The sequence below is a fragment of the uncultured Coprobacter sp. genome, from assembly GCF_947855755.1.
Taxonomy (GTDB): Bacteria; Bacteroidota; Bacteroidia; order Bacteroidales; family Coprobacteraceae; genus Coprobacter.
Genome location: NZ_CANUAR010000020.1, coordinates 1 through 56,831, shown reverse-complemented (window position 1 = coordinate 56,831; position 56,831 = coordinate 1). Strand labels below are relative to the sequence as shown.

General features: G+C 42.3%; 64 protein-coding genes (1 of these 64 running past the window's edge). 58 read left to right on the top strand and 6 right to left on the bottom strand.

Annotated elements, in window-relative coordinates; genetic code table 11:
• Together Q0093_RS10990 and Q0093_RS10985 are read left to right on the top strand one after the other, a co-directional pair.
• Window positions 1-1,493: the 3' portion of a glycoside hydrolase family 95-like protein gene (locus Q0093_RS10990; protein ID WP_297930366.1), read on the top strand. Its footprint begins 778 nt before the window's first position; the window shows 1,493 of its 2,271 coding nt (coding positions 779-2,271); the start codon falls outside the window, past its left edge; the stop codon is at window positions 1,491-1,493.
• Between the two features lie 38 nt (window positions 1,494-1,531).
• Complete coding sequence (locus tag Q0093_RS10985) at window positions 1,532-2,527, top strand: family 43 glycosylhydrolase (protein ID WP_297930363.1); 996 nt, start codon at window positions 1,532-1,534, stop codon at window positions 2,525-2,527.
• Between the two features lie 75 nt (window positions 2,528-2,602).
• Here Q0093_RS10985 and gadC read toward each other — a convergent pair whose 3' ends face one another.
• The gene (gene gadC, locus Q0093_RS10980; RefSeq protein ID WP_294177181.1) at window positions 2,603-4,132 is read right to left on the bottom strand and encodes a putative glutamine/gamma-aminobutyrate antiporter GadC; all 1,530 of its coding nucleotides are present in this window, start codon (window positions 4,130-4,132) and stop codon (window positions 2,603-2,605) included.
• Between the two features lie 327 nt (window positions 4,133-4,459).
• Between gadC and Q0093_RS10975 the strand changes: the two genes are divergently transcribed.
• Window positions 4,460-5,227, top strand: coding sequence for a potassium channel family protein (locus Q0093_RS10975; protein ID WP_294177179.1), 768 nt, complete (start codon window positions 4,460-4,462; stop codon window positions 5,225-5,227).
• Between the two features lie 45 nt (window positions 5,228-5,272).
• On the opposite strand, the gene glsA is transcribed toward Q0093_RS10975, so the two are convergent.
• Together glsA and Q0093_RS10965 are read right to left on the bottom strand one after the other, a co-directional pair.
• Window positions 5,273-6,238, bottom strand: a complete 966-nt coding sequence (gene glsA, locus Q0093_RS10970; RefSeq protein WP_297930359.1) for a glutaminase A — start codon at window positions 6,236-6,238, stop codon at window positions 5,273-5,275.
• 151 nt (window positions 6,239-6,389) lie between these two features.
• Window positions 6,390-7,829, bottom strand: a complete 1,440-nt coding sequence (locus tag Q0093_RS10965) for a glutamate decarboxylase (RefSeq protein ID WP_294177238.1) — start codon at window positions 7,827-7,829, stop codon at window positions 6,390-6,392.
• A 280-nt stretch (window positions 7,830-8,109) separates the two neighbouring features.
• Here Q0093_RS10965 and Q0093_RS10960 point away from each other — a divergent pair, with 280 nt between their 5' ends.
• The 4 genes from Q0093_RS10960 (at window position 8,110) to Q0093_RS10945 (ending at window position 12,131) form a co-directional block, all read left to right on the top strand.
• Complete coding sequence (locus Q0093_RS10960) at window positions 8,110-9,336, top strand: MFS transporter (protein WP_294177176.1); 1,227 nt, start codon at window positions 8,110-8,112, stop codon at window positions 9,334-9,336.
• 39 nt (window positions 9,337-9,375) lie between these two features.
• Entirely contained in the window at window positions 9,376-10,287 is a 912-nt protein-coding gene (locus Q0093_RS10955; protein WP_294177174.1) for a DMT family transporter, read from the top strand.
• A 255-nt stretch (window positions 10,288-10,542) separates the two neighbouring features.
• Window positions 10,543-11,520, top strand: coding sequence for a metallophosphoesterase (locus Q0093_RS10950; protein WP_294177172.1), 978 nt, complete (start codon window positions 10,543-10,545; stop codon window positions 11,518-11,520).
• A 200-nt stretch (window positions 11,521-11,720) separates the two neighbouring features.
• Entirely contained in the window at window positions 11,721-12,131 is a 411-nt protein-coding gene (locus tag Q0093_RS10945) for a hypothetical protein (protein WP_294177170.1), read from the top strand.
• A gap of 313 nt (window positions 12,132-12,444) precedes the next feature.
• Here Q0093_RS10945 and Q0093_RS10940 read toward each other — a convergent pair whose 3' ends face one another.
• The gene (locus Q0093_RS10940; protein ID WP_022390575.1) at window positions 12,445-12,804 is read right to left on the bottom strand and encodes a transcriptional regulator; all 360 of its coding nucleotides are present in this window, start codon (window positions 12,802-12,804) and stop codon (window positions 12,445-12,447) included.
• A gap of 135 nt (window positions 12,805-12,939) precedes the next feature.
• Between Q0093_RS10940 and Q0093_RS10935 the strand changes: the two genes are divergently transcribed.
• The 20 genes from Q0093_RS10935 (at window position 12,940) to Q0093_RS10840 (ending at window position 29,488) form a co-directional block, all read left to right on the top strand.
• Entirely contained in the window at window positions 12,940-13,164 is a 225-nt protein-coding gene (locus Q0093_RS10935; protein WP_297930352.1) for a hypothetical protein, read from the top strand.
• A 33-nt stretch (window positions 13,165-13,197) separates the two neighbouring features.
• Window positions 13,198-13,422, top strand: a complete 225-nt coding sequence (locus Q0093_RS10930) for a hypothetical protein (RefSeq protein WP_297930349.1) — start codon at window positions 13,198-13,200, stop codon at window positions 13,420-13,422.
• 38 nt (window positions 13,423-13,460) lie between these two features.
• Entirely contained in the window at window positions 13,461-13,859 is a 399-nt protein-coding gene (locus Q0093_RS10925) for a hypothetical protein (RefSeq protein WP_022390572.1), read from the top strand.
• Window position 13,860: 1 nt separating this feature from the next.
• On the top strand, window positions 13,861-14,055 hold the full coding sequence (locus Q0093_RS10920; protein WP_022390571.1) for a hypothetical protein: 195 nt from the start codon (window positions 13,861-13,863) through the stop codon (window positions 14,053-14,055).
• A gap of 82 nt (window positions 14,056-14,137) precedes the next feature.
• Window positions 14,138-14,644 carry a phage antirepressor N-terminal domain-containing protein gene (locus tag Q0093_RS10915; RefSeq protein ID WP_022390570.1) on the top strand — a complete coding sequence of 169 codons (507 nt, stop codon included), beginning with the start codon at window positions 14,138-14,140 and terminating at the stop codon, window positions 14,642-14,644.
• A 21-nt stretch (window positions 14,645-14,665) separates the two neighbouring features.
• A complete protein-coding gene (locus Q0093_RS10910) occupies window positions 14,666-15,325 on the top strand; it encodes a hypothetical protein (RefSeq protein WP_297930343.1) in 660 nt (219 codons plus the stop codon).
• Window positions 15,306-18,398, top strand: a complete 3,093-nt coding sequence (locus Q0093_RS10905) for a CHC2 zinc finger domain-containing protein (protein WP_297930338.1) — start codon at window positions 15,306-15,308, stop codon at window positions 18,396-18,398. The genes Q0093_RS10910 and Q0093_RS10905 overlap by 20 nt, the downstream gene beginning before the upstream one ends.
• Window positions 18,399-18,400: 2 nt before the next feature.
• The gene (locus Q0093_RS10900; protein ID WP_297930335.1) at window positions 18,401-18,754 is read left to right on the top strand and encodes a hypothetical protein; all 354 of its coding nucleotides are present in this window, start codon (window positions 18,401-18,403) and stop codon (window positions 18,752-18,754) included.
• The gene (locus Q0093_RS10895; protein ID WP_297930332.1) at window positions 18,741-19,058 is read left to right on the top strand and encodes a hypothetical protein; all 318 of its coding nucleotides are present in this window, start codon (window positions 18,741-18,743) and stop codon (window positions 19,056-19,058) included. The genes Q0093_RS10900 and Q0093_RS10895 overlap by 14 nt, the downstream gene beginning before the upstream one ends.
• Window positions 19,059-19,617: 559 nt before the next feature.
• A complete protein-coding gene (locus Q0093_RS10890; RefSeq protein ID WP_297930328.1) occupies window positions 19,618-20,097 on the top strand; it encodes a hypothetical protein in 480 nt (159 codons plus the stop codon).
• 100 nt (window positions 20,098-20,197) lie between these two features.
• Complete coding sequence (locus Q0093_RS10885; RefSeq protein WP_297930326.1) at window positions 20,198-20,575, top strand: hypothetical protein; 378 nt, start codon at window positions 20,198-20,200, stop codon at window positions 20,573-20,575.
• 73 nt (window positions 20,576-20,648) lie between these two features.
• A complete protein-coding gene (locus tag Q0093_RS10880) occupies window positions 20,649-21,611 on the top strand; it encodes a S49 family peptidase (RefSeq protein WP_297930323.1) in 963 nt (320 codons plus the stop codon).
• A gap of 11 nt (window positions 21,612-21,622) precedes the next feature.
• Entirely contained in the window at window positions 21,623-23,620 is a 1,998-nt protein-coding gene (locus tag Q0093_RS10875; protein WP_297930320.1) for a hypothetical protein, read from the top strand.
• 68 nt (window positions 23,621-23,688) lie between these two features.
• Window positions 23,689-24,693, top strand: a complete 1,005-nt coding sequence (locus Q0093_RS10870; protein WP_022390561.1) for a hypothetical protein — start codon at window positions 23,689-23,691, stop codon at window positions 24,691-24,693.
• Between the two features lie 10 nt (window positions 24,694-24,703).
• Window positions 24,704-25,090, top strand: a complete 387-nt coding sequence (locus Q0093_RS10865) for a hypothetical protein (protein ID WP_297930317.1) — start codon at window positions 24,704-24,706, stop codon at window positions 25,088-25,090.
• A gap of 41 nt (window positions 25,091-25,131) precedes the next feature.
• Entirely contained in the window at window positions 25,132-25,515 is a 384-nt protein-coding gene (locus tag Q0093_RS10860) for a hypothetical protein (RefSeq protein ID WP_022390559.1), read from the top strand.
• Complete coding sequence (locus Q0093_RS10855; protein WP_297930311.1) at window positions 25,490-26,800, top strand: site-specific DNA-methyltransferase; 1,311 nt, start codon at window positions 25,490-25,492, stop codon at window positions 26,798-26,800. The genes Q0093_RS10860 and Q0093_RS10855 overlap by 26 nt, the downstream gene beginning before the upstream one ends.
• 3 nt (window positions 26,801-26,803) lie before the next feature.
• Complete coding sequence (locus tag Q0093_RS10850; protein ID WP_297930308.1) at window positions 26,804-27,100, top strand: hypothetical protein; 297 nt, start codon at window positions 26,804-26,806, stop codon at window positions 27,098-27,100.
• Window positions 27,097-27,741 carry a hypothetical protein gene (locus Q0093_RS10845; RefSeq protein WP_297930305.1) on the top strand — a complete coding sequence of 215 codons (645 nt, stop codon included), beginning with the start codon at window positions 27,097-27,099 and terminating at the stop codon, window positions 27,739-27,741. Before Q0093_RS10850 ends, Q0093_RS10845 begins: the two co-directional genes overlap by 4 nt.
• Entirely contained in the window at window positions 27,734-29,488 is a 1,755-nt protein-coding gene (locus Q0093_RS10840) for a hypothetical protein (RefSeq protein WP_297930302.1), read from the top strand. The genes Q0093_RS10845 and Q0093_RS10840 overlap by 8 nt, the downstream gene beginning before the upstream one ends.
• Before the next feature lie 151 nt (window positions 29,489-29,639).
• On the opposite strand, the gene Q0093_RS10835 is transcribed toward Q0093_RS10840, so the two are convergent.
• Window positions 29,640-29,870, bottom strand: a complete 231-nt coding sequence (locus Q0093_RS10835) for a DUF5053 domain-containing protein (RefSeq protein ID WP_367175060.1) — start codon at window positions 29,868-29,870, stop codon at window positions 29,640-29,642.
• Window positions 29,871-30,028: 158 nt separating this feature from the next.
• On the opposite strand from Q0093_RS10835, the gene Q0093_RS10830 reads away from it, so the two are divergent.
• Window positions 30,029-31,045 carry a hypothetical protein gene (locus tag Q0093_RS10830; RefSeq protein ID WP_022390553.1) on the top strand — a complete coding sequence of 339 codons (1,017 nt, stop codon included), beginning with the start codon at window positions 30,029-30,031 and terminating at the stop codon, window positions 31,043-31,045.
• A gap of 2 nt (window positions 31,046-31,047) precedes the next feature.
• Here Q0093_RS10830 and Q0093_RS10825 read toward each other — a convergent pair whose 3' ends face one another.
• A complete protein-coding gene (locus Q0093_RS10825; RefSeq protein WP_022390552.1) occupies window positions 31,048-31,248 on the bottom strand; it encodes a hypothetical protein in 201 nt (66 codons plus the stop codon).
• A gap of 571 nt (window positions 31,249-31,819) precedes the next feature.
• Here Q0093_RS10825 and Q0093_RS10820 point away from each other — a divergent pair.
• The 30 genes from Q0093_RS10820 to Q0093_RS10675 form a co-directional block, all read left to right on the top strand.
• Window positions 31,820-32,230, top strand: a complete 411-nt coding sequence (locus Q0093_RS10820; RefSeq protein WP_288640836.1) for a hypothetical protein — start codon at window positions 31,820-31,822, stop codon at window positions 32,228-32,230.
• 275 nt (window positions 32,231-32,505) lie between these two features.
• Window positions 32,506-32,814, top strand: coding sequence for a hypothetical protein (locus Q0093_RS10815; RefSeq protein ID WP_297930295.1), 309 nt, complete (start codon window positions 32,506-32,508; stop codon window positions 32,812-32,814).
• The gene (locus Q0093_RS10810) at window positions 32,805-34,283 is read left to right on the top strand and encodes a hypothetical protein (protein ID WP_297930292.1); all 1,479 of its coding nucleotides are present in this window, start codon (window positions 32,805-32,807) and stop codon (window positions 34,281-34,283) included. The genes Q0093_RS10815 and Q0093_RS10810 overlap by 10 nt, the downstream gene beginning before the upstream one ends.
• Window positions 34,280-35,137 (top strand): hypothetical protein, encoded by an 858-nt coding sequence (locus tag Q0093_RS10805; RefSeq protein ID WP_297930289.1) that lies wholly within the window; start codon window positions 34,280-34,282, stop codon window positions 35,135-35,137. The genes Q0093_RS10810 and Q0093_RS10805 overlap by 4 nt, the downstream gene beginning before the upstream one ends.
• Window positions 35,134-36,105 carry a hypothetical protein gene (locus Q0093_RS10800; RefSeq protein ID WP_297930286.1) on the top strand — a complete coding sequence of 324 codons (972 nt, stop codon included), beginning with the start codon at window positions 35,134-35,136 and terminating at the stop codon, window positions 36,103-36,105. The genes Q0093_RS10805 and Q0093_RS10800 overlap by 4 nt, the downstream gene beginning before the upstream one ends.
• On the top strand, window positions 36,102-36,704 hold the full coding sequence (locus Q0093_RS10795) for a hypothetical protein (RefSeq protein ID WP_195595877.1): 603 nt from the start codon (window positions 36,102-36,104) through the stop codon (window positions 36,702-36,704). The genes Q0093_RS10800 and Q0093_RS10795 overlap by 4 nt, the downstream gene beginning before the upstream one ends.
• A complete protein-coding gene (locus Q0093_RS10790) occupies window positions 36,701-37,069 on the top strand; it encodes a hypothetical protein (protein WP_122304095.1) in 369 nt (122 codons plus the stop codon). Before Q0093_RS10795 ends, Q0093_RS10790 begins: the two co-directional genes overlap by 4 nt.
• Window positions 37,062-37,583 carry a glycosyl hydrolase 108 family protein gene (locus Q0093_RS10785; RefSeq protein ID WP_122304094.1) on the top strand — a complete coding sequence of 174 codons (522 nt, stop codon included), beginning with the start codon at window positions 37,062-37,064 and terminating at the stop codon, window positions 37,581-37,583. The genes Q0093_RS10790 and Q0093_RS10785 overlap by 8 nt, the downstream gene beginning before the upstream one ends.
• Entirely contained in the window at window positions 37,580-38,077 is a 498-nt protein-coding gene (locus Q0093_RS10780; RefSeq protein WP_297930281.1) for a hypothetical protein, read from the top strand. Before Q0093_RS10785 ends, Q0093_RS10780 begins: the two co-directional genes overlap by 4 nt.
• Before the next feature lie 83 nt (window positions 38,078-38,160).
• Window positions 38,161-38,571: a DUF2442 domain-containing protein gene (locus tag Q0093_RS10775; protein ID WP_297930278.1), complete on the top strand. Its 411-nt coding sequence runs from the start codon at window positions 38,161-38,163 to the stop codon at window positions 38,569-38,571.
• A 2-nt stretch (window positions 38,572-38,573) separates the two neighbouring features.
• Window positions 38,574-38,783: a hypothetical protein gene (locus tag Q0093_RS10770; protein ID WP_297930276.1), complete on the top strand. Its 210-nt coding sequence runs from the start codon at window positions 38,574-38,576 to the stop codon at window positions 38,781-38,783.
• 175 nt (window positions 38,784-38,958) lie between these two features.
• Window positions 38,959-39,141 (top strand): type II toxin-antitoxin system HicA family toxin, encoded by a 183-nt coding sequence (locus Q0093_RS10765; RefSeq protein WP_297930273.1) that lies wholly within the window; start codon window positions 38,959-38,961, stop codon window positions 39,139-39,141.
• Window positions 39,142-39,207: 66 nt separating this feature from the next.
• A complete protein-coding gene (locus Q0093_RS10760; RefSeq protein WP_297930270.1) occupies window positions 39,208-39,603 on the top strand; it encodes a type II toxin-antitoxin system HicB family antitoxin in 396 nt (131 codons plus the stop codon).
• A gap of 1,005 nt (window positions 39,604-40,608) precedes the next feature.
• On the top strand, window positions 40,609-40,881 hold the full coding sequence (locus tag Q0093_RS10755; RefSeq protein ID WP_297930267.1) for a hypothetical protein: 273 nt from the start codon (window positions 40,609-40,611) through the stop codon (window positions 40,879-40,881).
• Window positions 40,882-41,097: 216 nt separating this feature from the next.
• Complete coding sequence (locus Q0093_RS10750; protein ID WP_278714208.1) at window positions 41,098-41,430, top strand: hypothetical protein; 333 nt, start codon at window positions 41,098-41,100, stop codon at window positions 41,428-41,430.
• Between the two features lie 146 nt (window positions 41,431-41,576).
• Complete coding sequence (locus tag Q0093_RS10745) at window positions 41,577-41,765, top strand: type II toxin-antitoxin system HicA family toxin (RefSeq protein WP_122304089.1); 189 nt, start codon at window positions 41,577-41,579, stop codon at window positions 41,763-41,765.
• Window positions 41,766-41,788: 23 nt separating this feature from the next.
• On the top strand, window positions 41,789-42,196 hold the full coding sequence (locus Q0093_RS10740; RefSeq protein ID WP_122304088.1) for a helix-turn-helix transcriptional regulator: 408 nt from the start codon (window positions 41,789-41,791) through the stop codon (window positions 42,194-42,196).
• 224 nt (window positions 42,197-42,420) lie between these two features.
• Window positions 42,421-42,768, top strand: coding sequence for a hypothetical protein (locus Q0093_RS10735; protein ID WP_122304085.1), 348 nt, complete (start codon window positions 42,421-42,423; stop codon window positions 42,766-42,768).
• Between the two features lie 413 nt (window positions 42,769-43,181).
• Window positions 43,182-43,541, top strand: coding sequence for a hypothetical protein (locus tag Q0093_RS10730; protein WP_195595875.1), 360 nt, complete (start codon window positions 43,182-43,184; stop codon window positions 43,539-43,541).
• Window positions 43,542-43,754: 213 nt separating this feature from the next.
• Complete coding sequence (locus tag Q0093_RS10725) at window positions 43,755-44,165, top strand: hypothetical protein (protein WP_288640836.1); 411 nt, start codon at window positions 43,755-43,757, stop codon at window positions 44,163-44,165.
• 120 nt (window positions 44,166-44,285) lie between these two features.
• Window positions 44,286-44,684, top strand: a complete 399-nt coding sequence (locus Q0093_RS10720; protein ID WP_122304080.1) for a hypothetical protein — start codon at window positions 44,286-44,288, stop codon at window positions 44,682-44,684.
• 226 nt (window positions 44,685-44,910) lie between these two features.
• On the top strand, window positions 44,911-45,072 hold the full coding sequence (locus Q0093_RS10715; protein ID WP_195595872.1) for a hypothetical protein: 162 nt from the start codon (window positions 44,911-44,913) through the stop codon (window positions 45,070-45,072).
• A 26-nt stretch (window positions 45,073-45,098) separates the two neighbouring features.
• A complete protein-coding gene (locus tag Q0093_RS10710; RefSeq protein ID WP_297930251.1) occupies window positions 45,099-45,251 on the top strand; it encodes a hypothetical protein in 153 nt (50 codons plus the stop codon).
• A 63-nt stretch (window positions 45,252-45,314) separates the two neighbouring features.
• A complete protein-coding gene (locus Q0093_RS10705; protein ID WP_297930248.1) occupies window positions 45,315-49,451 on the top strand; it encodes a hypothetical protein in 4,137 nt (1,378 codons plus the stop codon).
• A gap of 12 nt (window positions 49,452-49,463) precedes the next feature.
• Window positions 49,464-51,587 (top strand): hypothetical protein, encoded by a 2,124-nt coding sequence (locus Q0093_RS10700; RefSeq protein WP_122304078.1) that lies wholly within the window; start codon window positions 49,464-49,466, stop codon window positions 51,585-51,587.
• 54 nt (window positions 51,588-51,641) lie between these two features.
• On the top strand, window positions 51,642-51,851 hold the full coding sequence (locus tag Q0093_RS10695) for a hypothetical protein (RefSeq protein WP_122304077.1): 210 nt from the start codon (window positions 51,642-51,644) through the stop codon (window positions 51,849-51,851).
• On the top strand, window positions 51,838-53,037 hold the full coding sequence (locus tag Q0093_RS10690) for a hypothetical protein (RefSeq protein ID WP_122304076.1): 1,200 nt from the start codon (window positions 51,838-51,840) through the stop codon (window positions 53,035-53,037). Before Q0093_RS10695 ends, Q0093_RS10690 begins: the two co-directional genes overlap by 14 nt.
• 2 nt (window positions 53,038-53,039) lie before the next feature.
• On the top strand, window positions 53,040-54,347 hold the full coding sequence (locus tag Q0093_RS10685) for a hypothetical protein (RefSeq protein WP_297930239.1): 1,308 nt from the start codon (window positions 53,040-53,042) through the stop codon (window positions 54,345-54,347).
• Window positions 54,348-54,365: 18 nt separating this feature from the next.
• Complete coding sequence (locus Q0093_RS10680; protein ID WP_288640849.1) at window positions 54,366-54,632, top strand: hypothetical protein; 267 nt, start codon at window positions 54,366-54,368, stop codon at window positions 54,630-54,632.
• Window positions 54,629-56,831 (top strand): hypothetical protein (locus Q0093_RS10675; RefSeq protein WP_297930235.1); only part of this gene is annotated, 2,203 nt, incomplete at its 3' end. The genes Q0093_RS10680 and Q0093_RS10675, both read left to right, overlap by 4 nt.

The window sequence follows — 56,831 nt, the reverse complement described above, 5'->3', positions numbered from 1 at the left end:
ATCGGATATTGAAACCATCTTATTCGAAGTTGAAAAAGACGCATCGGGAGTGGTGGAATAGCTTTTATCAGAAAAGTTTTATTTCTTTACCGGATAAGAGAATCGAGAATTTTTATTGGATACAATTATATAAGTTGGGATCGGCTGCCCGTGCGGATCGGGGGATTATCGATAATACAGGACCATGGATGGCTTTGACGCAATGGCCTGCTGCATGGTGGAATTTGAATGTGCAGCTTTCCTATTGGACAACTTATCCTTCTAATCATTTGGAACTTTCCCGCTCTTTGTCCAATACGATTTTTGCAGGAGAAAAGAACTTGATTTTAAATGTTCCGCAAAAATACAGATATAATTCTGCCGCTTTAGCACGGGCTACAGCTCCTGATTTGGTCGGATGGGTACGTGAAGCCGGAGCTTCGAAAGATGGACCGGAGATCGGTTTATTGACATGGGCTTGTCATAATATATGGTTGGAGTATCGTTATTCGATGGATAAGGAGATTTTGAAAAAGTTATTCCCTATATTAAAACGTTCGGTCAACTATTATCTGCATTTTTTGAAAGAGGAGGATGATAAGCGGTTTCATCTACCTTCTACCTATTCTCCGGAATACGGCAGTGCTTCGGATTGTAATTTTGATCTGTCGTTGTTGAAATGGGGTTGTAAAACGCTTTTGGAAGCGGATTCTATTCTTGGTAAAAGTGATAGTTTGCGCTCACGTTGGAAAGATGTTTATGCAAGACTGACTGATTTCCCTTCTGATCCGGATGAAGGTTGGATGATTGGCAGGAATCGTCCGTATGATATGTCGCACAGGCATTATTCTCATTTATTGATGGCTTATCCGCTGTACCTTGTGAATCGAGATCAGCCGGGAGGCAAGGAGATGATCGTTAAGAGTGTAAGCCATTGGCAAAGTATAAAAGGCGCTCTTGAGGGATATTCTCGTACAGGGGCGGCATCTTTATATGCTTCTGTCGGGGAAGGGGACAAGGCTTTGGCTTATTTAGAAGAATTTATGCAAAAGTCTATGCAGCCGAATACTTGTTATCAGGAAGGAGGAAATCCGGTAATAGAGACTCCTCTTTCGGGTGCTCGGTCTTTATTGGATATGGCATTACAGAGCTGGGGCGGTAAAATTCGTATTTTTCCGGCAATTCCCGAAGTATGGGGTGACTTCGCGTTTGATAATTTACTGGCAGAAGGAGCATTCGAAGTGAGTGCCGTTCGTAAAAACGGGAAAGTCGCATGGGTTCGTATTCACAGTTTGGCGGGAGAACCGTGTTTGATAGAGTGTGATTTTTCGGGGAAACTGTATCAAAAAGGGAAACGGAGATATAAGATCGATCGAATTTCCGATACTATTTTTAGCTTGGACTTGAAAGTAGGGGAAGAGGTCGTTCTGTATAATGATCTGTCTTTTAAAGATTTTAAGATAGAGCCGGTTCCCGGTGTCGAGAATAGAAAACCTTTCGGTTTTTATAATTGATGGAGTGTGTTATCTAATTCAATTTAAAATATGATTATATGAAAAAAAATTTGTTGTTTATTTTACTGTTCATGGTGGCGGTAGCCGGAATGACGGTGTTCGAGGTGTCCGGAACGAATGCCGGGAAAAAGGAGAAAAGAACACCGGTGACTTTGGGTCCCAACCCTTTTGTAACCCATATATTTACGGCAGATCCTTCTGCCCATGTATGGAACGACGGGCGTTTGTATGTGTATCCTTCACATGATATAGATCCTCCTCGTGGGTGCGACTTGATGGATCGTTATCATGTATTTTCTACAGATGATATGGTAAATTGGACTGATCACGGGGAGATTTTGAATTCGAGTCAAGTGCCGTGGGGACGTCCTGAGGGAGGTTTTATGTGGGCTCCTGATTGTGCTTATAAAAACGGTACTTATTATTTTTATTTTCCACATCCGAGTGGTACGGATTGGAATAATACATGGAAAGTCGGAATTGCGACGAGCAAGTATCCGGCAAAAGATTTTAAAGTGCAAGGGTATATCGAGGGGCTCGGCGATGCTTTTGCCATGATCGACCCTTGTGTATTTGTGGATGATGATGGTCAGGCATATTTTTATTATGGCGGTGGCGGAAGATGTATTGGTGCTAAACTGAAAGATAATATGGTAGAATTAGCGGAAAAACCGCAGAGGATGGAAGGTCTTTCAGATTTTCACGAGGCTGCTTGGATACATAAGAGAAACGGAATTTATTATTTGTCTTATTCCGATAATGTTCCTCATCCCAATGGAAACAGGATGCATTATGCTACCAGTACGAGCCCTTTAGGACCGTGGACTTATCGCGGAGTGATTTTGGAAGCGACGGGTTCTGGTACGAGCCATGGATCTATTGTGGAATATAAAGGGGAATGGTATTTGTTTTATCATAATTGTTCTATTTCGGGAAAAGGAAATCTGCGTTCGATATGCGTAGATAAATTATATTATAATCCTGACGGAAGCATTCAGTTAGTAAAACAGACAAAGGGTGGTATTAAAAAATAGAATTTTTATATTGAGTTGAAAAGAGAGAGGGACTGTTCAAAAAAGAACAGCCCCTTTTTGTAATTTAATTAAATATCATTCAGTCGTATTTTTATTAGCAGGTTCTTGTACTGTTTGTGTAGTCGCTGTTGTTCCGGTTTCGGGTACTGTCGTATTTTCTTCCCAATGGAATGGCGCAAATTCGGTGTCTTTACTTTTCCATGACGGTTTACGGGCGGCATAGATAATAAACGGAGCTGCCACAACGACTATACAGCCTATGATAAGAACAGAGAACCATACAGTATTATTTCCTGTCGATATCTGACTGGGTGGAATGAAACTTAATACGAAAGCAAGTAACGATCCGCAGAATCCGAGTCCGGCAACAAACCAGATCAACCCGTTACCTTTACTTCCGATACGGAAAGGTCTGTCTGCTTTTTTCATGTTATACCGCAAATAAATGGCTGCAGCAAACATCATCAAATACATGATGAGGTAAAGCAGAACTGTGAGCTGGGAGAGAATCTGGTAGAAACTTTGAACAGAGGGCATTACAACGAAAAGTAAGCTTAAAAGAGTAACTGCGAGTCCTTGAAGATATAGAATATTTTTTTGTACGCCTATTTTGTTTGTTTTTTGGAAGAATGGAGGTAGATAACCGGCTCTTCCTACGGCAAATATACCTTTTGACGGACCTGCGACCCAAGTCAATACTCCGGCTAATACCCCGAATGCCAGTGCTACGGCAATGACCGGTGATAGCCATGACATGCGGATAAAGCTGAAATAATTATCAAATCCTTCCAGTAAGCTTTGGGTCAGGTTGATATCTTTTTGTGGAATGATGATTCCGAGAGAGAATGTTCCTAATATAAAAATGATAACCGTAATGGCTGAACCTATGAATACGGCTTTAGGATAATTTTTTGCAGGATTATTTATATCTTTTACATGTATCCCGCCCATTTCCATACCGGCATAAAACAAAAATATACTGGCTGCTAATACCAGATTGTCGAATTTTGAAAAGTCCGGAAGAAAGTCTCCGGAGAAATCCATTTGGGATTGTCCGCCCATTGCCAGATAGACAATGGCAAGTATAACTAATAAGGCTGCCGGGATAATAGTCCCTACCATACCGCCGATTTTAGCTACTTTACCAACCCAGTTTAATCCTTTCAGGGAAATAAAGGTTGCCAACCAATATATGATTAAAACTACGATCAACGTGTAAATTTTATTAGATGCCAATAACATGTCTTGAGAGTGATCCATTCCTATAAATGCGATAGAGACAGCTCCGAAGGTAAGTACAGTCGGATACCAGATCGTGCTTTCTATCCATTGTAACCAGATGGCGAGAAATCCGAATTTTTTACCGAACGCTTCCCCTACCCATCGGAATACTCCGCCTTGTTTATCCTGAAACATAGCTGCCAGTTCTGCGGCGACCAGTGCCGTCGGGATTAAAAATACGATTGCAGCGAACAGATAATAGAATGCCGAGCTTAATCCATATTCTGCTTCTGCCGGAAGTCCCCGTAGTGATACTACTGCCGTAACGTTCATGATCGCTAAAGTAAAGACTCCGAGTTTTACTGTTTTTCCAATATTTGCCATAATTTATGTATTAAAGAAATTATTTGTATATCTGCTTTTGGTATAACAAATTCTTGTACTGTTGGTTTAGAGCCTATCTAAATTTTCCGATAAAGAAATATTATCAGTTCTTTTTTGCATTTTTCCCCTTGTTTCACTTGTCAGATAGCCTTGTGCTATCTTCCTCGTAAAAACGACAAAACTTCTTCGAAAGAAACTCTCGAATCTGATCTGAGTAAAATTTAAACAGGCTCTAAGTCGGATAAAACCACTTTGGTTAAACAAACTTGCAGGAAGGGTTGTTTTTAGGGAAAACAATATTGAATATTATTATATTAAAAAATAAATATGAAATCCGCATTATCTGATTTTATTTATGAGAAGAAGGGAATATACGGTATTTTACATGTCGTTATCTTATTATTGTCTCTATTTTTGATTATAAGTATCTCTATTGATACGTTCAAGAATTTACCTTTTCTGACACAGGGCAGTTATTTGAAAATTCAGTTATGGATATGTACTTTTTTTATATTCGATTTTATCTTGGAATTTTTCCTTTCACATCGAAAGCTTCATTATTTACGCACTCATTTTGTATTTTTGATTATTTCGATTCCGTATATCAATATATTTGATTATTATCATGTCGCATTTTCTCCGGAAATCCGTTATTTTTTACGTTTTATACCTTTGATACGGGGAGGCTATGCGTTGGCAATAGTCGTAGGCTGGTTATCTTATAATAAAGCTTCTAGTTTGTTTACTTCATATCTGACGATGTTGTTGGCTACCGTATATTTTTCGAGTCTTATATTTTTCGTATTGGAACATAAAGTGAATCCTCTCGTTCCTAATTACGGTGAAGCCTTGTGGTGGGCTTTTATGGATGTAACGACGGTGGGCTCGAATATTTATGCCGTGACGATTACAGGGAAAGTGCTTTCGGTATTGTTGGCTGCGTTGGGAATGATGATGTTTCCTATATTTACGGTGTATGTAACGAGTTTGGTACAGAAAGCGAATTTGGATAAAAAAGAATATCTTCAACAAGCAAGTAATAATTCTGCCTCTGCAGGGACATCTACTCAGGCCCAAACGGAAACAAATCCGTAAACAGAAATTCCTGTTTACGGATTTGTTTCGGAATGTTTTTTACACCTATTCGACTATTGTAACTTGGTCTCCGCTGAATACCGATAGTTCTAATTTATTCATAATATGTTTAATTGCTAATTGGGCTTTTACCGAATTTCCGGCATTGTCGATGGGGGGTGCAAAGGCTGCGATTCCGAATAATCCGGGAAGTGTGCCCATTACACCGCCTCCGACTCCTGTTTTTGCAGGAATACCGGAAGTATAAAGCCAGTCGCCTGTATGTTCATAGAACCCTACGGTAGCGATGAGTGAAGTTATTTTTGGCGAGAGTCCTGTATCGAATATCTGTTTTCGGGTAATCGGATTCATTCCGTTATTGGCAATCGTAGCTCCGCATATTGATAATTGGGTTGCTGTGATTCCTAACGAACATTGCCGGGTGTAAAGGTCGAGAGACATTGTCGGATCGTCATAGATGCGGTTGTAATTTTTAAGTAGCCATGCTATAGACCGGTTGTTGAAATTTGTCTCTGATTCTGACTTATATAATTCGTCAATCAATTGAGGGGCACTTCCGCATAAATCGGTAATATTATCGACGATTGCTTTCCATTTTTTTTCGGGATCAGCTATAGGTTTTACCATACTGCATGCAGTGATTGCACCTGCGTTGACCAAAGGTGTGGAGGGATGATCGTTTTCCAATAAAATGGCGAATATCGAGTTAAATGGTAATCCGGTGGCATCTGCCCCGATTTTTTCGAGAAGTTGTTGAGCCCCGTATTGCCGGAGAACCAAAATAGCTGTGTGAACTTTAGATACTGATTCTATTCCGAATTTATATTCTGAATCTCCTAATTGAATTGTCTGTCCATTGAGCAGACATATACTGATCCCGAACAGATTTTTATTTATGTTGGCTAAATATGGGATATAATCGGCATTTTTTCCGTCAGTGTTTGTTTTATACAGGTCAAAAGCTTCTTCAGCTGCGTCTTTGATTTGGGAAATGGAAATTTTCTTTTGCATACCTTTTCTGGATTAAAAACGGGAGCTGTTTTTAGGATACGGGAATGTTATTGTCCCGTTTGAGAGCCTGTCTAAATTTTACCGATAATATTTTTTTGCCGGAAAATTTAGACAGGCTCTTTAGAACAACTCCCGAAAGTTTTTATATTTATTATTTCTTTTTTCGACCCGAACCTGTATGGGTGAATACAGACCCTTTGATCTCAATGTTTTTTTCTTGCGCAATGCGGGTCGGAGTCGGGTATTCGAGTTTTTCGAGTTCGGCAATTGCACTGTTAATGTCATTTAATAACATATCTGCCATATCTCGGCTAAATCCTTGACGTACGACAATACGCATTACGATGTAATTTTGAATGTTTTCGGGAAGGGTGTATGCCGGAACCATCCATCCGCCTTGTTTCAGTTTATCTTGTAAGTCATAGAGTGTCCATTTTGCTGTTTTTGCATATTCCGGTTTCATGTACCAGATGAACAGCGGATTGACTACTTCAGGACTATAATTAACAAACGGTTTCATTTGCCCGATTTGCTGATGCAAATATTTGGTAATTTCCATACCGTTTTGTTGAATAGCTTTGTATCCTTCGAATCCGAGTCGGATAAATTGATAATATTGACCTAATATTTGTGCTGCCGGACGAGAGAAGTTGAGGCCTACTTGAGTAATATTTGCTCCTAAATAGTTAACGCTGAAAGACATTTCTTCCGGTAAATATTTGGCATCTTTCCAGACAACCCAGCCGAGTCCCGGATATACCAATCCGAATTTATGTCCCGATGTACTAATTGATAATACCCATTTCAGCCGGAAATCCCATTTTAATTCAGGTTGTAGGAATGGCAGAATAAAACCTCCGCTGGCTGCATCTACATGAATAGGGATGTCGAATCCTGTTTTTGTATTGTATGCATCAAGGGCCTTGTCGAGGGCTTCGACGTCATCGTTCAATCCTGTCCAAGTAACTCCTTCGATAGGGACGATGCAAATCGTGTTTTCATCGCACATTTTCAGTGCAGCTTCGGGGTCTAATGTTGTTTTTTCGAGAGTCAATGGAACTTGTCTCATCTCGATTTGCCATAATTGTGCGAATTTTTCCCACACGACTTGAAATCCGGAGGAGATTACGAAATTAGGTTTGTCTGTCGGTTTGCCTTGAGCTTGTCTTTTTTTACGCCATCGTAGCCAAGCTGCCACTCCGCCTAACATGCACGCTTCGGAAGAACCGATAGCTAAAGCTCCGCTTTTCCATTTTGCTTGTTCTGGAGTGTTCCATAAATTAGCGATGATGTTGATACATTTTGCGTTCATTACGGCTATACGGGGATACTCCGTTTCGTCGATATAATTGATGTCGATAGCTTCATTCATCAATTTAGTGGCATAATCATCCATGTAAGTCGTTACGAATGTTGCCAGATTTAAACGGGGTTGCGTCTGCGCGAATGTTTCATCTTTTACCATCTGGTATGCGATCTGCGGTGTGGTAGGACCATCGGGAATTTTATCGACAGGGGAGGGTTGCAACATCTCGTTTGATCCGAAAATAGCGGTTTTAGCATCTCCGTTTCTGAAATTTAGATCTTTCATCATTAAATTGTTTTTATAGGGTTCAACATAAATTGCCGATATGATACTTATTCATATCATAGTCAGAACACTTATGATTGCGTAATGTTTCCCGGTTTTGAATATTGCTACACTATTTGGGGTTTATTAAAAAACAGGTTTCTGAGAACCTCCTTGAATTTTTCGATAAAAAATATCCTGTAAGATTTAAATAGGATATAAACGATTTTGTTTTGATGGAGTTAGGTATTAAACATTCGGAGTTTTTGTTTGTTTTTTTATTGTTGAATAAAAACTGAATATGGAAATAAAAACCGGAGAGGGAACTATACCTCTCGTTACCCTGATTGGCATCTGGTCTATTTCGGCCTTGAATGCATTACCCGGATTGGCAGTTTCTCCTATCTTGGGTCAACTGTCACAGATTTTTCCTCATGCTACGGAGTTAGATATCCAAATGCTGACTTCGTTACCCTCTTTATTAATAATTCCGTTTATCCTTCTTTCGGGAACATTGACCGAACGGGTGAATAACATACGGCTGTTGCAAATAGGATTAGGAATATTTGCAGCCAGTGGAGTGTTATATTTGCTTTCGAATCGAATGTGGCAGTTGATTGCAGTAAGTGCTTTGCTGGGAGCTGGATCGGGATTGATTGTACCGTTATCTACTGGATTCATTACTCGTTTTTTTAAAGGTTCTTACCGGGTAAAGCAGTTTGGATTGAGTTCGGCTATTACGAATATCACTTTAGTAATCGCAACAGTTGTAACCGGTTATTTAGCGGAAGTTAACTGGCATTTGCCTTTTATCGTGTATTTATTGCCTGTTATTTCGATATTTCTTTCGTCTTATTTAAAGGAAACTCCGGAGACGGCAAAAAAAATACCCGAAAATAATCGAACAACAGTTGTCGTTGCCGGAGAACAAACAGATACGGGCGGTTTTATAGATAGAAAAAGACTCGTACAGTTAATGGCTTTTTATGGACTTTGTACTTATTTGGTCATTATTGTTAGCTTTAATTTGCCGTTTTTGATGGAAGAGTATCATTTTTCAAGTGGTAATTCGGGCATAATGATCTCACTTTTCTTTTTGGCAATTATGACTCCGGGTTTATTCTTGAACCAAATTATCGGATGGTGGAAACAAAGAACGGAATTTTATAGTTTGTTATGTATCGCTGTCGGTTTGGGGCTTATTATACTTTCTCGGTCGGAATGGTGGATCGGATTAGGATGTCTTTTTGCCGGTTTCGGTTATGGAGTAATACAGCCTGTTGTATATGATAAGACGACAAGAACTGCATCTTCTCGAAAAGTGACTTTGGCATTGGCATTTGTAATGGCGATGAATTATTTGGCGATTTTGTTATGTCCTTTTATTATTGATTGGGCAGGTGCTATTTTTCGAGTACATACTCAGCAATTTGCATTTACTTTTAATTTGGTTGTAACTGTCTTGGCTGCCGGATGGGCATATTGGAAACGAAATTCGTTTGTGTTTAGCAGAAATACGGAAGAATAGAAATATCGGTTATTTTGCAATATAAATTTAGAATGAGTCGTGAAAAATAAAATTGCTGAAGCAAATATTTGTATGGTTATATCCAAAGGGTTTAGTGGATTGAATATGAATGCATTGAAGTATCTGCTTCCTTTCTGGATGACTCCTTTTACAGGAGTTACGTTACGTTGTGTATTTGCTGCCGTTGCATTCTGGATTATAAGTTTTTTTGTACCGTCGGAACATTCTACAGGAAAACAAAAAGTTCAGATTTTTTTATTGGGAGCCTTGGGTGTGTATGGATATATGTGTTTGTATTTGGTCGGGTTGAGTAAGACGACACCGGTATCGAGTTCTATTTTCTCGACTTTGCAGCCGGTGTGGGTATTCTTAATTGCTGTTTTATTTTATCGGGAGAAAGTAACGTGGATGAAAGTAGTGGGAATACTTATCGGTTTGGGCGGTGCTTTACTATGTATCTCTACGCAACAGAGCGATGATTTGGCATCAGATGCTTTGACAGGAAATCTTTTGTGTCTGGGTAGTTCTGTGATGTATGCCGTGTATCTGGTCATCAGTAATCGGATCTTGAAATCGGTAGGGATGTTTACCTTATTGAAATATGTATTTACAGGAGCTGCTTTTTCAAGCCTTATCATGGCTTGTTTTATAAAATTTGATGCGCTGGTTTTAATGCTTCCGATACATTGGTTTCCGCTTTGTGTTTTATTATTTGTTCTTATTTTTCCGACGGTAATCAGCTATTTGCTGATACCGATAGGATTGAAATATCTGAATACGACCATTGTTGCCATATACGGTTATTTAATTCTGATAGTAGCGACTATTGTTTCTTTATCTATCGGGCAAGATCGATTTAGTTGGACTCAACTTTCTGCTATGCTTTTGATTTGTATTGGAGTATATTTGGTGGAAATTGCCGAACGAAAGGCTACTGCTTCTGAGAAATGAAAAAAATTCTTTTCGGGGCTGAAGCATCTTTGAGAACAGCTTTTATAAAAATATTTGTGCAAAGTTTTAGAGAAATCTACAAGAATAATTTGTTTTCTTCTGGAGGGTGGAACACTAATAGCATTGTAGACCGAAAGAAAACGCAAAAATGACTGGATGGTATTTCTTGTTAGAAAATTTAGGCTGCCTATAAGTATTAGATAGAGAAAAATATTATCTTTATCGATGATAAATAAGATAATGATTTGTTGAAATATGGGCAGATATATATGGCTTATTGTTGTTATTGGGTTAGGTGCTATTGTGCCGGTTTGGGGACAAAATTTGAAATTCGACTCGGCCGGACATTTTAAAATTGTGCAGTTTACAGATGTCCATTATGTCCCGGATAATCCGAAATCGAAAACTGCCATTCAGCTGATCGAAAAGGTTTTGGATTTAGAAAATCCTGATTTGGTTGTATTGACTGGGGATATAGTAACTGGACGTCCTGCTCGGATAGGTTGGGACAGTGTGCTCGATCCGATATTACGGCGGAATATCCCATTTATCGTGACATTGGGGAATCATGATGATGAGCAGGACTTGTCTCGAGAGCAAGTGGCGGAGTTGGTCGTTTCATATCCTTTAAATTTAAATACAGTACGTGTAGATAACGTAACCGGATTTTTGAATGATGTGTTTCCCGTAATGGGTCATTTATCGGATAAACCTGCTTTATTGCTTTACGGACTGGATTCTAATAGTTATTCCTCCATTCAAGCCATAAAGGGGTATGCTTGGTTCACTCCCGATCAAATAGAATGTTATAATTTATGGAGTCGTTATTATACTGGACTGAATGGAGGAAAACCTATTCCAGCATTGGCATTCTTTCATATTCCTCTTCCTGAGTATCGTGTTGCTTATAATATTCGAGGAAACAGGCAATCCGGAAAACGTAGAGAAAAGGAATGCGCACCAGAACTAAATACGGGAATGTATGCAGCAATGCTGTTGAATGGCGATGTGATGGGGATGTTTACCGGACATGATCATGGAAATGATTATATAGCATTATATAACGGTATAGCTTTGGCTTATGGGCGTTTTTCAGGAGGAAAAACTACTTATACGAAAACTTCTAATGGTGCAAGAGTTATTGAGGTTCGGGAAGGTGTACGGGGATTTTCTTCTTATATCCGGTTATCGAATGGAAAGATTGTCGATTTGTATAATTATAAACAGAATTGATTTTAAAAGAAATATATATCCGGATTTTAATAATCTCTTTACGGCTTATTTTCATGTCTCTTTACGTCATGTAACTTTATCAGAACTGAAAAGTTCAGGCAGGCTCTTAGACAGTTTCTTATTTTGTTATGTTGATTTTTCTTGTGAATTTGTATTATTAATAATAACGAGCATATTTATTTAAGTAAAACATTAGCTTTATGAGAAAATTATTGTTATTATCACTTATTATTGTGAACAGTATTTTTGCTTCTTATGGTCAAATGGAGAAGAACGATACTATAAAAAGTAATCAGTTTCTATATTGTGAAATCGTTGGTGAAAGTAATTTGTTGCAAACAAAGGTAAGAGTTGCCGTTGACTTCGGACAAGAAATAAATTATTGGACTCAGTATAGAGATAAATTTCTTGTAGATGAAAATGGGAAGAGGATAAAGTTCAATTCTATGATCGATGCTTTGAATTATATGGCTAAATTGGGATGGAAGTTTGAACAAGCGTATGTCGTTTCTACACAGAATCAACTTGTTTATCATTATCTTTTAAGTAAAAAAGGAACTCTTTCTGATGTAAAGAATGGATTGACAGTCAAGAGTGATCTGGAAGATTAAAGGGGTAAATACTCTGATAAATGAACAATAACGGAAATTTTGTTACTTGGGTATTTTTTATTTCCCTTGTGGAAGATACCTAAATATCAGATACTCTCTCCCGTATTTCTCCCGGTATAAAATAATGACATAGGTATAATTTATTAATTATCAATAAATTATACCTATATGTGTCGGGGTGAGAAGATTTAACATCACTTCTTTATTTTTGCTAACTTGTTTATAATTAATAATTTATTTTCTTTCTTTAGGGGATATTTTATGCTTTTTACAGCCAAGGGCTCTGCCGGCTAAACATAAAAATAGTCACTCTCTATTTTTTTCTTTCTAACAGTATTTGGATTGTACGCTCTTTCTCTTTTAATAATTGTTTAAGGTGTTCTATCTCTCTTCGACATTCATTCAATGATATGTCTCCAACGACTTTATTTCCGTTCCCATTCACATTGTGACCGATATGCCAGTGTTCATCAATTTCGACTTCTCTGTCATAGAAATAATCCATTGGCACTTTAAAAAGATCAGCTATTCGTTCAAGTTTTCTTGATCCTATTTCTGCGCCTTTCAAAGTATTCTCTAATGTCTGTACCGAAATCTCGACTCTCTGGCAAATTTCCTTTTTTGAATACTTACTTGAGTCAATTAAAGCAGCAAGTTTATCCGCTCTAAACATGGTTTTCGTTATTTATAGTGTGTCTAAATAATAGTATTCTTTGAATTTTTATCAAAGAATAATTTGATATATTAAAATAAAACTTTATGTTTGTATTGTAAATCTAATAATAATAATTTAATATTTAACATGAATATGGAAAAAAAATTAAATTCAAAGCAAGACGGAAATGCTTTACGGCATTATTTACGGAGTCTGCCGGTATGTGAATCTTCTCAAATGGCAAAAAGGCTGGCTGATGAATGTAAAGTACCTATTTACACTTTCAATAATTGGAGGAGCGGGTTGGTCCGTATACCAGAGTTGGCTAAAGATAAGATAGAAGAAATAGCGGGTCGTAAAATATTTAATCAAGAATAATCATGAATACAATTGCAAAACATTTTGTCAGTTATGAAAATAACCGTAGAAAGCACAAGTAAAATGATTACTCTAAATGGAGTTCCGGCACGAATATGGGAAGGATTTACCGAATCAGGGATTAAATGTCATTGCTATATTACCCGGATTGCCATTGATAAAGATGAGTCACGATCCGAAGAGTTCGAGAAGGAATTGAGCGAACAAAAGACTCCATCGGCAGAAATAGAAGCTATACCTATTCGTATGATATTATAGTGTCCTGTTACAGTTTTCAGAGTTAAATTACTTTCGACATGAAAAAATATATTCATATCCCATCCAAACAAAAAATGCCTAAAATATCATATAGACATAGTCCGATCATGCAAGATACACCAAACCGATTTGAACTTAAAGATTTGTTTAAAACGGGAAAAGTTGATGTATCGAAATTAGCCTTTTGCGTTAATGTTTGCTATAATCTTGCCGATTTGATGGAAACCCTTGTTCTTGAGGCCGAATCAGAACTAAAAAAAGTAGGTTCGGATCTTGAATTGGAAATGCGCCATCCGATCGATCGTATGAAGATACACACCCGAGAGATGGTCAGGTTTGTTGATACCAGAACTTCCGAAAGATTTGCCGAGAGTTATGGTGAGACTTCAGATAAGCTTAAAGAGTTAATTATTGACTTTTATAAAAAACTACTTTAGAATGAGTGTTTTTGTAGATAAAGATCAAAGTGGACGAATCTCGCTTATGGAAATGTCTTATGGGGAAGCTGAAGTGTTATTACAGGCTTTGCGTTTCTATTTTGAAAGTAGATGGTTGCACACCAAATCTCCGGAAGAGCGGGAGATAAAGAGACTTATAAAAAATATAGAGGACATATTGCCCTCTATATTTTAAACCAAAAACTTTGTTTATGGAAACAAATGTCGGTGACAAAGATAAAAAAATTAACTGACCGATAACAAATAAGAATCAAATTATGAAAACCAAAACAATTGCAAAAGTAAATAACGTGGACATTGTATCTACAAATGACGAACAGATGGTAGCGATCAAACCTATATGCGAAGCGTTGGGAATTGACTACAAGGTGCAATGGCAAAAAATTAAAGATGATGAAGACCTCTCAGCAACTATGGTCCTTAACACCACAGTTGCAGCCGATGGAAAAGAACGGGAAATGTGCTGTTTGCCTGTCCGCTATATCTTCGGATGGTTATTCACTATCAATCCTGCAAATGTAAAGCCTGAAGCAAAAGAGGCTGTCCGTAATTACCGGAAGATGTGTTATGATGTACTATATGAACACTTTTTCGGCTCACAACAAAAACAGCTTGAGCAAAACCAGATTGAAATAAACCTGTTAGAGAATATCGCCAAGCTCGACCAGCAAAAAGCGGCTATCAATTGTGAACTGTCCGAGATGAAAAGAAAGTTAAACCAACTCCGAGAGGAACGGTTGAAAAATGAACCTTCACTTTTCTAATATTTAAAATTTCCCGCCATAATGATACAAGTTTCTGATTTTATTGCTATGTTTGTAGCGTCTAACAATTATATATCGAGAAATGCAGCGAGACGGCTTGCATTTATTCATGCAGGCATTTTTTATGTCCGCAGATTTTATTGTATAACCTCATATAGGTGTTCGAATACCCCCGTGTATCCGCTTAATGGCGATACAGCATTTCTCGGTGAAAGTGTTAGACAACGGGACAGGTTCGGATACCTTTTGTTTTATACATTATGTTACAATTCACCGGTAATTCCAATGCAGAATTGTCTATCTGTAACGGAACGTTGGTCCACGAAACGGGCATCCGCTTCTTTATCCTCTCTTTGGACAGCAACACCCTACGTTACTACACCCCATTTGGCAAACGCCGTCGCAAGTTATCCGATTCAGCAACTATGCGCCAGGCTCTCTGCAATGCGATGCTTTCTGAATATCCCGGCATCCGTCGAATCAAAATCAAGGATTGCGGCATCCGTTTCTATGCCCGAGTATGGATGCATTCCGGTCGTGTCATACACCACAAGGCATATTCGTTGCGAAACCTTGCCGGAATACTTTGTGAAAAGGTTGAAAATCAAGAAATCATTCTTTCATAAACTGAAAGCAGAAAACGAAAAGCCACTCAAGCACCATGTATATAAGCGAAGATGATAAGAAAAAAATTTTAGACCGTACTTCTGATAAACTGGCCGAAGTGATCGGTCAGTTTACCACTTTGAGTAAGCACGGTACGGGTCAAGACCTTTTCGGGACTTGTCCCATTTGCGGGTCGGACAAGTTCGGGATTAATGAAAACAAACGGGTATTCCGTTGCCACAAATGCCAGCAAATCTCCGGAAAAACACCTATCGATTACCTGATGAAAGGGAAGAATTATTCGTTCCCCGATGCCCTGAAATGGCTGGCCGATTACTTTAATATCCTGCTTTCCGAACCACCTAAAAGAGAACCAAAGAAAAAGCTGAAGGACAAAATCTCCAGAGGGAAAAAGAAAGACGGATCGGCTCGGCAAAGCTACTGTGCCCGGATGCTTCAGGAGTCAGGACTGACGTTTGAGGATGTTACGGCCAAAGTATTTCATCAAGACAAGAATAAGACCGTTGCTCTGTCTCCGACCTTCTTTACCGGTACGGTCGACAGTCATGGTAATATCGACCGCACCGGAGATGATGCTGTCATTGCCTATTATGACCTGGAGGGGCTACCCATTACCTACGAACAGAAAGATGCCAAAGGCCGGTTAACGGGAAAGACTAAAGAATATTTCCGCATCCGTTGGCAATTTCCCGACGAGCATCTGGATAAAGAGGGCAAGCCGTTTAAATATAAATCCCCATACGGAGCGGCGACATACGTTTATATTCCTGAACGTATCCGGGAGAGATATCGTAAAGCCGAGCCCATTCCCCGGTTGTTTATCCAAGAAGGAGAGAAAAAAGCCGAAAAAGCCTGCAAACACGGTATTATGAGCGTCGCCATTTCGGGTATCGGCAATATTGCCACCAACAAACGTCTGCCGGAAGATATTATCAGAATCATATCCGTCTGTAAGGTGCAGGAAGTAGTTTTCCTTTTAGACAGCGATTGGCAGGATATCTCGGCCAACATCAAAATAAATGACCGGGTCGACAAACGTCCACGAAATTTCTTTTACGCCGTCAAGAACTTCCGGGAGTATTTCCGTTCACTGAAAAACCGGGAACTTTACGTCGAAATTTATTTCGGCCATGTCCGGAAGAATCCGGCACAGGACAAAGGTATCGATGACCTTTTGGCCAACACTTTGTCGGGTAAGGAAAACGAACTGCTCGAAGACATCGATTACTGCATGAATGAGAAAGACTTGGCCGGTAAATATGTACAGTTTCATAAGATAACAACCTGCACCGACTACAAGCTGGAGGAACTCTGGTGTCTGCATTCACCGAACGAGTTCGCCAGGCTTCATAAAGATATTCTTAAAGACCTGCCCGAGTTCCTGATCGGGCGTAACCGGTGGCGATTCAACGATAAAGGGGAGTTGGAAAGCGCACAACCCATCGAAAGCGATGAGAAGTATTGGGACGAAATCGAAAAACGGGACAGGGACGGCAATACCCGCATCACATACGAATTTAAATATAAGCGTTCCCGTATCTTTCTCCACAATCGGGGATTCGGACGGTATCAACGGTTGGATAATACCTTTGACTGGATACATCTCGACCCGCCTACCGTTACCACCGTACAGCCTTGGGAGATACGCGATTATCTGGAAGAGTTTACCGAAATGAATGCTCCGGAAGATGTCCTGGAAATGATCATCAAGGGCGGACCTCAATACCTCGGCCCGGACAAACTTTCCGGATTGCCCTTTATCGTCCCGAATTTCACTAAACCCGAACGGGATAAGCAGATGTTCTATTTTTCCAACATTTGTTGGGAAATTGTTCAGGATGGCGTCAAAGAGCTGCATTACTCCAACATATCGAACCATATCTGGAAAGACGAGCGCAACGAGTCGTCCGTAACGCTGCTCAAGTCCCCTCTTATACAGGTCTCGCAAGACGCGGAGGGCAAATGGTCTTATATCATTTCTCCGGAAGGGCAACGGTGCAACTTTTTGCAATTTCTGGTCAATACCTCCAATTTTACCTGGCGCAAAAAGAGGATGATCGATGAAGGGAACTGCAATATAACGCTGGACACGGACGAAGAGTATGAGAATATCGTCCATTTGGTCTCTAAACTTTGTGCTATCGGTTACATGCTGATGGACTGTAAGGATAAAGCCAATGCCCGGGCGGTAGTGGCGATGGACGGTAAACAGAGCGAAGTCGGGGCCAGTAACGGACGTTCAGGGAAATCCTTGGTAGGAGAGGCGTTCAAGCATGTCCGCAAATCGGTGGTGATCAATGGAAAGAACTCAGAGTTGGCGAAAGACAATTTCCTTTGGGACGAAGTGACGGAAAAGACGAAGGTCGTCTTTATCGATGACGTACGGACAGGATTCGATTTGGAATTTCTTTTTGCCAACATCACCGGAGACTGGACAGTAAACTATAAAGGTGGACGCCGTTGCACTTTTCCTTTCTCGCAATCGCCCAAGATATACATCACCACCAACCACGCCCTCAAGGGCGACGGCTCTTCTTTTCGTGCCCGTCAATGGATTATCGCCTTTTCAGATTATTACAACGATAACTTCTCACCTCTCGATGACTTCGGTCAGCTTTTCTTTGACGAGTGGGATTTCGAGCAGTGGAATCTCTTCTGGAACTTGCTTGCTACATGCGTACAATTGTATCTGAAACACGGATATGTCGCCTCTCCGGGTGAACGCATTGAGATCCGCAAGCTCCGGCAGGAGATGACCGAGGAATTCCTGTCATGGGCGGAAGAGTATTTTTCCGATCCGGCGAAGCGGAACGTCCAGCTCGTCCGCAAGGAACTGTACGACGCTTTTCTGACCTATGTCCCGGAGCAGCGCAAATATTGCTCTCCTACCGCTTTCAAACGCCGTATCATCAAGTATTGTGAATATAAAAGTTACCTGTTCAACCCGCAGAAGTATGACCGCATCACCGGACTGCCGATCTATCTCGATAAGGACGGCAATCCGGTAATCGATGACAAATCTTCCGGAGTCGAATATTTCACCATCGGGGACGATAATTTTGTGTCTGATGCTGCAACAAACAATGAGTTAACCGATTTTATAGAAGGTAACGAAGAATTATTATAAAAATGGAGCCTGATAATCGTATATATCGCCTTACTGACAAAAAGGAAATAGATGCTTTTGTGGAACAATATGGCTCGAAATTTCTTCAATTTAAAGCAGATGTATATACGAGACTTAAGGGACTACCTTCCGGTACATTTTTTAAACCCGTATGGATTGATATTTTTACCTTGGTAAAAAAAGAACATTTGTTATCAGCATTTATTAAATGTGCGTGTTTATTCATGCTTGAGAATAATACTATTAAAGAGTTTTGGGAGTTTGATGATTATTATCTGCATATAAGACATATCAAGGAAGATCCGGAAAAAGAAATAAATTACAGTGCAATACAAAGATGGTATGGAAAAAAGTAATAAAATCATGGTAGTAATAAGCCCTGACCCGGTTGTCCGCGACCGTATGTTGAAGCGGCTGATAGTCCGTCTCGGCTTTGCCATCACTCCGACCGATGCCGGCAAGCTCATAAAGCAGTCGGTGCACGATACCGACCTGTCGAACGCTTATTTCGTCATCGCCGACTTGTACAACTTCAGAGCAAGCCCTATTACCACACAGCGACTGTATGAACTCGCAGCCCGTGGCATTGCCGTTGTCGTCGGAGTTAAAAAGTTACCGCCGGAATTCGAGTTTATTTGTACCGCATTTTATCCGGAATAAAGTAGTATTCATTAAGTACGCTATTTAAAAGAGATTTTTCTTTTTGAAAGATCTCTTTTTTTGCATTTCCCCTCGCACCCCTTAACCTATAAACAGTCGCTTTCGGACAACAGTGCAACGCAAAAAACGGGTGACATACAATATATATTCTTTATTCTTATATTTTTACTTTTTGAAAAGTACCCCTTCAAAAAATGAGAAAAAAAATCGTGCTTTCGTGCGGAACGAAAAATATTCTCAATAAATATTTGATAATTAAAATATTATGCAAGCACGATTTTAGCACAGAATTAGCACGAATTGCACAAAACAAATCGTGCACGATTTTTTGTGCTCCGCACGAAATCTAAAAACGGTTTTGTGCTAAAATCGTGCTGATGTAATCGTTTGATTTTTAGTTATTTGTATTCTTGAATTGTACCGAAAAAGATTTTGCACGATTTTTTTCCTATGTTTTCCCAAGGGGTAGTTTGGGACACATTTTCTCTTTTTAGCTGTCGATATTTGTCTTTTTGGATAATGTTTTGTATCTTTATATTTGATATTCAGTAATTTAACTATGATAAAAACCAGAATAGAAATTACACCTTATTTGGCCGAGTACCTTACTTGCAAGTTTTATGATTCCGAATCCGATGCCGTTCGAATTCCGGACACGAAAGATCTGTACCATACCATTTGGGATTTAATGTCGAAGCGACCGGATAATGCGGTCGATACCGGAAACCTGACGTTAGTGCTTCCAGACAGGCGGACGGGCAAAGATCCTGAATACTATAATTATTTGGGAGAACGGTCGGCACGTATTATCGACAAGCGGGTCAGGGTGATGTTCTATGCCGAGTTGCATGATTGTTTGGATGAGAACAAGCATCGGTACAATATCGAGTATATCGATACGGTACATCATTTTATGTGCAAATACAATATCACATCTATCAGTGAAGACGGCTTGCTGAAAAATTACTACCGCTGGAGAGACAATGAGCGGAAGAAGAAAGCCAAGCGAGATTATAAAAAGAGGTTAAATACACCTTGATTTATCTCCGACATAACGTATTATTTTGTCCGTTTTTTGCGGAAAAATAAACGGAATTTTAACGTAAAATAGAGAAGTGTTTAATTTACAATATATTACAATGAATGAAATTTGCAACATTTTACGAATTTATAAACTGTCTCAACTCAAGGCTGTGACAGAATCGGAGGTTATTCCCAAATCCGGAGAAAAACCGTTGACTGTTTATCCCGACCATTTAGATCTGGAACTGTCTCCGGATCAACAAGACGGCGGATTATTATATAAGATCGAGCAAACCATACCGGTTTCCAAGTTGCCGGAAGATGAAGCCGTGCTTTTCCCTATACCGACTCCCTCGATTATAGAGGGTGAGAATACGACCGGGGAAAAGGTCATTATCGGGACACCCGAATGCCCGGCATCGGTATATATCATTCCGCACCTTCAAAAAGACCAGCTTTCGGTTACCTGTTTGATGCAAAAATCCCCTTTTTAAAAGCCTTCTTGCCTTATTATAGTCCTTTAGAACCCTTGCTTATTACACGATATTCGTGGTAAATATACAAGGGATGAACGAAAATTCTTTATTACAGCTTCTTCTTTCACCTGCGCATAAACTCCTCTGTACCCAAGAAGAGTTTGTCGCCGCCATAATTTCATGTTTTCCCGTAGCTGCCCAAAAAAGTTTTGCAGACATTGTTTCCACTATCTCCAAAGGCTTTTACTCAGAACCTCTCACATACCGGGATTCTGTAAAGAAAGAACTGCAAGCGGTTTCCCGACAAAGCGAGATCTCCGTGACCGATGATTTCGGTTCGGATACTCTCGACCCGGATTCTTTGGCCTATCATCGCATCAAAGGGATGATACTTTCCGATGCCCGTTATGGTTTCTCGACAAAACAATTTGCCGAAGATCTTCTGACGGCCGATGCCAATCCTCATATTTCCTGCCATTTTCTGCATATCACCTCGGGAGGCGGTGAAGCGTGGTATCTCGATCGTGTGTCCGAGATACTGCGCACTCTCGATAAGCCGGTCTATACACTGATCGAAAAAGTGTGTGCTTCGGCAGCTTATTATATCGGTTGCCACGGGGTGCAAGTAAAGGCAGTTACGCAAAATGACACTATCGGCAGTATAGGAACAATGGTATCGTTTTACGATATCCGCCCATATCTCGAATCTCTCGGACTGAAATACATTGAAGAATACGCCTCTAAGTCGAGACTGAAAAATAAAAAATTCAATGATTTGGTTGCAGGAAAACCAGAACAGTATATAAAAGAAGAGTTAGATCCGCTTCAAGTGCAGTTCGAGGCAGAAGTGCGCCGCTCCCGGTCTGCGTTGGCAGCATTAGACCCGGAACATCCTGTCTTTCTGGGAGAGTCTTTCGATGCTGTTCATTCCGTAGAAAACGGGCTGATCGATGGTATCGTTACTGTGCCTGAGGCCATGAATGAAGCCTACGGACTCGGGGGAGAGTGGAGCAGGAAAAATAAAATGAGACATCAAGCCTATTCATTCATTTAATACTTCACAAAATGTTTAAAAAGCAATTTCAACAGATTATCAACTCGCTGGGATTAATGCAAAAAGCAAAAGACCGGCAACTTACCAAAGAAGATTGGGAGAGCATATCCGATTCGTATAAAGAGACCTATGGTGTCGATTTTTACGAAGACATGCAGCAGGCGAAAGAGAAAGCCGGTGAAGCCGACCGACTTTCCAAAGAGCATGCTCAGGCTCTTGAGATCCTGAATGCCATGGAGGAGAACACCGGTTCGGACAAGGAATCCGGTGATTTGCTGGAAAAAATGAACAAGTTTGCTGCCGGCATGCAGAAAATATCCAAAGAAAATGCAGATTTGAAAGCCGCACTGGATGCCATGGCGTCTGCCGCAGCTCCTGACGTTCCCGTGGCTACTGTACAAAAAAGGCTGTCTGTTTTTGGTCCAGGAAGCACCGAAAAGCATCTGTTCGGTATCGAAAACCCTCTGTTCGACATGTCCAAACGCTGGAATAAAATATCTGTCAATCCGGCTTTTGCCCTGACCTCAGACCCGGATGAAGATACCGACGGCCCAGCATTCCAGTCTGAGGTGCGTAATTTCGGTAAATCGATGGCTGCCCGATATCGGTATCTTAAAGAAAATAAGCTGCTCGACCCTAAGAAACTGAACGAAGGTTTCGGTTTCGATACGGCCGATCTCTCCAATGCCGGACTCGGCGACCAGTATGTCGTACTCCGTCAGGATGCCCTTATCGCACGTATTCTGACACTTGAGACCGTTTATCATATTTTCCCCCGCCGTTCGGGTATTCAGGACAGGGAACTGATGACGAACGCTTTCTTCAGCAAATTCTCTCAGGCATATCAGCCGGGCAAGGTGTGGAAAGGAGACGTCAAGCTCCAGCCGGAAATGGCGCATGTAGATGATGCGATGTTCAAAACACTGTTCGGGCCGATGAAAGAAATCGAACGTCAATATATCGGTTATCTGAACACCGATGGCTCCGATCCGATCAAATGGAGCATGATCGAATGGCAGCTTCTGAATATTTACACGGCTTTGGTCAATGAACAAAACGAGCGTCGGATTTTGGGCATTTATGTCAAACCCGAAGAAGGTAAGCCCGGCCATCATCTGAACGGATCTACCGGTTACGTATATACGCTTGTCCGTTATATCCATGAAAATAAACTATTGCCTCACTCCGATGACGCATATAACGCCTATACCAAGACGACCATGCTGGATGCTGTGCAGGAATTTGTCAGCGATGTGCGGGAGACGGTCGATAAAGGGCTGGATATCGAGAAGTTTGAGATACTTTTGAATAAAAACCATCGTTCATGGTGGCGTAAATGTATTCGTGCGCAACACGGTAAGGAGATGGATTTCAAGGGTGTCGATGGTCTTACCGATATTATTCCCGATACAACGATCAATATCCGCTGGGTTCCCAATATGGGACAGTTGAAGCTGATCTGTCTTCAGGAATCCGGAAACCAGCAATGTCTTGAGTTCGCTCCGGGTGAGATGTTATCGGTGAAGATAAAAGAAGATATGGAACAGGTAGTTTGCTGGTCGACCTGGAAAGAGGGTTTTTCCGCTTCTTACGTCGGACAGGCTTTCGATACTCCGACCAAACTGGTCGAGAACAACTATAAGCTGCAGCGGGTATTCATCAACAAACCGTGCGTCACCTTAGCCGACAAAGCTACATCGGCTGCGGCTAAAGACGGATTCTGGTTCGTTACTCCAGATAATACGGCGGCAACCGCATTGACCGATATTGCCGGTGCGGAAGAAGGAACGGCCTATATCATCGAATGTGGCGGGACAGAAAATGCAACGACAATCGCCAAATCCGGGAAGTTCGATTCTATCACGGCGGCATGGACTCCTACCCAATCGGGAGATTATATCATGGTTACGCTCAACAGTTCCGATAAATTCGTCGAACTCGAACGACAGGTTGGAGGCGTCCGTACCATCAATAAAAGCCTGCAACCCAATATTCCGGGAGCACGATAATGTATGATTCAACAGAAGCGGGATTTATTTCCCGCTCCTTTTAATATTCACATTTTTAATTTTATGTTATGAAGACAAGACAATTGATTTATTCAAAAAAGAAAGCCGAACATGCCAGATTATCTATTCTGACAAAGTTTTTCTGTTCGATTATGGCATTGATCGCCATTGCAGCGGTAGCCTCCGTATTTTTAGAACCTGAAAGTGCTCAAGCTTCGGTCGGTATATTGACCGGAACATCTTTTGCCTCGATGGCCGTCATCGGAAATATTAAGGATGTTCCCGATATCGATGTCTCCGGATCTGCCATTGCTTATAAAGTTTATTTGGTCGAGTTATCCCAATTAGACGAGAACGCTCAGTTCCCGAAAGCCAACGCATCCCGTGAGGTGACCACCATTCCGTTAGCAGATGGTGAATATATGCACTATTTTGAAGCGCATGATATTCCCACATTCGGCAGTACCGGTGAAAAAGGTGATCTGACGATCGATCCGACCAACACGTTCACCATGATTATGGGAGGAAACCACGACCAGCTGCTCAATTTTATCGAGCAACATGTCGGAGGCAAGTTTATCATTATCTTCCAGGAATGCGAATCGCCCAACAAATATATTATCGGAAATCCGTGCAAGCCGATGATCCTTAAATCCTATGAACTGAAAAACGATAAAGACAGCCGTTCGGTTACTTTTACCTTTGAAAACAAAACCATCCAGCAGCCTAAAAAGTATGTAGGAGATATCGTTACCAAGGCTCCGGCAACACATACCCAAGGGGCAACCGCATTAGCCGTTCAAGCAGGAGTCAATACTTATAAGATTCCGGGAGGCAGTTCTGCTACATACGCCATTGCGACCGTATCGGGCATAACAGCGTCCGATAAAGGCCGAGTGATCACTCTTGAAGGAACAGGCACGGAGAATGCCGCGACGATTGCCGACAATACCACCTTCATTTTGGAAGACGGTGCGACATGGACGGCTAACACCGGCTCTCGGATCTCTTTCCGGATATTGGATGCGACCACTTTGGTAGAGGTGCAGGGGACAAGAGTACAAACCGCTTAATGTTCGGCTTATGTACAGCTTTAAAGAAAAGAGCAGAATACTTAAAGAGTTACTGAACCCGGCATTCGGAGAATCGGATCTCTCTCTGCTTCGTCGCTTGTCTCCGGAAGATTCGTTGATCGCTACGGCACAGGTTTCTCCATCCCGGAATGCAGAAGCCGTCTTGTTTAGGTTATTGGACTTGACGACACGGGAAGAGATCAGGCTGAACCGCCGGAATCTCGAGCAAAATTCCACTAAAGCGGAGAACGGCGGTGACTCTGTTGTCGAAGTAACGGAAACATCCGGAGAGCAACGGACATTCCCGAAAACCGGAGAAAAAAAAAGCTCCAGAAAGAGCAAGAGTACCCGAATATCCGGTGGAAAAGGCTCTGTGAAGACAAAAACGTCCAAATAGCGACACTCATTTATAACGACCGGGTAAATACTTACCGGGAAATGGCGGTTCTGGACACTGAACTCGAAAATAATCCTACCGATGCCAAGGTGGCGAGAATGGCCGAGCTCAGAATCCGGAACCTCCTTTGTTTTTCCGAACTGCAATCTTTCAATGATACCGGACAGTGGAGAAACAGACACCCGTTTGTCGTGCATCGGTCAGAAAGATGTAAGCTTGAGGAACTCAAGCGGCGAGATCCGGAAGGCTTTCTCCGGAAATATGCCAATTGCAGTTATAATATCAAGCGATACAACTCATTTTTGAAAAAAGACGACCGGAGTGACCGGCGGGAATCGGACAAAAAAAATCTTATTCGGTATCAGGAGTTGGAGACTATTTTTAAAGATATAATCAGTAATGAAACAGACGATAATCGTTCATAATCTGGGAGAGCTTCCTACAGCTCCGCTCGATGACTTTAACGAGCTTCAGGAGGATTTTAAATTGCCGGATTCGGAAAAACTGGCCAAACTGCAGATGCTTATCCTCACGCGAGGTTTCAAGTACGCTTTCAAAGCGTGGAAAGATCCGGACGGAAAATTGTGGATCATTGATGCCCATCAGCGGAAAAAAGCGTTGACGGCTCTTCGGAAAGCCGGTTTTGAGATACCGGAAATTCCGTATGAGCCTATTTATGCCGAAACGAAAAAAGAGGCGGTAGAGGAGATTGCAGCTTATAATTCCGAATTCGGCCGGAAAAATCCGGATACGCTTCTTTTTAAGAAATACGAGATCGATACGGATACGATGGAGAGGTTCGATCTCGGTTTCCGGCCGGTAACTGTTGAATTGGGAGTAAAGAAAGAAAGTATTTTTGATGTAAATTCAACGGAAATACAAGAAGATGAGACCGAATTGAATATGCCGTCCGAAGATTCCGGTTACATTTCCAAACCCGGTGATATCTGGTTATTGGGAGAGCACCGGCTGATGTGCGGTGATTGTCGGGAATCGAAGGCGGTAGAGGTTTTGATGAATGGTCGTAAGGCGGATATGTGCCTGACAGACCCTCCTTATAACGTGTCGTATGAGGGTAAGACGGAAGACGAACTGACGATCGATAACGACAGCATGGAGAATGACTTGTTCAGGGTATTCCTCCGACAGGTGTTCACGAATATGTTTGCTGTGTTGAAAGACGGAGCTCCGGCATATATTTTTCATGCCGACAGTGAAGGAGAGAATTTCCGTGCCGCTTTTCGGGAAGCCGGGTTCAAGTTCGCCCAGTGTTGTATCTGGGTGAAGAACAGTATCGTGATGGGCAGGCAAGATTACCAGTGGAAGCATGAGCCTTGTCTGTATGGCTGGAAACCGGGTGCTGCTCATACTTGGTGCGGTGACCGCAGACAGTCTACCGTCTGGAACTTCGACAGGCCGCAGAAAAGCGCCTTGCATCCGACAATGAAACCCGTTGCTCTCATGGCTTATCCGATCCGGAACAGTTCAGCTTCCGGAGCTCTGGTGATCGATTTCTTTTCCGGGTCAGGTTCTACCTTGATGGCGTGCCAGCAGATCGACCGGGTCTGCTATGCGATGGAGATCGATCCCCGTTATGCCGATGCGACCGTTTCCCGTTATCGGATGATGTATAAAAACAGTCCGGTGCGCTTGATCCGGGACGGTATCACTCTTTCTGTCGATGATACTTATATACTTCTGAACCGGTAAAACATGGATTATGCGACTCAAATACGGACATTCGGCGCATTGGGCTATTCACCCGAACGCATTGCCAATATACTGGGCCTGAAAGGGACGGAGCGGGAAGAGGTCATCTCCCGGATACGTACCTTCGGAGATCCCTATAATTCGGCTTATCTGTATGGGAATGCGGTAGGAGAGTATAATATCGACGCAGAGTTGGCGAAACAGGCCGAACAGGGAGACATCGACTCGATCGAATCGCTCGAGACCCGGAAAAAAGAACGCACCCATCTGGATTTGAAAAGAAAGTTATTCGGTATATGAAATATTTGGAGATCATAGAAAAACTGCATCCTGACATTATACACCATTTCCTGAGCACGGGCGAATGTCAGGGTATTCCTGTCGAAGTGCAGCGTTTTCTCAAGCAGATGCAATGGGCGGCCGAGATATATGAGTATGAACGGAACATTACACGGGCTGCCGGTATGCTGCGCAGCCGCATCAAGGCGCAGCAGGGGCTCGATGTGGATGTGCGCACCTGTAAGAGCCGTATTTATTCGGCGATCAACTATTTCTCCATAGATAATAATGTCTCTGTAAAGGTCTGGGAAAATGATTTTGCCGATAAGTATGAAGACTTGGCACTGCTTGCCATCGATGCCGGAGAGTACAAGACCGCCAAGGCCTGCAAAGATGCCGCTTTGGAATGCCGTCGTCGGGCGTGCGAGGCTGCGGAAAAAGACAGTGCGTGGGCTCCGGTATTCATCATTTCTCCCGAAATCACGCCCGAAGAGCTGGGTTTCTCGAAACGGAGTCTCAAGGAGATCGCCCGGAAGTCGAACGAGGGTTTTTATATCAATTTGATAGAGTCCTTGCCCATCGAGAACGATGAGAAAAAGCGGTTATTGTCTGATGCGAATATTCAAGAAGCGGAATTTACGGAGGAACTGAACGATGAATGATGAAGAAAACAACGGATTCGACCTTGAGTCGTATTATATGAATCTGGTGCAGATACAGGCAAACCTGATCGATGCGAATGTCTTGTTTGCGGAATGGGCACGTGCTACCGGAAAGACGGAGGGAATCACTACGCCCCGCATTATTCGGGTGGCGAGCGATATGCCGGGAGAATTAGGTTTTCTTGTACATTCTACTTATACAGCCCTGTTTACCAATGTGTGGCCTAATATACAGGCATCTTTCAGCCGTCCGATACGAGGGGGGCAGCGGCCTATGCTGGAATACGGCGTCGATTATGTGGTAGGCGAGACGAAGATCCCGTCTCATTTCAGAAGACCTCGCTACCCGATCGCTTATCCCAAGCATTCGATTCTTTTCAGGAACGGTTTTCACTTGCAGTTGGTATCGTCCGATCAGCCCGATTCCGTTGCCGGGCGTTCCGGAGTACATGCCTTTATCGAGGAGATGAAACACAATAAGGGAGAGAAACTGAAAACCCGTCTGTTTCCTTCCTTGCGGGGTTCTAATGCCACCATTCGCCGGAGCTCTTATTACCAAGGTATCACCGGTGTGTCGGATACCGCCCGTGTAGATCTCGGAGAGGATAACTGGTTCGAGGATTATGAGAAAAACATGAACCGGAATCTTGTCGAGGAAATAGCGACGGCAGCTTTGCACGTTAACCGGTATCTGTTCGAGCTGTACCATACCGAACGGCTGCTCCGGCAGGAAAAGAATCCCGTCGCGCTCGAGAAACTCCGGTTGATGCAGGAGAAGCAAAAACGTATGTTGGCTCTTTGGCAGCCCCGTCTGGCCGATATGCGGCGGAACGCCACCTATTATATTCGTGCCAGTTCGTTCGCCAATAAGGAGATATTGGGAGCGAAGTTTTTCAAGACACAATATGAGTCGCTCGACATCGACGAGTTTCTGACAGCGATTTGCGCCATTCGCAAAAAAGCGGTCGTGAACCGTTTTTTTGCCACATACGCTCCGAGAAAACACCAGTATTCCGGAGACCAGAGCTACAAATACGCCTCTATCCTGAAACTCGATCTGAAGGAACATTTCCGGTTGACGGCTTTCTATCTCAAGCAATATAATCCGGACGATGAAATACTGCTCGGCTATGATCCCGGCCACTTCTCCAGCCTTGTCGTGGCTCAGGAGAAGAAAAACGGTTCTGAACTCCGGGTGATAAAAGAATTTACCTGTTATTTCCCTTACCAGCAGCCCGAACTGGCTCAATCGTTTTACGAATTTTTCGGCAGTGACGCCCGTAATAAGCATATCAAACTCTACTATGACCGGGCGGGGAACAAACGGCGGGAAGAACTGGAACAGATAACGACCGATGCCCGGATATTGAAACGGGAGCTGGAGTCTTTCGGTTTCAACGTCGAGCTGATGAACGAGGGACAGCGCACCATTTACTACTGGCAGCAATTCAAACTGTTATGGTTAGTATTCGGAGAGCAGACAAACGCTTTCCCTCATGTGCGTATCTGCGAGAATGAATGCAAGAATCTCTGTTCGGCGATTATGCTTTCTCCCCTGAAAAAGACAGAGGGACGCATCGAGCTGGACAAGACCAGCGAAAAGAAAGTCCCGTTGAAACACCAGGCGGGGCTCACGACACAACTCCCTTCCGCCCTTATTTATTTGCTGTACGGTCTGTATGGCGACCGGTTATCATCCGATTTCATGAATATTCCCGATGACTTGCCGGATAATATCGTGCTGTAGGAGCTTGTGAGTTAAAAAATGTCTCAGAGGAGAATAACATACGGTTTGTCAAGGAAAAGCTGTCATCCGGTCGCTGAATTGATTTTGACGGAGAAAAAAAAGTCCTCGCAGCGGTTCAATCTGCGGGGACGGGTGTCAATTAAAACATCTCTCAAGATATGGAGAGTGAACCGATTTTCTTGCTGATATCTTGAAGGGCAAAGTTGAAAGTCTCTATATCTTTTTTACTGAGTGTATAGACTTTTCCCCTTACTTTGTAACCGTAAATGCGCTGTTGCAGCCATGCGGCGCTTTTTCCGAAATATTGGCGTGCGATATAAGAACAATCTTTTTTATCCAGATTGATATATTTTCCCAAAAAAAATAATTTTCTTTTTGTCATTCCAAAATAAATCAACAATTTTGTATTGCCCTTTAAATTAGTGATATAGACTGAGGATAGGATATAGATCCCTTTTCAAGACGTAATCCGTAAAATCGGGTTAGGGTTACACTAATACCTTTGGGCACGTTTTGATAAGGGATTCATTATATAAATGGATGGAATATTTGGATTTTACCTCTTTAATAGAGGATATAAAAAGTTTAAATAACCAACAAAATTATTGGATGGTGCGTACCATGGGGGGTGCATATTACCGGGAATTTGTGAGAGGTGGTTATATTGCTGTTGGATATAATAATATTACACTTGCCGACCTGAATCATTTACCTGAATCTGATAATTTGGCAAAAGAAGCATTGAAAATAAAATTTAATAATCAATATCCTGATATTCGAAATTCAGGTTATCCCGTTGCTCAGATTTTACGCTTTTCTCGGGAAATTAAAGAAGGAGATGTTGTAATAATCCCTTCTACTGGAGCTTCCCATGTAGCTATTGGTATTGTTGTAGGAGAAATGTATGAAGAAATACATCCTTTTTTAGATGATGAACATCATTGTGATTTTAAGAAAAGAAGATCTATAAGTTGGAGACATGCCTGTCGTAAAGAAAGTTTACCTCCAACCTTACAGTTAATGTTCAATTCTAGACATATTCTATCTGATGTAAAAGGTTATGCTTCTTATATAGATAGTGTTATACATGACTGTTATGTCAAGGAGGATATAATGCATTTGGTTTTGAAGATTAGGGCGAAACATGAGGTCTCGTTAGAAGATTTTTGCGATTTGAAAGCGATATCATCATTGATTGAGGATTTCTGTCAAAAGTATCAAACGGAATGTCGCGGAACATTAACAATGAAGATACAAATGGAATCACCCGGTTGGTTACGTTTATCGACTAAAACTCTTGGATTGTTACTTCTATTTGGTTTGTTTACGATTGCAATAACAGGAGGTGGTCTCCAATATAAAACAGACGAAGGACTGGAACTTTACACTACCGGAATTGGAGGGGTTATTAATGATTATTTAGATAGGAAGGCTGATCGTGAATTAGTTAAAGCGGCAGCAAGGGCTATGGATTCATTAAAAATTAAAGCTCCTGAAGATATGCGACCAATAATAGAAATTCTTAATGCTAAGAATAAAGGCAGACGTGATTATTAGAGCTATGCCGGGAAATAATAAAGAGGAATGAGTAAAAGTGCTATAATAATACCGATTATGACAATTCTGTAGTCGGTATTTTTTTTGTACCTCCAATCCCATGATATACAACATACTATACATTGTAACAATAACATGATACTGGTACTGATAACAATGAAAGTACCCATGAAAGCCAATATATCTCTAATTAAGTCAACCATGGTTTCTTAGAGCTTTATGTTGCAAATATAGCGATTAGATAATGTGGAAATGAATCTTTTAACATAAAATAGATACAATATTGCAATTTTTTCCCTTGTTTATTTCAAATATGTTTCTCATATTTGCAGTGCTTACCATTTGAGACAGGCGAGAAGGCTCGCCATATTTGCTGCGGGCATTTTTTGTGCCTATGGCTTTCGATATAGTTCCGTCCCGTGTGGAGCGTTAATGCGCCCACAGCCTGATTCAGGTGGTAGACAACGGGGAGCGGAACTTTTTTTGTTCCTTTCCCGTCTTATAATCAAATTATTGTTTCATTTAAATTGTCTACCAAAATGGAAAAAACAAGAACACTGACCGTCAGCGATCTGCTGGCGACACTCCCCAAGAGCGCCCGTGTACTGGGCTTTAAATTTCACCGTCAAGACGGACTGTTATCGGGCAAGGTGGAGGCGTACCTTCACGGGCGATTCGAGACCTTTATCATCAGGGAAGGAGGCCGGTCATGAAAGAATCTGTAAATACCGGAAGCCACGGCTTCACTCCTGAAATGATGGCCTCCATCAAGGAATGGCGCGAGCACGGAACGCTCGCCGATCTGGACTGCATCTGCGACCGGATACTGCTCAATTGGGAAGGTATAGACGATTATTTAGATGTCAAGGCTACACTGATGCTGTTATCGTCCCTGAAGAGACAACTGAAACCGTTCTTAACGTCAGAAACAGAGAAGCCATGAAAAAGGAAATGAGCGATTATAAGCAGGCGATCACAGAGCGCTATGTGCCTGCGAGGACGGTTGAAGAGTCGACGCATCGGCTGTCGACCGAAGAGATTTGTGCAGCGATAAATAAGATCAATCCGGGAGTGGATATTTCGGCCTCCGAAGTTTATGATCTGATGAAGTCTGCCGGCTTCCGATTCGTAGCCGTTCCCGGCACGATCGGGCTGCAATTTAAATGGATATTGATAGAAAAATAGTCCGTTCTTGTGCGAAACGGGGTTTTATCTCGACGGATAAAGCCCCGTTTGTCATATAATAACAGTCCGGTTTGACATCAGAAAAACAGCTATCCTGCTGACTTACAGTCATGCAATGCCGTCTTGGGAAAAAACAAGCCTTTTTATATAAAAGCTGAGAGGACGACGCGCTGAGAGTAAGATATGCGTTGCATTTCCCGGACGATCCGGGAAATATGACGCCCCGTCTCCCCGCTGTCCTTTCCCGCCACCGTTCGGGACGCTATTTTTGGACTATGGAACTGATCAACGGCATAGATGCCCTTCGATGGGCTAAAGAGATATCGAAGCTGCCCGATGGCTGCTTTACGATTGCATTCTTCCCTTACTCCCGTAAGAAAGGCGTATCGTCATACCGACTGAAGACCTTGAGCGGCTGCAAGTACCGGACTCAGTTGCCGGACGAACGCTTCTCTATCGACAGCGACAACCTGTTTTTATTCTACGATGCCGAGGGCAGCCCCAAGTGTTGTTACCGGATCTTGATCCGTTACATGGGCTTCCCGCAAGATAACTTCAAACTAAAACGTATAACATGGCTTTGACGGACGACAGTGAAATAAAGCTGATGGGTAACATGGGCTGTTACTTGGACGAAAACAACATCATCTCGTTCCAGACCGGGATGTCCCTGTCTGTGGCGGATATTCCCGACTTCGCCCCGGACAATATCGTCTGGAGACAACCGGATGTGCAATGGCTCAATGTATGTGGGTATAACGTGTGTGCCCGGGGTGCAAACAACCGCCTGTGCGAGGAGATAGAACAGGACATAAAACGCAACCGCCTGCTTCCCCGTCTGATAAATAAACAGGTGAACATGCTTTATGGCAAAGGACCTGCCATATATATCGAAGGGAAAGAGGGTAATAAACCGGTGCGTAACTGGACCGGGCAGCCCGATATACAGCAGTGGCTCGACAGCTGGCAAGACAATGGGCTGGAAATGTCTTATAAAGATTATGCCTTGGCGCTGATCAAGCGATACTACTTTTTCAGAGATTACTTTACGAAATGGAGGATGTCTTCGGGACGGATTATCGGACGTGTTCCCGTGGCCGGTCTCGAACTGATGGAGAACAAGCATTGCCGGCTGGCGACGACAAAGCGGGATGTGGTTACTTCGTTGGTGCAATATAATGACTTCCGGTATATTGCTACCGGAAACTGGAACTACGGGGCGGCACAATTCAAGATATATCCCAAATTCGACCTTCGGGAGGTCGGCAATTACAGGTTTGCCGCCATCTCTCATCACCGGGAAAGCTCGGTCGGCGATTTCTACGGCTGCAATGAGACGCATGAGGGAACGAAGCCTTGGATAAAAGGGGCGAACGAATCGCCGGAATATATCAATTCTTTTCTTAAAAACAGTCTGGCCGCCAAGGTACATGTGGTTATCCCCGCCGCTTGGATAGAGGCGAAGCGCAAACAGATAAGCGCCATTTGTCAGGAAAATGTTCTCCGGAAAAAGGATAATAAAGAGTTGTTTACTTACAACGGCATCGATGTGGGTACGAAATTCAGCGAATCATCCCTGATCAAGTACATGAACCTCGAACTGCGCCGGCTGTCGAAATACCTCTCCGGAAAAGACAATCAAGGCAAGGCCTACGCAACTACCTCTTTCCGCACCGGAGCGAATGAAGAGGAACGCTGGCGCATCGAGACGGTAGACCTGAAATATAAAGAGTATATCAGTTCATTGATCGAGTATGACAAGCGTGCCGATGAAGTGCTGCTGGCCGCTGTGGGGATGGACTCTTCCATTTCGAGCGTGAGCAAAGACGGCGTGATCAGTAAATCGGGAGCGGACGTGTATTACAATTATCTCATTTATCTGCTGACCCTTACTCCGGATGACGAAAAGTGTTCTGAGGCGTTCAATATGGCGATCCGGGTCAATTGGCCGGAGTTGTACGCACAAGGTTACCGCATCGGGTATTACCGGGAGACTCCGAGCCGGCAGGAGGAAGTATCGCCGGATAACCGTTTAAACAAGCAGGAAGTATGAAAAAAGTATTGGAAGAACTATTCGTTACCGTTCAGGACTTCAGGGAGACCGTTCCGGGCATCGACAGCCAGGTGAATTTTGCCGACCTGAACAGCTCGGCCGTTTCGGCAAAGAAAATGGTCGTCAATATCATTACGGCAGCCGTTTACAGAGAAATCGTGTCCGGAGGAGAAACGGATGCTCTCTCTTATCTGAGATCGGCCGTAGGCAATGCGACCAAATACAAGGAGAATATATTCGAGGTGCTGAAAAAACGCAAGGCCGACGGAGGGGACATCTACAAGTATGAATTGGAAGGCATGCGACGGCAGTATATCGATAACTACTATAATGCGATGGACTCGCTGATCGCCGAGCTGGAGAATTTCGAGTCATGGAAATTGTCTCCCTATTACCGGCTTCGGGAAAAACTCCGGATCAAGACTGCAGAAGAGTTTGACTCTCTGTACCCGATAGATTGCTCATATCTGTTCTTTTTCCGGACGACGCCACTCCAACGAGAGGTATTGTCCGACACGATAGGGGCATATTTCAACCGCATCGAGGGACGTGAAGCTGACTTCGAAGACAAACTCAAGTTGGCATTGGCATTGACGGTCGTGGCTCTGGCTATCTCCCGGTTCGACATTATCGAGTTGCCGGCTACCATCCGGAGTCTGTTCGATGACAGCAAGGCTTCCCGAAACGGGCAGAACGAACAAGATCGCCTGTTAACGTTGGCGGAGTCGTTGATGAACAAGTCTTCTGAAATATTGAAAAGCGTGGACATGGCGCTGGACGAGTCCGGGACGGGAGATATTTGTACCGAGACATCGTTTGCCCGTCCCGATGATAAAATTTATTTGATGCCATGAAGAGAATAGAATTTGTCGTTAAAGATAAGACGTACGGCATACCGAATGCGTGGGAACTGCTGACTCCGGAGCAATATATGGATGTCTGCCGGTTACTGGTCGATTTTGCGGCCGGAAAATATTCGGTCATGGAAGTCAGGTTGCGGTATGTTTGTCGGATGATGGGCTGGAATCCGGACAAGGTCAAAGGTGATGCCGCTTGGCAAAATCTGTATCTGCTGGCTCGGCAGGCGGACTTCATGTTTGAGATTGTCTATCCTGCCGGTACGCTGGACGGAGTGCCGAAAGACATTCGGGAGCAAGCCCGGAAGACAGAACCGGCCGACTTCCCGCCGGCATATTCGCGGTATTTATCGAAACAAGAGTATAAATACCGTATCGACGCTTGTTTTGCCAAGCAGCTGATCCCCGATTTTATGTTCGATGGACAACAGTATCGAGGATATGAAATCAGGACGGATTTTGACCGGATCACCTGCAACCTGACAGCCGTTCAGTTTATCGAGGCACGGCAGATTTTATCCGAAATACACGGTTCGACCGATAAGCTGCCCCTGCTGGCCGCCATTTTATACCATCCCGGTACATACAGTTCCGCCGGCGCTCACCGGCTGGCCGGGTCTTTTAAAAATCTCGATCCGGTACTCCTTCAGGCCATATCGATCAATTTCCAGGCATTTACGGCGTTTTTGTTTACCCGGACACCGTTCTCCATCTTATCGGCCGGCAAGGACGAGCCGCTTCCGGCTATCTGCACCGGTATGCTCGAGAGCCTCTATAACCTGTCTCAAGACGGCATCGGTGACCTCACGGCCGTAGAGCGTATGGATTGCATCACGTACTTGATTATCCTCCGTAAGAAGCTGATCGAGTCGGTAAAGACGATGCGGGATTATAAAATAGAAAAGACGGAAATCTCCGAAAAGACCGGATTACCGATAAAAATCATAAACAAAATATTGTCATGAACAGAAATATTATCATCGATCTGTTTTTATACTTCGCCCGTTTTCCACAACGGCAGGGAGTACTCGATATCTTCAACAAGGGGCGTTCGGAGATACCCGGATACGACTCTTTGAAATCGCTTGTCGAATCGATGCCCGACACGCCCGTACTTCCCGAAGTTGGGGGATTTGTGTTCGGCCCTAACTTCGATGCCGTGAAAACCTGTGTCTCTCAACTGACCGGATATTACCTGTTTGTCGATTATGGAGATATAAAGACCGATACCGATAAGTCGAACCGGATTGCGGATACTTTTCAGGTGGCGGCTACGATTGCCGGAAAGACAACCGAATTTACCGGAGACCTCGTCGATCAGACCTTGATCTCGGCGAATACGCTCGACATGGTGACCCGGATGCGGAACTTGATGATACAGGAGCAACGGGAGCGTTATTCATTCAAGAAGATTTCGGACAAGCATTCCATAACGCCGTTTATCAGCCCTGAGTTCGAGTCCATAGGCTGGACGCTGATGTTCGACCGGCAGGCATTCGACCTGTTCGATGCGAAAAAGATGTCCTTTTCGGGCGACCGGGAAACAGATAATTTTGGATTATGAACGAGTTACTGATCATATTGACAAGTCTTTTCGGCGGGCTGAACATCTTTCAGTTCTTCTTTTTCAGGGCAGAAAAGAGAAAGGCTTTCGCACAAGCCGACAGCATGGATCTGGAGAATGCTCGTAAGGCTCGGGAGATACATAAGGACGATTATGAGCATCTGTCTAAAAAATGCGACAAGCTCACACAGGATTATTTCCTGATGCTCGAGAAAGCCCAGAAAGCAATGGAAGAGGTCTCCGAGCTGAAATGTGAGATCGCCTACCTTAAAGGACTACGGTGTTACGTCACCATTTGTCCGAACCGGATACAGCGGAAAGAAGATTTTAATAATACGAAAAATAACGTACAACAAAATGGCTGATATAAATAAACTCGTTCCCATTATCTTCAGATGGGAAGGCGGATGGGCCGACCACAAGGCCGATAAGGGCGGTAAGACGAACATGGGTGTCACCCTCGCCACATGGAAAAGTTGCGGATATGATAAAGACGGAGACGGTGATATCGATGCCGATGATCTCCGGCTGATCACGAAAGAGGATGTCGTGAATCTGTTGAAAACTCATTATTGGGACAGGTGGCAGGCCGACCGGATACGCAGCCAGGGCCTTGCCAATATTCTGGTCGACTGGGTGTGGGCATCCGGAGCAAATGGTATCAAGATACCACAACGGTTGCTCGGCCTCAAACCCGATGGAATTGTCGGACCGGTCACTTTAGATACTTTGAATTCGGTGAATCCGGTAAACTTCTTTCAGGTTGTTAAAGAAGAGAGGATCAGGTTCTGCCGGCAGATCTGTGAGCGTGATCCATCGCAGAGGGTTTTCCTGCAAGGCTGGATCAACCGGATCGATGATATAAAATATGTGTCATGAAAGTGTTTGCGTTTTCATATTTTGTTGTTTTGGTTGGTGTTTGCTTGCCGGGATGCCGTGTGCACCGGCAAGCTTCATTAAGTACCGACCTGCAGGAAAACGCTACCCGGATTTCACGCGCTACCCGAATTCATGAAGATACCGTCTCTGTCGTGTCGGTTGCGACCGGCTCTTCGTCCGGAATTGAATGGAAATACACTGAAACTTACTATCCTTCCGTTCCCGAAGATACCGTACCGAAATTGAAATCCCGCTCTTGGGAGGGAAAGCGGACGTCTTCTGATACGAATGTCTATAATGCTCAAAATGCCGATCGTAAGACTGTCTTTCAGTTTGCTGATACGACCGACAGGCGGGCGACCGCCTCTGTCCGGTCTGTATCGGAAAAAGAGTCCATTCCGACCTTGGGGAAGGTTTTTCTTAAAATTGGCTTAATAATGATCGGTTTGGCTATTGCGGCATGGTATCTGTTTAGGGACAAGTCTTCATTATGATACTATTCTCGATTTGAATTTATCTGAAAATAAATCTATTAAAACGTATAGGTAATAATTTTATTACCTATATTTGTAGTATCATGCTAAAAGTAGATAAAATATGGATTACACCTACTGCCGTACATATATTGACGGCAGACGGACGTACTGCACACGAGAATTTTGATGATTATCCTCGTTTACGATGGGCTACACCCGAACAACGTGCTAATTATGAAACAAGCAGTTTCGGAATACACTGGCCGGATGTGGATGAAGATTTGAATTTCGAGGCTTTTTTCCGTGATAGGCAGGCACAAACACCGTTATATAAATTATTTATGGAACATCCCGAATTGAACGCTTCGGCTGTTGCCCGCCGTTTGGGAATACGCCAGAGCCTATTGGCTCAATATATCAGCGGTACTAAAAAACCTTCTGAAGAAAGATCCAGAAAAATATTGAATGCGATTCATGATATAGGCAAAGAGCTGATAGCGGTAAGTTTATGACAATGAAAAAGATAACTACAGAAACCGAATACCGGAGTATTTGCGCGATGATGGATGATATCATTGCAAAAGGAACGGCTCTTGGTGATATGGAAGCTTTACCTCAGACCGATAAAGATGAATATATGCGTTTGTCTTTATTGGTGAGAGAATGGGAAAAGATATACTATGCTTTTCCTCTTATTATTAAACGTAAATCTTTAAGAATTTAACAAAACAGCCCCATCAAAGTGACGGGGCTGTTTTTGTAATATGTAAATGGCATATTGAGTTGTATCTCGAAATATAGTTAAACAAGTATAAAGGTATCATTTTTGTTACATAATTGTTTGTGGTTAGATAACATATTCGTTACCTTTGTGCCATAATCAAATAGATCATTGAAATATGAAAACATCGGAAATAACAAAACTGCTCAATAAAGCAGGGTGTTATGTAGTCCGGCATGGTTCACGCCATGATCTTTGGTTCAGTCCGATTACAGGAAAAATATTTTCTGTTCCCCGACACACAAGCAAAGAAATTCCTTCCGGTACTGCACGAAGTATTAAAAAAGATGCGGGGATTTAATCCTCGCGCTTTTTTGATTCCGATTCATGTTTCAATGACTTTTGATTATATTAAAATTATGCGGATATGAAAGTAACGGCTATCGTAGAATTGAGCAAAGACGGCTTGTTCGGTATTTATATTTCGGACGAGTTACCCGGATTCGGGTTGAATGGTACTGGAAATTCTGTTGAAGAGGCGAAAAGGGACATGCTGTCGGCATACGAGGAAATTAAGGAAATGTTTGCGGAACAGGGTAAAGAGATTCCGGAGTTGACTTTTTCTTATAAATATGATCTGCCTTCATTTTTCGATTATTTTTCATGGATCAACGTTTCTGAATTTGCAAAGAAAATCGGTTTTAACGCTTCTCTTTTACGGAGATATAAAAGCGGTTCGAAACTTGCATCTGAAGAACAGTGTAAGCGCATCGGTGTCGGTTTAAGTAAACTCGTGAAAGAGTTGAATGATGCGACGATATAACGCAGTATCCGTTCAATTGATACTATTTGATTATGACCGGTTGCTCAGGAGAATCTTTTCCTGAGCAACTTTTTTTTATGCGGCTAACCGTAAAGACAGCCCTGCCGAAACGGTAGGGCTGCTTGCTTCCGACCTTAAGGGAGGCTTTTCTTAAAATTGGCTTAATAATGATCGGTTTGGTTATTCCGATCATATCCTTATTTAAAGCTAAACCGTTGAAAATAAATGATTTATATCTTGCGCTATCTCCTTTTCGATGCTATCTTTATACTATAAATAAAACGCTGGAATAGAGGTATTTATAGTATATACGACGCTCCCGGTTGTATATTGGTTATATTTTTATAGCGTATATGTTTTGCAAAAATCCGGGAGCAGGTAGAGAGGGGGACGCCGGGAGGCAGAGCCCTTTCGCTCGTCTCTGTATCCCGTAAATGTATTCTTCTGATTACGGCTCTTATTTAAAGCTAAACCGTTGAAAATAAATGGTTTATATCTTGCGTTATCTCCTTTTCGATGCTATCTTTATACTATAAATAAAACGTTGGAATAGAGGTATTTATAGTATATACGACGCTCCCGGTCATACGGCATCTATATATTTTATAGAAATCGAATGTTTTGCAAAAATCCGGGAGCAGGCAGAGAGGGGGACGCCGGGAGGCAGAGCCCTTTCGCTCGGTTCGTTACCTAAAATGTATCGGTTGGCTAAACCGATCATTATTAAGCCAATTTTAAGAAAAGCCTCCCCTAAGGCCGGAAGCAGTGGTATGTGATAAATTTTAATATTGTATTTATATTTTCAGTTTAAAAAATTGGAATACGGAAAATTTTAATTACGTTTGCAAAGCAGAACAATCGAACTAAATATATTAATGTCGTATGCAGTCGAGGAAAATCAAAGCCTCCGCTGTTTGATACGGCATTTGTATATTTACAATGTTCGATGTTTTGCGACTGGCAGCGGAGGCTTCTTTATATTAACCCCCAAAAATAAAAGAAGCCATGAGTTTAAAAAAACGCTATCATGAAGTTGTTGTTTTATTACACTGTAAGAAGTTCATTAGGGCAGTGATGCCGTTATTCCCCGATTACCGTCGAGAAACGATCTTCCGTTCCGAAGGTTATAGTGTAGGGAACTTCCCTTTTAAGATATGTAGGTCGGCAATTATCGATGATTTGCCGGATGATCTTTGTAAGATACCATTCGGGTTATACTCGTCACGTTATGATTATGCAGTCCGAAACAGCCGGTTTTCGGTCTTGGAGTCGGATTAATCCTTTTGGAATTGAAATTTTTTGAATCCGGAATTTTTTTTGTTATGTTTGCAATGCAAAACAATCGAATTAAATATACTAATGTCGTATGCAGTCGAGGAAAATTAAAGCCTCCGCTGTTTGATACGACATTTGTGTATTTGGACACATGTTCGATTGTTTTGCGACTTAACAGCGGAGGCTTCTTTTATATTAACTTGAAAAATGAGAGAAGCCATGAATTTAAAAACACGTTGTTGCAGAGTTATAACCCTGTTCCTATATAAAAAGTTCATCCCGATAGTAATAACATTATTTCTTGCAGGTCGCAAAAAGACAGATACCTGCTTTCTCAAGAATAAACCATGTGAACCCCTTTCTAAAATTCCCGAGCTAAAGGTAATAAATAAAACGATATCGGATATTCCGGATGATAAATTTCGGGTTTCGTTCGGCCTTTATCTGTCGGGATATGATTATGAGGAGATCGCCGGCATTATGAACCTCCCTCTCCATGAGGTCGAGTATAGCATACGGTTTGTCAAGGAAAAGCTGTCGTCCGGTCGCTGAATTGATTTTGACGGAATAAAGGCTTACCGAATAATGTATCATATATCTCGTTGTTAAATGATATTAATAATAATATCATTATTCTCTTCTTTATTTGTTGATGATATTACTATTAATATCTTTGTGGCGTACTAATCAAATAAACGATGAAATATTCTGAAATTCACAAAAAATTGAAGGCAAATGGATGTTATCTTGTAAAAAATGGAGCAAATCATCCTCATTGGTTCAGTCCGATAACCGGACTTATCTTTCAGACAAGTTATCACGAAAGTGAAGAGGCCAAAACCGGGACAATGAAAAAGATCAGTAAACTATCGGGAGTTAAATTGTAAATCCCACTTAAAATAAAATAATTATGAAAACAGTAGATGTTATAATAGAGCGGGGATCGGACGGCACTTTCGATGCCAATATGGAGACCTATTCCGATCTTGAATTCGGATTGTTGGGACAAGGCAAAACGGTGGAAGAAGCGAAGGCGGATCTGATGAATTCATACAATGAAATAAAAGAAATATTTGCAGAGCAAGGAAAAGAAGTGGAGGATCTGAGGTTTGAGTTCAAATACGACATTCCTTCTTTCTTACAGTATTATGCCTTTGCTTTTACATTGGCCGGAGTGGAACGTATAACGGGAGTGAGTCAAGGACAATTGAGCCATTATATAAATGGAGTGCGAAAGCCCAGTGAAAAAACCGCAAGAAAAATACAGGAACGCATTCACGAATTTGCAAAGAGTCTAAGTCAGGTTCGTTTCGTTTGATTAGTACACTTACGAACACTTGATGTGTGAGGGTATTCTTATCCGAATACCCTCTTTTTTATTTTTTGTCTTGTCTTTTTCAAATATATTCACCACATTTGTAAAAGACGATTAATGTGAATATAACCGGGCGCAGGCGGTAATATTCCCTAAAATATACCAATTGGTCAAAAGCTCGTAAAGTAAGAGGATGCGCCCTCTGAAATGCGGGCTTTGTTTTTAGTATGATTGATAAGACACAACTGGACGGACCTTTATCTGTAATATATTTTCATAATGTTAAAAGAAATCAGCCATTCGACACAGACTGGATATCCGATCTTTCAGAAGAAAAAATAAGGGAGATCGTAATGTTGCTTGAAGCGGATGGATACATTACCAGTCGTATAGCCAAAAAAGAATATCATGAATCATATATGTGCACCCTCACGAATAAGGGCGTTCAATTTTGTAATGCGGGAGGATATAAAAAACAGAAAAGCAATGAACGTAGAAAAATAATCTTATCGGCAATAGGAGTGATTGCTGCGATCGCAAGTATCATCGCCGTTATTTGGCAAATACTGAACTGATTAACAAAATAAGGTAGAGTATTAAGAGAAGTATGGCAATAAAAAGAAACGCTGTCAGAAAGAAGTCCGGATCTTTATACCATTTTATTTCAGGTTTCATAAACTCCTTGAATAAATAGCTGTTTTTTTCTTTTCTCATATTCTTCTCTTTTCTACAAAAATAGCTTTTTCTCTTGTTTATTTCAAATATGTTTCTCATATTTGCATCAGCTAAAAGACAAGCATGTTTGTCATGTACGTAGAGCAGCGGTTAATTGCTCGAATTTATTGCGGGCTTTTTTTATGCCCATATTATAGCTATACGGCTGCTTTTCCCAAAACTTTTTTTGCTCTACGGAGTGATAACTGTTTGTCTTTTAGCGAAGCGGGAAATGGCAGCCGTTTTTCTGTCTAAATGCTAAAAGACAAACAGTATGACAAAAACAAGAACACTGACCGTCAGCGATCTGCTGGCGACACTCCCCAAGAGTGCCCGTATATTGGGCTTTAAAAATTTATCTAATTCTTTCCTTGTTTATTTCAAATATGTTTCTCATATTTGCAGTGTCTACCATTTGAATCAGGCGATGATGATCGCCAACTCTGCTGTTGGCATTTTTTATGCCTATGGCTTTCGATATAGTTCCGTCCCGTGTGGAGCGTTAATGCGCCCACAGCCTGATTCAGGTGGTAGACAACGGGGAGCGGAACTTTTTTTGTTCCTTTCCCGTCTTATAATCAAATTATTGTTTCATTTAAATTGTCTACCAAAATGGAAAAAACAAGAACACTGACCGTCAGCGATCTGCTGGCGACACTCCCCAAGAGCGCCCGTGTACTGGGCTTTAAATTTCACCGTCAAGACGGACTGTTATCGGGCAAGGTGGAGGCGTACCTTCACGGGCGATTCGAGACCTTTATCATCAGGGAAGGAGGCCGGTCATGAAAGAATCTGTAAATACCGGAAGCCACGGCTTCACTCCTGAAATGATGGCCTCCATCAAGGAATGGCGCGAGCACGGAACGCTCGCCGATCTGGACTGCATCTGCGACCGGATACTGCTCAATTGGGAAGGTATAGACGATTATTTAGATGTCAAGGCTACACTGATGCTGTTATCGTCCCTGAAGAGACAACTGAAACCGTTCTTAACGTCAGAAACAGAGAAGCCATGAAAAAGGAAATGAGCGATTATAAGCAGGCGATCACAGAGCGCTATGTGCCTGCGAGGACGGTTGAAGAGTCGACGCATCGGCTGTCGACCGAAGAGATTTGTGCAGCGATAAATAAGATCAATCCGGGAGTGGATATTTCGGCCTCCGAAGTTTATGATCTGATGAAGTCTGCCGGCTTCCGATTCGTAGCCGTTCCCGGCACGATCGGGCTGCAATTCAAATGGATATTGATTGAGAAATAAATTGAAAGAGATTTTTATACTTCAGTTACTGTCATCATGACGGTAACTGAAGTCAATGGTAAACCAATTTTCGTCCTTTTCCGTACCGTTTGCGAGTCTTAACTTCACCGGAAAAAAGAGATGGTAACCGAAGAGATGATCAAAAAAGAGTTTATACACCGGACAGTGAGCCGGGATATAAGACGGATATATGCAACTCAGGAGGCTGTAATACGGGAAGCCTTGAAACCAAGAACCGGAAATCTGCTTGATTGTATATCGAGACGTCCTATCGATGTTCAGGGGTCGGGACTGAAACCGACTTATTACATGACTGTACTAAGATATATGCGGCTTCTCGAGATACAATATAGAAACCAAGATATGAAAACCCGTCGTAAACTTGCTCTTTATAACCGGGTGATCTGGGGAGTGCTTTATCACGAAACTTTATCCACTCTCCGATATGGATTGACGGATGAAATAAAACAGAGCATACGGGAAGACTTGAATGAATCATCACCCAAGAATTTGGATTAATATATTATATTTATTACATTTGTTAATATAAAATTATAACTATGTGGTTCTGCATCAATTTTATATTGTCTTTGATTTTCGTTCCCCTTTATACTAAAGGGTGGCCAATGGAAATGAAAGTAGCAACGTTTATAATTTCTTTAGGTGTGTCTCCTCTCTTGGGGATTCCCTTAATGAAAATGGGATATAAATGAAGCGTGGTATTGAACGATAAAAAATTAGAACTATGGGATTACTTTGGCTACTTTTCAATTTGCTCTGTGTTTGGCTGTTTACCGGCAAGTGGGAACTGCTTGACCGAATGCTTGCATTTGCATTCTCGATTTTTCTTACACCGATTATCGGAATACCTTTAGCAAAAAAACTATGTAGCTATCTCTGGCCTTAACCCGTTATCAATAAAAAATTAGAACTATGGGATTACTTTGGATGCTTTTCAATTTGCTCTGCGTCTGGCTGTTTACCGGCAAGTGGGAAATGTTTGAGCGAGTATTCGCATTTGGGTTATCTTGCTTTGTCACCCCGATTATCGGAATACCCTTAGCAAAATTTTTACTTCGTTTATAGGACCGGCCTGTCCTTTATACTCCCGATAACCATGGGTACTTTTACCGTAAAAAAAGTACCTGTATGGCATCACGACTGACAGAAGACCAGATCAAATGGATACTCACCCTCGACGCCTCGGCGGCCGAGAAGGAGATAAACAACCTGATAAAAGTAAACAAGGAGTTGCAGGAGGCGAACAAGGGCGTACAGAAAGAGATGCGCCAGTTGGAAGCCGCCGGAAAGAAGGAATCGGACGAGTACCGCAACCTGAACGGCGTGCTCCGTGAGAACAACAATACCCTGAAGGCGAACCGGGAACAGATAAAACGGCTCGAGAACCAGATGGGACTCGCCAACCTCTCCATGTCGCAGCTCAGAAGGCGGGCGCAGGACTTGGAGAGCCAGATGAACCGCACCTCCCGCAACCTGCATCCCGAAGAGTGGAACAAGCTGCAAAAAGAACTTACCGAGACCCGCTCCAAAATGAACGAACTCAAAAAGGCGGGTAAACAGGCGGAAGAGTCTTTGGGCAAGTCTATTCTTATGAAAGGGGGTATTGCTGCTTTTGGAGGAAATATACTTACACAACTTACAAATTGGCTTTGGAGCATGGTTTCCGGCATGAAAGACCTCGTTGCCGAGGGCGTCAATATGGCGGCGGCCGCCGATGGGGTGACCCGTGCGTTCGAGGCGCTGGACCGTCCCGATCTGCTCGATAACCTGCGCAAGGCGACCAAGGGGACGGTAAACGATCTTGAGCTGATGAAAGCCGCCAATATGGCGAAAGACTTCAGAATACCGTTGGAAGATCTCGGCAAATATCTCGAATTTGCCCAGCTCAAGGCGCAGCAGACCGGACAGTCGGTCGAGTATATGACCAACTCCATCGTTACCGGTCTGGGGCGGAAGTCGGTGCTGATACTCGACAACCTCGGATTGTCGGCCGCCGAAATAAACGAGCAGATGGCAAAGACGGGCGACTTCATGTCCGCAGTCGCCTCTATCGTGGACAGGCAGCTCGCCGAGGCGGGCGGGAGCTATATATCGGAGGCCGATAAGATGGCTCAACGTACGGTGAAACTGCAGAACGCCCAGATGAAATTGGGAGAAACCCTTCTTCCTCTCAAACAAAACCTTGATGCGACTTTCGGCTCGTTCAAAATAAGCCTGCTCGAAGCTACCGGATGGGTAGTGAAGAACCGGGCGGCGATCGGTGAATTGATCGCTGTCATCGGAGCATATATAGCGATAAAGAAAACCTTGATTGCCGTCAATACCCAATCTATGGTGGTAAGCAAAAAAGAGATGGCTCTGCAAGCATTGGAAGAAGTTCAGGTACGTGCCTCCATTGCCGCCGAATATGCCTTGGCTGCCGCTAAAGCGTTGTTGACCGGAAATATCAAGAAAGCGACAACAGCCATGAGAAGTTTTCTACTGACATTGGGATTGAATCCGATTACGGCTATAACGATGGCTGTCACAGCTGCTACCTATGGGATATATAAGCTCTGTACAAGGACAAACGAGGCAAAGGCGGCCATGAACGATTTTACCTCCGAAATGCTTACTGAGAAAAGAGAACTTGACAAGCTGTTCAACGCACTGAAGAATGCGGCCGATAAAACCAAGGAAAAGAAAGATATCATCGATGTAATCAACAAACAATACAAAGACTATTTGCCCAACCTGCTCACAGAACATTCCACCTTGGAAGAGATAAAAACGGCATACGACCTTATAAACCGGAAGCTGAGAGAGAATATCGCCTTGAAGACATTGAACGAAAAGGCAAACGACATCGAGAGCAAATCTTTGGAGAATAAAACCAAACAGATAAATGATATACGTGATGAATTGTCGGCTATGCCCGATTTCCAACGGGAAGAGGTAATCAATTATATCGTACGGCTTGGTGATCAGTATGTAGCCGAAGGTAAAAGGGTGGAAAACGCATGGTCTGATGTCATAAGAAATGTGTTGAAAAAGTATTTTCCTAAATCGTCCGCACCTTTAGGGCTTAGCGGAGAGATACAAGATTATGTGCAGGAGGTATATGCCGCAGCCGAGGAAATACAGAAAATAAAAAGTGAGTTGTCGCCTTTCCTTCCTAAAGAATCGGCAGAGTCCGGAAGTGGAGACAGTGGTACCGTTCTTGAGAAGGGAAGTAAATCTCTCGTCCAGATACAGAAGGATCTGTTGGAACTTGCCCAGAAGATGCCGGAGACTACCGAAGCGGAAATCGCGGCCAAGAACAGAAAAATAGCGTCTATCAATAAGGAGATACAACGGCTTCAGAGTCTGGGTGTGGAGCAGAAGAAAGCCTCGAAATCTCCCGACTCCATGTCGGCAGATGTGTCGGCCAATGACAATGCGTACAAGGCACGCCTCTTGTCTATCAAACAGAACCGGGAAAAGGAAAATCTCACGGACGAAGAGTATAACCTGCAAAACCTCAAGGTCGAACGGGAGTTCCTTGACGAGAAACTGAAAATCCTCAAGGAGTATTACCAAAGGGAGAAAGATACGAAAAAAAAAGATTCGATCGCCGGGCAAATATCGGATACGGAATCGAAGGGTATTGACATCGATAACCGGATAGACCGGGCGGAAATCGATAATGTAAAGGCGAAATGGGCCGACCGGATGGCGCAGGAAGAGGAGGGCTATCGTCAGCTGAAACTGCAATTTACCAAACAACTGGCCGACCAGAAGATAACGAAAGAACAGTATGACGTCGCTATATTGGCCTTGGAAGAGGAAGAGTTAAAAACCCGTCTGACCTTGCAAAAGGAGTATCTCAACGAATTGACCAATCTTGAGGTGCAGAACGGGAGGCTGAAAGTGGAGACTGTGAGAGAGGCGAGTAATGAGGTGCTGAAAACCGAACAGCAGGTAGAAGACAAGCGTGCCGAACAGGTAATAAAAATGTCTTCTCTGCTGAAGGACTTCAAAGACCAGTTTAACCTGACCAACCAGGAAAGTGAGACCGACACGCAATTGAAGTTTCTCGAATCGGTCTATAAAGTCCGCAAGGCCGAAGCCCAAAAGCAAGGTCTCGACACGACAGAGTTAGATACCGCATACGAACAGGCCAAGACGAATATTTTGCTCAAGGGGGAACAGGAACGGGCGAATATCCGCCAACAGTACGGGATATTTTCGATGCAGGAAGAATACCAGTTACAAATGGATATGCTTGAGCAGCAATATGCTCAAGGACTGTTAAAAGAAGAAGAGTATCAGCAGGCTAAAAACCAGCTTCAGGTACAGCGGGCTAAAGGGTATTTCGATACTTATTCGGGTCTGGCAAGCAATGCTGTTGAAGCCATGCAGCAGGCAGAACTTGACCAGATAGACGCTAAGTATGATGTTGCCATAGAAGCCGCACAAGGAAATGCGGAAGAAGTGGAGCGCCTCGAGAACGAGAAAGCCCAGAAAAAGTTAGATGTACAGAAAAAATATGCGGATGTAAATTTTGCAATTAAAATCTCTCAGATTATAGCAGATACGGCTGTTGCCATAATGCAGGCATACGCACAATTGGGTCCTATCGGGGGGAGTATTGCTGCTGCGTTTATGGCTGCGACCGGTGCGGCACAGATTGTCTCGGCGAAAGCAGAGCGGGATAAAGTGAAAAATATGAAGCTTAACACTTCATCATCATCATCTTCTTCTTCTTCTTCTTCTTTTTATGGGGAAAGGGTAGTGACGGGGAGAGAAAGCGGAGGGTATATCGATGTGAAGCGTGAGCAGGATGGAAAGAGATATAAGGCAGTTTTGAATCCTAAACGCCGGGGATATATCGGTTCTCCTACCGTTATCGTGGGTGACGGACCGGTCGGTAAGAGCCGGGAGTGGGTAGCGTCGAATGATGCCGTATCGAACCCGACGATCCGCCCTTTGCTCGATATGATAGACAGTGCCCAAAGGAGCGGAACCGTGCGTACCGTTGATATGAATCTGTTGATGCGTCAGCGCATAGCGGGGTTTGAAAACGGCGGATTTATCGGCTCTGCCGCCCGACAGAATCCGGGTTATACATACGGCGGCAAACGGCAATCGGACGATCTGTCAGCGATAATATCGGAAACGAGAGATCTGCTGCTTTATCTGAAATCGAACGGGATAGAGGCACGCTCATTCTGGAGCTTGACCGAGTTTGATAAGATACAGAAAAGAAGAGAGGCGTCGGAAAAACCTTTTACCCGAAAATACTAAAAAAAGTTTCTTATGCAAATTATTAAAAACGGGGAGATACTCGACCTGAAAGAAAATCAAATCGAGATCGATAACACTTCTCCCATATTCAACATGAAAGGGACACAATCTGTCTCAATAAATTTTCCGAAAACACCCAAGAACCTCCGGTTGTTCGGTTTCCCAAACCGTTTGGATAGGTACAATAAAGTAAGCGGAGATGAACAAGTCGAAGTAAGAGACGGTGTTTTGATAAAATCAGGTATAATGAATGTGACTGCCGTAGGGGAAAACATAGAAGCGAATATCGGATTCGGAGAGAGTGAAGCGTATTCGAAAATGAATAAAACTAAGCTGGCGGATATGACCGGATTGCCGGTCTTTTATCCACCTTTGCCCTCTACGGGTATATCGCATATATTAAGCATGCTGAAAGGAATTTTAATCGACCGTGCCAGGTTCGATGAATCGGACTTCGGGATTTTTCCGGTCGTTACTTCTTTTGAAAAAAACGGGGATACCGGAATGCGGGAGAATCTTATGATCTTGAATGAGCTAAAAAAATCGGATCAAACGGTATTTGTAGGAGAGAAAAAGAGAACTATATCGGTTAAAGTCGATTCGGAATATAAGGATATAAAAGTCCCTATAGGTTACGGGATATCTCCATTCCTAAAATTGCATGTATTGTTGCAGTTGGTTTGGAAATATTTGGGATTTAATTTAATAGAGAATCCTTTCCGGGAAGATTTTCAACTTAGCAGTATCTGTGTGCTGAACAATACATGGGACACTATCGTTGCCGGTAAGATCCGCTATTCTGATCTGATGCCTGACTGTACGATTGAGGATATTTTGTCTATGGTTTGGGGGAAATTCGGGGCCGTGTATTTTGTCGATTCGAATACAAAGAATGTACGGATAAAATTGATCAAGGATATTCTTCAATCTCCAGAGTCGGAAGATTATTCGCTCTTCAAGTCGGGAAATCCTGAAATCGGTGTTTCTAAGGGGAAACAGCTAAAGTTCAGTTGCAACAAATCGGGAGATCTTACTGAGACAAGCAAAAAAACTTATAGTGAGTTCTTGAAAAGTTGTGGTGGCATAATAACTTCTTTGTCTGCTTGGGATTTGTTTGATCCTTCACTTCCGATTTCTAAATATATTTATGTTTATGTTAAAGAAACTGGACAGTTCTTTTATAATGCGATATATGGGGATGGTTTTCATCTGATATCATCATCTTTTTTTGAATGGAATCTTGAAATTGAGAATTTGGAATATGAAGAAATAAAAAGTCCGGATAACGCTTTGCCTATTTTATCCGCAATAACTCAATATAATCCGGCCCCTTATTTGGATGCTGGGGAATTGAACTTGAATACGTCGTTGCATGTTAGTGCGGATAAGAAAACAGAATCGGAAAGAGAGGAGAGAGCACCTTTGTCTATCTGTTTTGCGTTGCATAATGGCGGCTCTTGTTTCGGCTCTATTTTCAGTTTCGAACCCCGAAGTGGAAACCGAGTAAATATCAATGGAAATGAGTTCTCATTAGATCTTGTCTATCAGGGTAGTTCGGGATTGGTTATGAATTTTTTTCGTGATTATATGGATTTCATGAGGCATGCCAACCAAGAGATAACGCAGCCGTTGATTCTTCCTAAAATAACCTTGTATAATTTGGACTTCAGTCGGAAGCTGCTGATCGATGGACAATTTTTTCTTCCGGAAAGCTTTACTCAGATTGTCGGGAAAAGTAAGGATAGCGCTATCGACATGAAACTTCGGAGTCTTACCTTACTTCAACCATACGACTCTAATGAGTATGAACCTGTTGACCCGACTCCGCAACTCTATTATTGGAAAGAAGTAAATTATGCAGAAGATGAAATAGAAAGATACAGATTGATTCTTGAAAATGATCCTGATTATGAAAATGTTGAAGTCTATTCTGTTAGTTATACAACATCTCCTTCTGAAGATGATTTCGCTTATTTAACTGCTCCTACAATAGAAGATTATAATAATGCCGTAGAACATCTGGAACGCTATAAGGTTTTTATAACATATAGGTATTTCAGAATTTCTGATCAAAGAACAATATTAGAATATTACGATACGGAGTATAAGGCTGGAGTAAAAGTTGCGCTTATCTGATGTCCTTTAAGGTATGTGATCCGCTATTTTATTTTGTGATAAAAACCGTTGAATATGAAAGTTAGCGTACCGAATATTATTAACTGTTCCAGACTGTTACCGGCATTCCGGGCATTGCCCGGAAATGCGGATAAGGGAGCAGAAGACCTGTACCGGTTCTTGACGATTCCTTCCGGGGAAAGAGATGCTTTTCTAAAGCGGAACGTCCGGTGTTCTTTTCAGTATCAAAATAGTATAACAATTCCTGTATATGACCCAAGTTGAAGTAACAGTTCCGGCTTATGCGCTGGTCAATAATCCGATTCCGGTATCGATTAACTTGCCCAAAGGAGGTGCTCGTATCCGTATGCAAGTTATATATGAAGAAGAAGTGATATATGAATCGGTATATAATATTCTTAAAAGTATAAAGATTGATATTTCGGATATTCTTCAAACCATTGTATCGGTTAAAGACCGGGACATGACCGAAATTTCTTTTTGTGATGATTCGGAACAGCAATGTGAATATGAGATAAAATTGACGGAATTATTTAACGGTGAGACGGAACTGTTTTCAGGTAAGTATATTGCTGTTTGGGGAGGTGTCAGCAAATTCTTTTCCCGGAATACTCCTATTGATAATTATATTGAATATAAACTGTCGGGTAATGCGGCTCTGACGACACGGACAAACGGGAAAATCATAGTGTGGCGCGAAACTGAGATTGTTCCTTTGAAAATATTAGGATCTCCTGATCTGCAGGTACATATAGCCAGTCCGGCCAATCATGTTTATGCATGTCCGATCGTACAGAGTTCGAAAAAATTGGCAATTTATACTCTCAATATACCGGAAATAAGAAAGAAGTTTTTTTCAGATTTTGATGAACTGCCGGCGTATTTGTCGTTCTTATTTAATGGAGTATTGAGTTTTATTTTGGTTTTCACTCCGGGGGCCGTGTCGGCAAACCGGTATTTATTGCGTTTTCGTAATTCTCTCGGATGTTATGAGCAACTCGAAGTGACCGGGAAAGCGGAACTTTCTACTCAGTTCGATTCGGAGGAGAGTTTTGAATATTCCTATTGGGATCAGGATGTAATGGATTATGCAGCTTCGAACCAGAGAAAACAAGGAATGGTATTGATCACCGCTGAAACGGGATTTAAAGATCGTGACGAGCTGATGTTCTTACGGGACATGCTCGCCTCGGACGATATTTATTTGATCGATTCGTCCGGACTGAAGTCCAAGGTGCTTGTCTCATCAGAAGATTTCAAGATTCCTGCTGTAATTGAAGAGCCGGTATCGGTGCCGCTTAAAATCAAGTTTGCCGATACGGAGCAATCTTATTCCCCGAATCCGAATGACGGAATTTTGGAAGTTTATCCCGGTGAGTGGTTTTTGGCCCGTGGCCGGATAAATGCTGCAGGGCTGGTTTATATAAATAATACGATAAATACTATTTAAATATGGATTTGAAAAAAATACAAAGTAATGCCGGTGGCCAGACACCGAGTACCGGTCAGGAACTGGTCGATGCTTTTAATGAAAACTTTGAACTGGTTGATAAAAATAAAGCCGACAAAGACTTGTCTAATGTTTCGGAAGAAGATTTGGTCAAGGTTCTTTATGGACCGGATTATGACAGCAGCGCCGAAGCATTCAGGGAATTTATCACGACAGTACCGGAATCGCTAAAAGTAATAAACAAGTCGGCAATAGACAATACCACATCTTCCGGCAGTTATATTGTCATCGATAAGCAAAAAACCGATAGCTCGTATTTGCTGCTGTTGGTAGATATGAGTGTAAATACGATAAACAGGGAAAAAACATATACACAGAAATTATTCGGCGACTCGTCCGGCGAAGTATTAGTAAGGGAAAAATCCGGAGACTCGGCATGGAGCGAATGGTTCTCCCCCTTTGTCCCCGTAGATCTGACGAATGTAGATAAAAAAGCAATACAGGAAAAAGTCGGCATTTATGAATCGGAATATACCAACGATACGGATGATTCCCGCCGCTTTATAGCATTAAAGGTTTGGGACGATGCCGATAATAACCGCAGTATCGGCATCACATCGGAAGGAGAGCCGTTCATAACCTTGTTGGATCCGGAGGAAAACCTGGAACGGATACCTCTTGCCCTTTCAGACCTGTCTAACGTACCGGCAATAAAAGCGATTGATGTGTCAGAGCTCGATTTAGCTACGGATAACGGATGTATTTATTTGGTAAAAGATCCTAACTATATGTTCAACACCCGTTATATGATGACCGTTACTCGAGTCGATACCGGATCGATATTTACAGTGCAAACCCGATTATCCGTAAACGGGGTTGAGCAACGGAGTAAAGGTAATGACGGCATTTGGACGTCATGGAGTAATACTCTTAAAACAGTAACGGAGAGCTATGACGGTCTGATGCCTTCGTCGGACAAGCGGAAACTGGACTCGATCGAAATCATAGATATCGATCTCAATACCGCTGCTGGTACGGAAAAAATAACCGATGCAGATACCTCCATACCGTTTTTAGGAAACAACACATTCAATGATATAATTACAAATGTTACTACAGGAACAAGATATCTGTTCTATTATAAATATACCGTTAAAGATACGACCTATACAGGAAATTTTGTTTTTGCGACAGAAAATGGCGAAATCAGGAAAATATCGTTTTCTAATTCGGAGTCTTCGATTTCATTGTTTGTTGAAGAAACAGGAGTATCGGGCGGTCCGATTGAAATAGCAGTAACATTACCATAACGATAAAACCATAACAATATGAACAATATCATGCCCTTAGATAAGAACCTCAATCCCGTACCGGTATTGCCGATAGGAACAGCCCAAGACATCACGGACGGGACACTTCCGTCAGGAGCAAGCCGTATAATCCGGATAACGGCCGTTACCGACTGCCGGCTTTGGCAATATAGAGGAGATAAAACCGGAAACGGAGTTCTCCTCCCGTCCGGACAGACAGAATACTTTTCGGTATATGAGGGGTATTCGATAGAGATATCGGGAACAGCAAATGTAATGGAATGATGAACGGATTAGGGAACTTAGGACATTTAGGGAAGCTTGGTCACGCTTCAACCTCCGGGACGAACCATCCGGAAGTAGAGGCCTCCGGCCGAGCTTTTCCGATCTGGAACACGAAACCGGGAGACGATAAACTGTTGTTCCTATCGATACATGGGCTTACGGAACAGATCGGCACACCGACTCCGGAGAATCCCGTACCTATGCGATCGGTAGGAGACAGAGGGCTGTATTTGTCAGTCATGCAGGATAAAGAAAGCAGCGATTACCAGTTGTTGAACATCAAAGAAGCAATGAAAAAGGCGGGACATGACGGCATACTTCGATCAGTAAACAGCATATACGATGAAGTAGTGTATAACGGAAAAGAATGGAAACTGATACAGCGGATAGGTGTGAGTACAGGATTCACCGTTACTTCAATCTCTACGATTAATACTAACGGAGATTTAAGAGAAGTCCTTATAAGAGGATTGGTAAAAGGCACACAAGTAACCCCTGATGTATCTGTTTTTTACAGCAACAAATTCTATTATACGGGTGATTCCACATCCAATAAGTGGAATAATGTATATGGCGTATATACTAATTCTTTAAGATACGGATTTACAGTTGTATATGATATAACCGACTATCCAACGGAAGAAGCATTAAAAGCCATGATCGAGGATGAAAATACTATCTATTATTATGTATTATTTACTCCGATAGAATATAAACTTGACTTACCTGTAATAACGACCTATGACGAACAAACCTATTTCGCCAGCAATGCCGCCGAAGTAAAACCTCGTATGGTAGCCCGATGTCAGGTATCAAAAGCGATGGATTACATTCAGGAGGGTCTGATCGGCTACTATACAGGTAGAGGAAGAAGCAACGATGACGAAAACAAAAACATCCTTCCGGATCTATCCGGCAACGGTAACGACCTTGAAAACAAAAACTTTGCATATACGATAAACTCCGGTTACGGAGATGGTTATATCCAATATGACGGGATAGACGATTACAGTAGATTACCACTTGAAAAAGTTCTTGAAAAAGGAGTTGAAACGCAAATGTTTGTAATTTCATCTACTCAACCAACAATAGAATCTGACAATAAGTGGAATGGAGGTATGGTTGTTTCAAATTATTATTTTGCAATACAAAGAAGTGAAATTGGCAGAAATGAAGATTATAAACAAGTCTATTTAAACGGAACGGATGTAAAGACGACAGGTTTCAATATAAGCGGTTCAGAAGAAATAAATACAGTTGTTATATCAAAAATAAAAGATGCGTCTTTTAATCAATATTTTAATATTAGTACAATTTTAAATGCCGCTATTTATTGTTTAAAACAGAGGGTGCATGATGTTTTATTATATGATAGGATATTAACCGAAGAGGAGATACAGCATAACTATAAAGTCTCGTGTCAGTACAACGGAGAAGATATAAACGGCAAGTCCGAAGAAACTACGGCCAGTGGAGACAACGGTTTCACAGTTTACAACTCTTTACCCGGAATATTCAAAGAACTCACCGTTTACGGCAAATCAATCCAAGACGGTACACCGACCCCTGCGAATCCGATACCGATAAAATCAGTAGGAGATACCCCGTTGATACTGATAATCAGTAACGGTACGGAAACACAACAGATAAACTTCGGAGATATTAAATTGAGATCTGTCGGAACAGTATCGGACGAACTTGTATTTGATAACAGCGTCGGAAAATGGAAACTGAAGCAGCGGATAGGAGTATTGAATAATATCTCGGAAATGGGAACTCTGTTTAAAGACGTTACATATACAGATAAGCAATTATTCCGTTTCCAGTTTAAGACATCCACTCCGGAAACCTTTTGTGCAAGCGGTCAAATCTTAAGTAACATATTCATAACAGCCACCAGTTCTGCAATGGATCAACAACCCTTAAACAGTTGCTGGAGTCACTATGCAAGAGAAAATGTACACTACATCTATTTCAATGTTCCTTTAGAATATGATACAGTAGAAAAAGCGATAGAATATTTAGGAGAACACTATGAAATACATTATCCCCTATACAGCCCGATAGAAACCGAATTAGACTTTGAATCCCCGAAGACTTTTTCCGGAGAAGTTACGGTAACCACCAATCAGGAAACCGTACATCCATATATGACCGCCCGAATAGCAGTAGGAGAAAAACTGACGTTGCCCGCCGATC

What these genes read in the sequence shown, in the direction of transcription:
- Q0093_RS10985 (WP_297930363.1), top strand. Translation starts at nt 1,532, where the DNA reads ATGAAAAAAAATTTGTTGTTTATTTTACTGTTCATGGTGGCGGTAGCC.
- gadC (WP_294177181.1), bottom strand. Translation starts at nt 4,132, where the DNA reads ATGGCAAATATTGGAAAAACAGTAAAACTCGGAGTCTTTACTTTAGCG.
- Q0093_RS10975 (WP_294177179.1), top strand. Translation starts at nt 4,460, where the DNA reads ATGAAATCCGCATTATCTGATTTTATTTATGAGAAGAAGGGAATATAC.
- glsA (WP_297930359.1), bottom strand. Translation starts at nt 6,238, where the DNA reads ATGCAAAAGAAAATTTCCATTTCCCAAATCAAAGACGCAGCTGAAGAA.
- Q0093_RS10965 (WP_294177238.1), bottom strand. Translation starts at nt 7,829, where the DNA reads ATGAAAGATCTAAATTTCAGAAACGGAGATGCTAAAACCGCTATTTTC.
- Q0093_RS10960 (WP_294177176.1), top strand. Translation starts at nt 8,110, where the DNA reads ATGGAAATAAAAACCGGAGAGGGAACTATACCTCTCGTTACCCTGATT.
- Q0093_RS10950 (WP_294177172.1), top strand. Translation starts at nt 10,543, where the DNA reads ATGGGCAGATATATATGGCTTATTGTTGTTATTGGGTTAGGTGCTATT.
- Q0093_RS10945 (WP_294177170.1), top strand. Translation starts at nt 11,721, where the DNA reads ATGAGAAAATTATTGTTATTATCACTTATTATTGTGAACAGTATTTTT.
- Q0093_RS10940 (WP_022390575.1), bottom strand. Translation starts at nt 12,804, where the DNA reads ATGTTTAGAGCGGATAAACTTGCTGCTTTAATTGACTCAAGTAAGTAT.
- Q0093_RS10935 (WP_297930352.1), top strand. Translation starts at nt 12,940, where the DNA reads ATGGAAAAAAAATTAAATTCAAAGCAAGACGGAAATGCTTTACGGCAT.
- Q0093_RS10930 (WP_297930349.1), top strand. Translation starts at nt 13,198, where the DNA reads ATGAAAATAACCGTAGAAAGCACAAGTAAAATGATTACTCTAAATGGA.
- Q0093_RS10925 (WP_022390572.1), top strand. Translation starts at nt 13,461, where the DNA reads ATGAAAAAATATATTCATATCCCATCCAAACAAAAAATGCCTAAAATA.
- Q0093_RS10920 (WP_022390571.1), top strand. Translation starts at nt 13,861, where the DNA reads ATGAGTGTTTTTGTAGATAAAGATCAAAGTGGACGAATCTCGCTTATG.
- Q0093_RS10915 (WP_022390570.1), top strand. Translation starts at nt 14,138, where the DNA reads ATGAAAACCAAAACAATTGCAAAAGTAAATAACGTGGACATTGTATCT.
- Q0093_RS10910 (WP_297930343.1), top strand. Translation starts at nt 14,666, where the DNA reads ATGATACAAGTTTCTGATTTTATTGCTATGTTTGTAGCGTCTAACAAT.
- Q0093_RS10905 (WP_297930338.1), top strand. Translation starts at nt 15,306, where the DNA reads ATGTATATAAGCGAAGATGATAAGAAAAAAATTTTAGACCGTACTTCT.
- Q0093_RS10900 (WP_297930335.1), top strand. Translation starts at nt 18,401, where the DNA reads ATGGAGCCTGATAATCGTATATATCGCCTTACTGACAAAAAGGAAATA.
- Q0093_RS10895 (WP_297930332.1), top strand. Translation starts at nt 18,741, where the DNA reads ATGGAAAAAAGTAATAAAATCATGGTAGTAATAAGCCCTGACCCGGTT.
- Q0093_RS10890 (WP_297930328.1), top strand. Translation starts at nt 19,618, where the DNA reads ATGATAAAAACCAGAATAGAAATTACACCTTATTTGGCCGAGTACCTT.
- Q0093_RS10885 (WP_297930326.1), top strand. Translation starts at nt 20,198, where the DNA reads ATGAATGAAATTTGCAACATTTTACGAATTTATAAACTGTCTCAACTC.
- Q0093_RS10880 (WP_297930323.1), top strand. Translation starts at nt 20,649, where the DNA reads ATGAACGAAAATTCTTTATTACAGCTTCTTCTTTCACCTGCGCATAAA.
- Q0093_RS10875 (WP_297930320.1), top strand. Translation starts at nt 21,623, where the DNA reads ATGTTTAAAAAGCAATTTCAACAGATTATCAACTCGCTGGGATTAATG.
- Q0093_RS10870 (WP_022390561.1), top strand. Translation starts at nt 23,689, where the DNA reads ATGAAGACAAGACAATTGATTTATTCAAAAAAGAAAGCCGAACATGCC.
- Q0093_RS10865 (WP_297930317.1), top strand. Translation starts at nt 24,704, where the DNA reads ATGTACAGCTTTAAAGAAAAGAGCAGAATACTTAAAGAGTTACTGAAC.
- Q0093_RS10860 (WP_022390559.1), top strand. Translation starts at nt 25,132, where the DNA reads ATGGCGGTTCTGGACACTGAACTCGAAAATAATCCTACCGATGCCAAG.
- Q0093_RS10855 (WP_297930311.1), top strand. Translation starts at nt 25,490, where the DNA reads ATGAAACAGACGATAATCGTTCATAATCTGGGAGAGCTTCCTACAGCT.
- Q0093_RS10850 (WP_297930308.1), top strand. Translation starts at nt 26,804, where the DNA reads ATGGATTATGCGACTCAAATACGGACATTCGGCGCATTGGGCTATTCA.
- Q0093_RS10845 (WP_297930305.1), top strand. Translation starts at nt 27,097, where the DNA reads ATGAAATATTTGGAGATCATAGAAAAACTGCATCCTGACATTATACAC.
- Q0093_RS10840 (WP_297930302.1), top strand. Translation starts at nt 27,734, where the DNA reads ATGAATGATGAAGAAAACAACGGATTCGACCTTGAGTCGTATTATATG.
- Q0093_RS10835 (WP_367175060.1), bottom strand. Translation starts at nt 29,870, where the DNA reads ATGACAAAAAGAAAATTATTTTTTTTGGGAAAATATATCAATCTGGAT.
- Q0093_RS10830 (WP_022390553.1), top strand. Translation starts at nt 30,029, where the DNA reads ATGGAATATTTGGATTTTACCTCTTTAATAGAGGATATAAAAAGTTTA.
- Q0093_RS10825 (WP_022390552.1), bottom strand. Translation starts at nt 31,248, where the DNA reads ATGGTTGACTTAATTAGAGATATATTGGCTTTCATGGGTACTTTCATT.
- Q0093_RS10820 (WP_288640836.1), top strand. Translation starts at nt 31,820, where the DNA reads ATGGCGCGAGCACGGAACGCTCGCCGATCTGGACTGCATCTGCGACCG.
- Q0093_RS10815 (WP_297930295.1), top strand. Translation starts at nt 32,506, where the DNA reads ATGGAACTGATCAACGGCATAGATGCCCTTCGATGGGCTAAAGAGATA.
- Q0093_RS10810 (WP_297930292.1), top strand. Translation starts at nt 32,805, where the DNA reads ATGGCTTTGACGGACGACAGTGAAATAAAGCTGATGGGTAACATGGGC.
- Q0093_RS10805 (WP_297930289.1), top strand. Translation starts at nt 34,280, where the DNA reads ATGAAAAAAGTATTGGAAGAACTATTCGTTACCGTTCAGGACTTCAGG.
- Q0093_RS10800 (WP_297930286.1), top strand. Translation starts at nt 35,134, where the DNA reads ATGAAGAGAATAGAATTTGTCGTTAAAGATAAGACGTACGGCATACCG.
- Q0093_RS10795 (WP_195595877.1), top strand. Translation starts at nt 36,102, where the DNA reads ATGAACAGAAATATTATCATCGATCTGTTTTTATACTTCGCCCGTTTT.
- Q0093_RS10790 (WP_122304095.1), top strand. Translation starts at nt 36,701, where the DNA reads ATGAACGAGTTACTGATCATATTGACAAGTCTTTTCGGCGGGCTGAAC.
- Q0093_RS10785 (WP_122304094.1), top strand. Translation starts at nt 37,062, where the DNA reads ATGGCTGATATAAATAAACTCGTTCCCATTATCTTCAGATGGGAAGGC.
- Q0093_RS10780 (WP_297930281.1), top strand. Translation starts at nt 37,580, where the DNA reads ATGAAAGTGTTTGCGTTTTCATATTTTGTTGTTTTGGTTGGTGTTTGC.
- Q0093_RS10775 (WP_297930278.1), top strand. Translation starts at nt 38,161, where the DNA reads ATGCTAAAAGTAGATAAAATATGGATTACACCTACTGCCGTACATATA.
- Q0093_RS10770 (WP_297930276.1), top strand. Translation starts at nt 38,574, where the DNA reads ATGAAAAAGATAACTACAGAAACCGAATACCGGAGTATTTGCGCGATG.
- Q0093_RS10765 (WP_297930273.1), top strand. Translation starts at nt 38,959, where the DNA reads ATGAAAACATCGGAAATAACAAAACTGCTCAATAAAGCAGGGTGTTAT.
- Q0093_RS10760 (WP_297930270.1), top strand. Translation starts at nt 39,208, where the DNA reads ATGAAAGTAACGGCTATCGTAGAATTGAGCAAAGACGGCTTGTTCGGT.
- Q0093_RS10755 (WP_297930267.1), top strand. Translation starts at nt 40,609, where the DNA reads ATGAGTTTAAAAAAACGCTATCATGAAGTTGTTGTTTTATTACACTGT.
- Q0093_RS10750 (WP_278714208.1), top strand. Translation starts at nt 41,098, where the DNA reads ATGAATTTAAAAACACGTTGTTGCAGAGTTATAACCCTGTTCCTATAT.
- Q0093_RS10745 (WP_122304089.1), top strand. Translation starts at nt 41,577, where the DNA reads ATGAAATATTCTGAAATTCACAAAAAATTGAAGGCAAATGGATGTTAT.
- Q0093_RS10740 (WP_122304088.1), top strand. Translation starts at nt 41,789, where the DNA reads ATGAAAACAGTAGATGTTATAATAGAGCGGGGATCGGACGGCACTTTC.
- Q0093_RS10735 (WP_122304085.1), top strand. Translation starts at nt 42,421, where the DNA reads ATGATTGATAAGACACAACTGGACGGACCTTTATCTGTAATATATTTT.
- Q0093_RS10730 (WP_195595875.1), top strand. Translation starts at nt 43,182, where the DNA reads ATGACAAAAACAAGAACACTGACCGTCAGCGATCTGCTGGCGACACTC.
- Q0093_RS10725 (WP_288640836.1), top strand. Translation starts at nt 43,755, where the DNA reads ATGGCGCGAGCACGGAACGCTCGCCGATCTGGACTGCATCTGCGACCG.
- Q0093_RS10720 (WP_122304080.1), top strand. Translation starts at nt 44,286, where the DNA reads ATGGTAACCGAAGAGATGATCAAAAAAGAGTTTATACACCGGACAGTG.
- Q0093_RS10715 (WP_195595872.1), top strand. Translation starts at nt 44,911, where the DNA reads ATGGGATTACTTTGGCTACTTTTCAATTTGCTCTGTGTTTGGCTGTTT.
- Q0093_RS10710 (WP_297930251.1), top strand. Translation starts at nt 45,099, where the DNA reads ATGGGATTACTTTGGATGCTTTTCAATTTGCTCTGCGTCTGGCTGTTT.
- Q0093_RS10705 (WP_297930248.1), top strand. Translation starts at nt 45,315, where the DNA reads ATGGCATCACGACTGACAGAAGACCAGATCAAATGGATACTCACCCTC.
- Q0093_RS10700 (WP_122304078.1), top strand. Translation starts at nt 49,464, where the DNA reads ATGCAAATTATTAAAAACGGGGAGATACTCGACCTGAAAGAAAATCAA.
- Q0093_RS10695 (WP_122304077.1), top strand. Translation starts at nt 51,642, where the DNA reads ATGAAAGTTAGCGTACCGAATATTATTAACTGTTCCAGACTGTTACCG.
- Q0093_RS10690 (WP_122304076.1), top strand. Translation starts at nt 51,838, where the DNA reads ATGACCCAAGTTGAAGTAACAGTTCCGGCTTATGCGCTGGTCAATAAT.
- Q0093_RS10685 (WP_297930239.1), top strand. Translation starts at nt 53,040, where the DNA reads ATGGATTTGAAAAAAATACAAAGTAATGCCGGTGGCCAGACACCGAGT.
- Q0093_RS10680 (WP_288640849.1), top strand. Translation starts at nt 54,366, where the DNA reads ATGAACAATATCATGCCCTTAGATAAGAACCTCAATCCCGTACCGGTA.